The organism is Rhizobium sp. Root491 (genome assembly GCF_001427205.1).
Lineage (GTDB): Bacteria > Pseudomonadota > Alphaproteobacteria > Rhizobiales > Rhizobiaceae > Agrobacterium > Agrobacterium tumefaciens.
This window is the reverse complement of the sequence record NZ_LMFF01000003.1, coordinates 228757-269915: the sequence shown is the minus strand read 5'-3', so window position 1 is coordinate 269915 and position 41159 is coordinate 228757. Positions and strand designations below refer to the sequence as shown.

At 56.7% G+C, this 41159-nt stretch carries 43 protein-coding genes (1 of these 43 running past the window's edge); 23 read left to right on the top strand and 20 right to left on the bottom strand.

The features are described 5' to 3' along the window. Window positions 1–338: 338 nt before the first annotated feature. Window positions 339–1280, bottom strand: coding sequence for an NmrA family NAD(P)-binding protein (locus ASD46_RS08875; protein ID WP_060642076.1), 942 nt, complete (start codon window positions 1278–1280; stop codon window positions 339–341). 74 nt (window positions 1281–1354) lie between these two features. On the opposite strand from ASD46_RS08875, the gene ASD46_RS08870 reads away from it, so the two are divergent. From ASD46_RS08870 to ASD46_RS08860, 3 genes are all read left to right on the top strand, one after another. Beyond that, window positions 1355–2158 (top strand): AraC family transcriptional regulator, encoded by an 804-nt coding sequence (locus ASD46_RS08870; RefSeq protein WP_060642075.1) that lies wholly within the window; start codon window positions 1355–1357, stop codon window positions 2156–2158. Window positions 2159–2557: 399 nt separating this feature from the next. Continuing rightward, window positions 2558–2758, top strand: a complete 201-nt coding sequence (locus tag ASD46_RS08865; RefSeq protein ID WP_013637280.1) for a type II toxin-antitoxin system VapB family antitoxin — start codon at window positions 2558–2560, stop codon at window positions 2756–2758. After that, window positions 2755–3138, top strand: a complete 384-nt coding sequence (locus ASD46_RS08860; RefSeq protein WP_060642074.1) for a type II toxin-antitoxin system VapC family toxin — start codon at window positions 2755–2757, stop codon at window positions 3136–3138. The genes ASD46_RS08865 and ASD46_RS08860 overlap by 4 nt, the downstream gene beginning before the upstream one ends. A 215-nt stretch (window positions 3139–3353) precedes the next feature. Here ASD46_RS08860 and ASD46_RS08855 read toward each other — a convergent pair whose 3' ends face one another. The 4 genes from ASD46_RS08855 to ASD46_RS08840 all read right to left on the bottom strand — a co-directional run bounded on the left by ASD46_RS08855 (window position 3354) and on the right by ASD46_RS08840 (window position 6249). Beyond that, window positions 3354–4052, bottom strand: a complete 699-nt coding sequence (locus ASD46_RS08855) for a nucleotidyl transferase AbiEii/AbiGii toxin family protein (protein ID WP_003519101.1) — start codon at window positions 4050–4052, stop codon at window positions 3354–3356. 11 nt (window positions 4053–4063) lie between these two features. After that, complete coding sequence (locus ASD46_RS08850) at window positions 4064–4327, bottom strand: hypothetical protein (RefSeq protein WP_013637284.1); 264 nt, start codon at window positions 4325–4327, stop codon at window positions 4064–4066. Window positions 4328–4515: 188 nt separating this feature from the next. Beyond that, window positions 4516–5583: a D-alanine--D-alanine ligase family protein gene (locus tag ASD46_RS08845; protein WP_019565647.1), complete on the bottom strand. Its 1068-nt coding sequence runs from the start codon at window positions 5581–5583 to the stop codon at window positions 4516–4518. A gap of 45 nt (window positions 5584–5628) precedes the next feature. Further along, the gene (locus tag ASD46_RS08840; RefSeq protein WP_060642073.1) at window positions 5629–6249 is read right to left on the bottom strand and encodes a C39 family peptidase; all 621 of its coding nucleotides are present in this window, start codon (window positions 6247–6249) and stop codon (window positions 5629–5631) included. Between the two features lie 83 nt (window positions 6250–6332). On the opposite strand from ASD46_RS08840, the gene ASD46_RS08835 reads away from it, so the two are divergent. Continuing rightward, window positions 6333–7001 (top strand): GntR family transcriptional regulator, encoded by a 669-nt coding sequence (locus ASD46_RS08835; RefSeq protein ID WP_060642072.1) that lies wholly within the window; start codon window positions 6333–6335, stop codon window positions 6999–7001. A 517-nt stretch (window positions 7002–7518) separates the two neighbouring features. Continuing rightward, window positions 7519–8415: a transglutaminase family protein gene (locus ASD46_RS08830; protein ID WP_060642071.1), complete on the top strand. Its 897-nt coding sequence runs from the start codon at window positions 7519–7521 to the stop codon at window positions 8413–8415. 637 nt (window positions 8416–9052) lie between these two features. Here the strand turns inward: ASD46_RS08830 and ASD46_RS08825 are convergent. The 5 genes from ASD46_RS08825 to ASD46_RS08805 form a co-directional block, all read right to left on the bottom strand. Next, window positions 9053–10072: a Gfo/Idh/MocA family oxidoreductase gene (locus tag ASD46_RS08825; protein WP_060642070.1), complete on the bottom strand. Its 1020-nt coding sequence runs from the start codon at window positions 10070–10072 to the stop codon at window positions 9053–9055. A 23-nt stretch (window positions 10073–10095) separates the two neighbouring features. After that, window positions 10096–10890, bottom strand: coding sequence for a TIM barrel protein (locus ASD46_RS08820; RefSeq protein WP_060642069.1), 795 nt, complete (start codon window positions 10888–10890; stop codon window positions 10096–10098). 84 nt (window positions 10891–10974) lie between these two features. Then, on the bottom strand, window positions 10975–11763 hold the full coding sequence (locus ASD46_RS08815; protein ID WP_019565642.1) for an ATP-binding cassette domain-containing protein: 789 nt from the start codon (window positions 11761–11763) through the stop codon (window positions 10975–10977). Further along, a complete protein-coding gene (locus tag ASD46_RS08810) occupies window positions 11763–12884 on the bottom strand; it encodes an ABC transporter permease (RefSeq protein WP_060642068.1) in 1122 nt (373 codons plus the stop codon). Before ASD46_RS08810 ends, ASD46_RS08815 begins: the two co-directional genes overlap by 1 nt. A gap of 127 nt (window positions 12885–13011) precedes the next feature. Continuing rightward, window positions 13012–13965 (bottom strand): sugar ABC transporter substrate-binding protein, encoded by a 954-nt coding sequence (locus ASD46_RS08805; RefSeq protein ID WP_060642067.1) that lies wholly within the window; start codon window positions 13963–13965, stop codon window positions 13012–13014. A gap of 176 nt (window positions 13966–14141) precedes the next feature. On the opposite strand from ASD46_RS08805, the gene ASD46_RS08800 reads away from it, so the two are divergent. Further along, window positions 14142–15137 carry a LacI family DNA-binding transcriptional regulator gene (locus ASD46_RS08800; protein ID WP_019565639.1) on the top strand — a complete coding sequence of 332 codons (996 nt, stop codon included), beginning with the start codon at window positions 14142–14144 and terminating at the stop codon, window positions 15135–15137. Window positions 15138–15439: 302 nt separating this feature from the next. On the opposite strand, the gene ASD46_RS08795 is transcribed toward ASD46_RS08800, so the two are convergent. After that, a complete protein-coding gene (locus ASD46_RS08795; protein ID WP_060642066.1) occupies window positions 15440–16339 on the bottom strand; it encodes a LysR family transcriptional regulator in 900 nt (299 codons plus the stop codon). A 190-nt stretch (window positions 16340–16529) separates the two neighbouring features. Between ASD46_RS08795 and ASD46_RS08790 the strand changes: the two genes are divergently transcribed. The 3 genes from ASD46_RS08790 (at window position 16530) to ASD46_RS08780 (ending at window position 19633) form a co-directional block, all read left to right on the top strand. Further along, window positions 16530–17813, top strand: a complete 1284-nt coding sequence (locus ASD46_RS08790) for a serine hydrolase domain-containing protein (RefSeq protein WP_060642065.1) — start codon at window positions 16530–16532, stop codon at window positions 17811–17813. 33 nt (window positions 17814–17846) lie between these two features. Further along, a complete protein-coding gene (locus ASD46_RS08785; protein ID WP_060642064.1) occupies window positions 17847–18728 on the top strand; it encodes an NmrA family NAD(P)-binding protein in 882 nt (293 codons plus the stop codon). 74 nt (window positions 18729–18802) lie between these two features. After that, the gene (locus tag ASD46_RS08780; protein ID WP_060642063.1) at window positions 18803–19633 is read left to right on the top strand and encodes an aldo/keto reductase; all 831 of its coding nucleotides are present in this window, start codon (window positions 18803–18805) and stop codon (window positions 19631–19633) included. A gap of 205 nt (window positions 19634–19838) precedes the next feature. On the opposite strand, the gene ASD46_RS08775 is transcribed toward ASD46_RS08780, so the two are convergent. The 3 genes from ASD46_RS08775 to ASD46_RS08765 form a co-directional block, all read right to left on the bottom strand. Further along, window positions 19839–20132, bottom strand: a complete 294-nt coding sequence (locus ASD46_RS08775; RefSeq protein ID WP_060642062.1) for a type II toxin-antitoxin system RelE/ParE family toxin — start codon at window positions 20130–20132, stop codon at window positions 19839–19841. Continuing rightward, entirely contained in the window at window positions 20132–20386 is a 255-nt protein-coding gene (locus ASD46_RS08770; protein ID WP_060642061.1) for a type II toxin-antitoxin system ParD family antitoxin, read from the bottom strand. Before ASD46_RS08770 ends, ASD46_RS08775 begins: the two co-directional genes overlap by 1 nt. Window positions 20387–20581: 195 nt before the next feature. Then, window positions 20582–21820, bottom strand: coding sequence for a Fic family protein (locus ASD46_RS08765; protein ID WP_060642060.1), 1239 nt, complete (start codon window positions 21818–21820; stop codon window positions 20582–20584). A 496-nt stretch (window positions 21821–22316) separates the two neighbouring features. Between ASD46_RS08765 and ASD46_RS08760 the strand changes: the two genes are divergently transcribed. Together ASD46_RS08760 and ASD46_RS08755 are read left to right on the top strand one after the other, a co-directional pair. Further along, window positions 22317–22613 carry a type II toxin-antitoxin system HigB family toxin gene (locus ASD46_RS08760; protein ID WP_038497210.1) on the top strand — a complete coding sequence of 99 codons (297 nt, stop codon included), beginning with the start codon at window positions 22317–22319 and terminating at the stop codon, window positions 22611–22613. Continuing rightward, complete coding sequence (locus ASD46_RS08755) at window positions 22613–23023, top strand: helix-turn-helix domain-containing protein (RefSeq protein ID WP_060642059.1); 411 nt, start codon at window positions 22613–22615, stop codon at window positions 23021–23023. Before ASD46_RS08760 ends, ASD46_RS08755 begins: the two co-directional genes overlap by 1 nt. Before the next feature lie 6 nt (window positions 23024–23029). Here ASD46_RS08755 and ASD46_RS08750 read toward each other — a convergent pair whose 3' ends face one another. The 3 genes from ASD46_RS08750 to ASD46_RS08740 are packed head-to-tail and all read right to left on the bottom strand — an operon-like array spanning window position 23030 to window position 26465. Continuing rightward, window positions 23030–24688, bottom strand: a complete 1659-nt coding sequence (locus tag ASD46_RS08750; RefSeq protein ID WP_060642058.1) for a hydantoinase/carbamoylase family amidase — start codon at window positions 24686–24688, stop codon at window positions 23030–23032. Further along, window positions 24688–25623, bottom strand: a complete 936-nt coding sequence (locus ASD46_RS08745) for a dihydroorotate dehydrogenase (RefSeq protein ID WP_060642057.1) — start codon at window positions 25621–25623, stop codon at window positions 24688–24690. Before ASD46_RS08745 ends, ASD46_RS08750 begins: the two co-directional genes overlap by 1 nt. Further along, the gene (locus tag ASD46_RS08740; protein ID WP_082546159.1) at window positions 25623–26465 is read right to left on the bottom strand and encodes a dihydroorotate dehydrogenase electron transfer subunit; all 843 of its coding nucleotides are present in this window, start codon (window positions 26463–26465) and stop codon (window positions 25623–25625) included. The genes ASD46_RS08745 and ASD46_RS08740 overlap by 1 nt, the downstream gene beginning before the upstream one ends. A gap of 504 nt (window positions 26466–26969) precedes the next feature. Here ASD46_RS08740 and ASD46_RS08735 point away from each other — a divergent pair. The 5 genes from ASD46_RS08735 to ASD46_RS08715 are packed head-to-tail and all read left to right on the top strand — an operon-like array spanning window position 26970 to window position 31035. Continuing rightward, window positions 26970–27737 (top strand): ABC transporter ATP-binding protein, encoded by a 768-nt coding sequence (locus ASD46_RS08735; protein ID WP_323455102.1) that lies wholly within the window; start codon window positions 26970–26972, stop codon window positions 27735–27737. Then, complete coding sequence (locus ASD46_RS08730; RefSeq protein ID WP_060642055.1) at window positions 27737–28501, top strand: ABC transporter permease; 765 nt, start codon at window positions 27737–27739, stop codon at window positions 28499–28501. The genes ASD46_RS08735 and ASD46_RS08730 overlap by 1 nt, the downstream gene beginning before the upstream one ends. After that, window positions 28498–29265 carry a nucleoside phosphorylase gene (locus ASD46_RS08725; protein WP_060642054.1) on the top strand — a complete coding sequence of 256 codons (768 nt, stop codon included), beginning with the start codon at window positions 28498–28500 and terminating at the stop codon, window positions 29263–29265. The genes ASD46_RS08730 and ASD46_RS08725 overlap by 4 nt, the downstream gene beginning before the upstream one ends. Window positions 29266–29284: 19 nt before the next feature. Continuing rightward, window positions 29285–30289, top strand: coding sequence for an ABC transporter substrate-binding protein (locus tag ASD46_RS08720; protein WP_060642053.1), 1005 nt, complete (start codon window positions 29285–29287; stop codon window positions 30287–30289). A gap of 2 nt (window positions 30290–30291) precedes the next feature. Then, window positions 30292–31035 carry an ABC transporter permease gene (locus ASD46_RS08715; RefSeq protein ID WP_060642052.1) on the top strand — a complete coding sequence of 248 codons (744 nt, stop codon included), beginning with the start codon at window positions 30292–30294 and terminating at the stop codon, window positions 31033–31035. A 394-nt stretch (window positions 31036–31429) separates the two neighbouring features. Here ASD46_RS08715 and ASD46_RS08705 read toward each other — a convergent pair whose 3' ends face one another. Then, entirely contained in the window at window positions 31430–32440 is a 1011-nt protein-coding gene (locus ASD46_RS08705; protein ID WP_060642050.1) for a hypothetical protein, read from the bottom strand. Between the two features lie 177 nt (window positions 32441–32617). Here ASD46_RS08705 and ASD46_RS08700 point away from each other — a divergent pair, with 177 nt between their 5' ends. Together ASD46_RS08700 and tmk are read left to right on the top strand one after the other, a co-directional pair. Continuing rightward, window positions 32618–33937, top strand: coding sequence for an MFS transporter (locus ASD46_RS08700; protein ID WP_060642049.1), 1320 nt, complete (start codon window positions 32618–32620; stop codon window positions 33935–33937). Then, complete coding sequence (tmk, locus tag ASD46_RS08695; RefSeq protein WP_060642048.1) at window positions 33930–34562, top strand: dTMP kinase; 633 nt, start codon at window positions 33930–33932, stop codon at window positions 34560–34562. Before ASD46_RS08700 ends, tmk begins: the two co-directional genes overlap by 8 nt. A 354-nt stretch (window positions 34563–34916) precedes the next feature. Here tmk and ASD46_RS08690 read toward each other — a convergent pair whose 3' ends face one another. Further along, window positions 34917–36194, bottom strand: a complete 1278-nt coding sequence (locus tag ASD46_RS08690) for a PLP-dependent aminotransferase family protein (protein ID WP_060642047.1) — start codon at window positions 36192–36194, stop codon at window positions 34917–34919. A gap of 14 nt (window positions 36195–36208) precedes the next feature. Continuing rightward, window positions 36209–37303 carry an ATP-grasp domain-containing protein gene (locus ASD46_RS08685; RefSeq protein ID WP_060642046.1) on the bottom strand — a complete coding sequence of 365 codons (1095 nt, stop codon included), beginning with the start codon at window positions 37301–37303 and terminating at the stop codon, window positions 36209–36211. Between ASD46_RS08685 and ASD46_RS08680 the strand changes: the two genes are divergently transcribed. From ASD46_RS08680 to ASD46_RS08660, 5 genes are all read left to right on the top strand, one after another. Further along, entirely contained in the window at window positions 37298–37621 is a 324-nt protein-coding gene (locus ASD46_RS08680) for a hypothetical protein (RefSeq protein WP_060642045.1), read from the top strand. The two genes, ASD46_RS08685 and ASD46_RS08680, sit on opposite strands and share 6 nt — an antisense overlap. 149 nt (window positions 37622–37770) lie before the next feature. Next, entirely contained in the window at window positions 37771–38628 is an 858-nt protein-coding gene (gene pyrF, locus ASD46_RS08675) for an orotidine-5'-phosphate decarboxylase (protein WP_060642044.1), read from the top strand. Next, window positions 38628–39188 carry an NUDIX hydrolase gene (locus tag ASD46_RS08670; RefSeq protein ID WP_060642043.1) on the top strand — a complete coding sequence of 187 codons (561 nt, stop codon included), beginning with the start codon at window positions 38628–38630 and terminating at the stop codon, window positions 39186–39188. The genes pyrF and ASD46_RS08670 overlap by 1 nt, the downstream gene beginning before the upstream one ends. Window position 39189: 1 nt before the next feature. Beyond that, complete coding sequence (locus ASD46_RS08665; protein WP_060642042.1) at window positions 39190–40416, top strand: aminotransferase class III-fold pyridoxal phosphate-dependent enzyme; 1227 nt, start codon at window positions 39190–39192, stop codon at window positions 40414–40416. 54 nt (window positions 40417–40470) lie between these two features. After that, on the top strand, window positions 40471–41159 hold the 5' portion of the coding sequence (locus ASD46_RS08660; protein WP_060642041.1) for a hypothetical protein. The gene runs 247 nt beyond the window's last position; only the first 689 of its 936 coding nucleotides appear in the window; its start codon is at window positions 40471–40473; its stop codon lies off the right edge, out of view.

The following is a 41159-nucleotide window of genomic DNA, read 5'->3' as shown; positions in this document are numbered from 1 at the left end:
TCCCTTGTGCGCGCTGGTGCTCGCCGTGATCTGAAAACTCACTCGGGCCTAACACCACTGAGCCTCGCTACTCTCTACGGCTATGAACCGATCGTTGAAATGCTGAGCAGCGACAGTCAGCAGACTGGATCCCAACCAGAAATCCGTTGAGTTAACTCGTTGAGCTCTCAAGGGCGCGGCGATGGAAATTAAAGACTGATCCGTAGTGCAGTGGTGTGATCTCGGTTTGATGGCCAAGCTGCGCAAATTTCGCTCGTTTAGCTACCGCACATCAACAATTTGCGGTAGCATCCGGGATGGTCGAACGCGTGGGGGACGGGTCAAAAGAGCCGCCATAGCTAGTCTCTGGCAGCCCACATGAAAAACGTTTCTCGCTGTTCTCCCGCTTTGACCGCGTCCAGATAGCGGGTCTTCCAGACATCAGCAATGAACGTCTCCATCGTCGTGGGCAATTTCGGACGATACTCGTGCTCCCCATGGAACCTTACGATGCCACTGTTCAAAGCGTCAGCACTGAGGGTGTCGTCCTGCCATTTCTCCAGCGTCCCGAACCGTGCCAGAAATTCAGCCTCGACGTCTTTACGGGTCGTTTCGATGTATCGGTAATCCACCGGCTTGCCGATCTTCTTGCCAATGATTTCGGCCAGTTCGTTCATCGAGACATCTTCCGAGCCTACTTCGAGGTATACGCGGTGTCTGCCCCTCGGATTGGTCAATTCCTTGGCCGCCAGCCACGCAATGTCATCGGTCGCCACCCAGGGCATCTTCAAATCGGGTTTGCAGAACCAGGCAATTCGACCGTATTTGGCAACCGGCCCCGTCCACGCCGATACGTCGTCCATGAACCAAGCGGCGCGCAGGTGGACCAAATCGATGTTGCCGAGTTCGTTTAACTTTTCGTCCAGATCGTGAAAGCATTCGAAATGGCCCGTTTTCCCCTTCACGTCCGAACCCATGGCCGTCAGGCTCACGGCCAGGTTGACAGAGGATTTTTTGAGCGCATCGACAAAGCGCTTGGCAACAGCGGGGTAATGCCCCTCGATGTTGTTCCAATCGGTCTTCACCATCAGGAACGCAGCATCGGCACCCTGGAAAAACTGGTCAAGGTCTCCCTCTCCGGTGTCAAAGCTTCCCAGAAATGGCTCTGCACCAAGCTCGACCAGCGCGCCCAGCGCGGGGCCACCTCGCGACAATGCTCTAACCTGATGCCCGGCCTTCAGTAAGTTCCGGGTAAGTTTAGCGCCAACTCGTCCCGTGGCACCGACGACAGAAATTCGCATGACAGTCTCCCTGCGGTTGTTGATCGCCGATTAGTAGACTATTGCTGTGCGTACGAATTTGGAGATAGTGCCAAATGATCTCGAAATCGGGCCAATCCGCAAAACTGCTGCGTTCCTGCTACGATGACATTGATCTCGACCAGTCGGATCGTCCGGCCTTCGCTGTTCGCCTCGACTTCAATGACTATGAGGCTGAAGTACCCCAGCACCAGCACAAGGAAGGGCAGCTCATCTTGGCCCTGCATGGGGCCGTCACCTGCAAGACGGAAAATGGCATCTGGATTGTCCCACCAGACTGCGGAGTCTGGATACCCGGCGGCGTGCCCCACAGCAACCAGGTGACGTCCAACGCACGCCTGTCCTATCTGTTCGTTCAACCAGGCGCAGCGACACTGCCTCATGAGTGCTGTACTTTGTCTGTGTCACCGATGCTCCGCGAGATGATCCTCCGACTGGCGGATGTACCCGTCAATTCTCCTCCGGACAATCATGTCGGCCGTATGGTGCAGGTCTTGCTGGACGAACTCGCGCAAATGCCGATACAGGGGCTGGATTTGCCCGCCTCCAGCCATCCCAAAATCGCCGCGATCACCGCTGCCCTGATGGCGGAGCCGAGCGATCGTCGCACCCTCTTGGATTGGGCGACACACGTTGCCATGAGTGAGCGATCCTTGAAGCGGCTGATGGTCCAGGAAACGGGACTTACCTTCGGCCGATGGCGGCGGCAACTGCATCTGGTCATCGCGTTGCGCGAACTGGCCAGCGGCGCGACGGTCCAGAGGGTGTCGAGCGACTTGGGATACGAATCCCCTACCGCCTTTATCGTCATGTTCAAGAAGGCATTGGGAACAACACCGACCCGCTACTTCGCGAGGTGATTTTCCGAGTAGTCGAATTTCTCAACACTGGTCGGCCCTTGCAGCACGTGCGGTGACTACAATGGGCCTACTACGGACGATGGATCTTGCGTCGTCCCGCTCAGGAACAAGGTCGAAAAAGGGCTCGACCTCACCCAGCCGATCAGAGAGGCGACGGTAGCGCTGGGATCCGGGATCGACAGCCCCCCTTTGTATCAATCATTTGGATTTTCGGCGTTGAAGCTATTGAGAGGATGCGCGTTACTTCTAAGTGCATGTCCCCAAAACACCAATACCCACGCCTTGAACGGATACGAATCAACCATCCGTGAAACATGAAGATGTTAGCCGCACGCGATGAGTCGTGGATTTTCGCACCAAATGGTGCTATATGAGCTACTCATCTACGGGGGCTGGAACATGCGATCAACCATAAATATCGACGACAATCTTATGGAACGGGCCAAGTCCCTCACGGGCACCAAGGAAACAGCAGCTCTCGTGCGGCAAGCGCTGGAGACACTCGTGCGTGTGGAATCCGGCAAACGGCTGATCGCGCTTGGCGGCTCTATGCCTGAGGCTGAAGCGTCGCCTCGCCGACGGAGCGACGTGGCAAAGTGATCCTGGTAGACACCTCGATCTGGATAAATCATTTTCGATACGATGACTCAGAACTACGAAAAATCATCAATGATGACCAGTTGCTCTGCCACCCATTCGTTGTGGGCGAATTGGCGCTCGGCAGCTTAAGAGAGAGGGCTGCAGTTTTAGAATTCCTAGCAGCTCAACGCGAGGCGCTAATCGCGACCCATGCAGAAGTAATGACGATCATTGATCGTCATTCGATATTCAGCATGGGGATTGGTTACACAGATGCGCATTTACTTACTTCAACGTTGCTCGACCGGCGATCAAGCTTGTGGACAAGAGATAAGCGCCTAGCGGCCGCAGCACAAAAAGTTGGTGTGGCACTTTACACGCACGCGCAAGCCTCTCGTTAGCCCAGCAACGCAGGACGCCCAGCAATATTGTGGCTCTTGAACGGATTCGAACCGTCGTCCACGCGTCGTGGATTGGCTAAGCATTTTGCGACGCAATTCATTCACACTCGCTGGCGCCGCCCTAACTTGGTTTTGCTGGCTAATCGGAATGATGCGCACCGAAAGAATGATCGACCGAACGGCGGTATAGCTAAGGTCGCCAAGTTGCGGAGAAATCAGCGCGGAGACGTAGAGGAAGGCGCTGCGGATACCGCTGGCTTGTGATCGCACACCGCTTTCAAAAGCGAGATTGTCGTCGCTTGAGCAGTTTTCGAAATATCCGCATATCCTTCTCTATACTGAAGCTTCCCCATAACTGTGCTAGCGAGGCCTGCATCCATTCTCTCGGCGACGGCCAATGCAGCGGCGGCCCTGTTTTTGAATGGCAAGAGAGCTTCGAGAACGTATCCATCGCCGCATGCCTTGGCGATGCACGCGATATCGAACATGTCACGTGGCTGAAGAGAGGATCCTCGATAGTGAACCTTCTTCGCGATGATTTCGCCCGGGGTCTCAAGGTCAACTTGGATTCCACGTACTGCGACGCGGGATGTTGGATCGTTGGTTAGACTTGGAGCACAAATGAAGTCAATTTCACCGATGCCCGCGAACACGATTTTCAACGCATGCGTCCCGTCCGAAACATATTCATCTGGGTTCACCTGCAGGGTATAGCCCTGTGTTGTCGGGTTCAGATATGGGAGGACCTGCGGATCATCGACGAAAATGTCGATATCGAAGCTTTCACGATGGTTTATCTGGAGCATAAGGGCGGTGCCACCCCCGAAAGTCCAGCTATCGAGGAGTTTAAAAGAAGAGTTCGCCTGATTGATAATTGACGCAGCCTGGTCGAAAAGGCTTTCCCATTGGCTCATCAGGACAACCCTCAGGCGGCTAGGGCGAGGGGATATCCAGCTAGCTGCGAGAATTTCTGGGCAATCTCGGATGCTGTACCGTGGTCGATTTCCATCTCATCCAGAAACTGGTGCTGGAGCTCGGCTTTCACTTCGGAATAGAATGAGAATGCCGAAGCATCGAAATTCTCAACGCTCGCAAAATCCGAAATCTTCGAAGCGAGTTGCTCAGCCGAAAGGTTCGTCCCGTAAGGGGCGTTCACCGTCGACAGTACCTTAATCGCAACGCTAGACATCGTTATCACCACCAATTTTCAATAAGTTATGTAATACATACCCGCCAAAAACGCAAGAAACACAGCAGACGCAGGCATGCAACGGCATTAATCCGGCTTATTCCAGTTCTTGTAACAAGAGCAGACGAAGCTGCGGCGTTTTTCTTCCCGGTGCATGTCTACTACACCGGGAAGAGGCATTTTGCGGCTCAGAGGCCGGCGCGCGCAAAACCGTGTTCAACGAGCCGGTCGATTACCTCAGGATAGCTGACGCCGCTTGCCGCCATCGCCTTCGCATACATGCTGATATCGGTGAACCCCGGAATGGTGTTCACCTCGTTGACCAAAAAAGCCATGTCCTCGGTCAGGAAGAAATCGACGCGCGCCATACCGTCGCAACCGAGCGCCCGGAAGGCGAGTGCTGCCGTCTCGCGGATCTTCGTCTCAACCTCTGGCGGAAGCTCTGCCGGAACCGTCAGCGCCGCGCCATCGTCGTCGATATATTTCGCATCGTAGCTATAGAAGCCATGGCTTTCGGCCGGGATGATCTCACCCGGGCGAGAGACGAACAGGCCACCCTTGGCGTCCTCGAGCACGCTGCACTCGATCTCGCGGCCGCGGATGAATTCCTCGGCAAGCAGCTTGCGGTCATGCTTGAAGCCCTCCGCGAGCGCCGGCGCAAATTCCTGGTTGCCGGAAACCTTGCGCACGCCGACCGAAGACCCCTGACGCGCCGGCTTAACGAACAGCGGCAAACCCAACGCGATCTCAAGCGTGTCGAAGGACGGCACCCGATCCGCATGCACGGTAACAGCACGCGCCACCGGCAACCCCGCCGCCCGCAGCAGCTGCTTGGCGATATCCTTGTCAAGCGCTGTCGCTGAACCCAGGATGCCGCAGCCAACCAGTGGCACGCGGGCCACCTCCGCCAGTCCCTGCACGGAACCATCCTCGCCGAAAATACCATGCAGAACCGGGAACAGAATATCGATCTTCCCGGCATCGCTCATCCTGCCGCCGTCGATGGCGATCATCCGCCCACGCCCGCCGGGCACCAATGCGATTTCGGTGCCGTTTGCCGGCCTGGCGAGCACGCCATTTTCGAAATGGCTGAGCAGCCACTCGCCTTCCCGCGTCACGAAGATCGGCACCGCCTCGTATTTCGAGGGCTCCAGTGCGCCCACGACATTCGTCGCCGACATGACGGAGACGTCGTGTTCGGCCGAGCGGCCGCCGAAGAGAACGGCGATGCGCAGCTTGCCGCGGGAAGATGTCATGAAAACCCCCAAAATAATCTCGTGTCTAAATAGTCTAAATAGATGTCAGAAGCCGATCGCGATGCCGCGATTGGCAAAGAAGCGGTCGAATATGGCAAGCGGTAGCAGCACATCCGCCTGGCTCGCAGCATCATGACCGGATGGATTGTGGAAACGGACCGTATCAGCCGAGGCTGCCGTCACCAGAATGAGATGCCCGCCTTTTGAGGGCGGCATGCGTTCCGGCCAGCGTATGCCGCTATTGACCGAGGCGATGAAGAACGGGCGTTCAGCGAGCAGACCGGGGATGCTCTCTGTTGCGACACCCGTCATCGTTTCTGCCGAGAGCCCGAAGCGCTCGCCCACATAGGTCACGAAGGGCGCATAGATCAGTCCCTTGATCGAAGCATCCAGCTCGTTGACGACATAGCCGCCATAGGCGGTGCAGGCACGGGCGAGAGCAAGCGTCGGAAGCAGGTCGCCGCGCGCTGCCAGGATCATCTTCAGGCAGGCCATGCCGCAGACATTGACCGCCCAGCGCGCGTATTCCTCGATCGTCTCGGCACCCGATTGCCGCCAGAGCGGATCGCGCAGCAGCGCCGCAGATCCTTCGGCAAGCACGGGCAATGTCATCTCCGGTGTTTCCCACTGACTGAAATAAGGAACGACGCCTGATGATAAGGGCATGGCAAAAATCTCCTGAGCGGTATACTCGTATACGAGGTTGCTTGGCATGATCAAGATGATTGCTGTCTCGGAGAAGGTTGGCCATGAACGATTTCGTCGCAATAAATGTTGAAACCATCCGGCCGGAGACCGTGGCGGATCGTATCGCAAGGGTTCTCAGGGAAGCGATTTCCGGTGGAGAGCTTCGCAGTGGCGTCGCGCTCCGACAAGACGAGCTGGCCGCACGATTTGGGTTCAGCCGCATGCCTGTGCGTGATGCCTTGAGGCTTCTGGAAAGCGAGGGCCTCGTAACCATTCACCCGACAAAGGGGGCCTTCGTGGCAAGAATAGATGCCAAGGAGATTGCGGAGATCTATTCCATTCGCTCGCTACTGGAGACGGAAGCCTTGCGCCTGTCATATGTAGGGCTGACGACAGCCGATTTGGACAGGGCGGCAACATTTCTCGCCCAGATCGACGCTGAGAAGGATGTGGGACGTTGGGGGACGCTGAATAAGCAGTTCCACATGACACTTTACGGCGCCTGCCAAAATGAGCGGCTCATCGGCCTTATCGCTACCCACCATGATGCAGCCGACCGCTACGTACGTGTATTGCTATCCAGCTTGGACTATGGGCAGCAATCGCAGGGGGAGCACCGTGCTCTACTAAAGGCTTGCAGAGATCGGAATATCGACGCTGCAAGTACAATTTTGCAGCGTCATTTGCTTGAAGGAAGTCGCAAGCTCAGCGCGGCCGCCCAGTCGAGCTAAGCGGCTCGCCGGTTCAGCGTTTGGCCATGCCTTAAATGGCAACGGACGGTGGCCGACGTCAGCTTTCTGGCCGAGACGAGCGAAAGTTCGTTTGTCCTGGGAGATCCGCTGTCGTTGAGACGGGTGACAGGCATATTGCTCTTGATGAGAGGTGAATCGCTGACCCCCACACTGCAGACGTAGGAATCTACCCTGACAGACCGTTGCGCTATCACGAACTCTTCGGAAGTTTCGTCTTAAAACTATCTTTCGCTTCGGCTGAAAGTGGACAAAGAGTGATTTTAGCTTAACGTCGCGAACCAATCGGGCGGGCTCAAGGTGGATTAGGCGTGGGCTTCTTCGGGGCATTTGATATGCCGCATCACGGTTTTCAACCTCACCCGGATTGTCGCCAATAGGTTGGGGGCCATCGCCCGCGCGGATTATCTCATGCCAGCTGGAACGATGTAACAATGCATGTGCTTCTTTAGAGTGATACGGTGCCAGCCGTCTTGGACCTCGTACCCCCCGGTGATCGATGACAATATTTACCGTCCGACACGTCACGTCCTATCGTTATAAACGGCCGGTTGAGTTCGGAGAGCACAGACTTTTGTTCAGACCGAGAGACAGTTTCGATCAGACGCTGTTGAGCTCCCACCTCCTCATTGACCCGGGACCGGACTATCTTCGTTGGATCCATGATGTGTTCGGAAACTGCGTCGCAGTGATCGGATTTGCTCAACCCTCACGAGAGCTCCGCTTCGAAACCGTCATTCGCCTTGACCATACACCCTATGTCGCAATTGATCTGCAAATCGATCAGGAAGCTTTGACTTACCCGTTTTCATATGATCCAGACGAAGCGCTGGATCTGGAACGAACCATCCAGCGCCACTACGCTGATCCACATGATCAGGTCGGTAAATGGGCGCGCCAATTCGTGCGAATCGGGCAACCCACTGAAACCGGGCACCTGCTGATGACGTTGTGCTACGCCATCCATGAAAGTTTCATCTATGCCCGACGACAAGAGCATGGAACGCAAGCGCCGACCGAGACGCTGCAGCTTCGAAAGGGAACCTGCCGCGACTTCGCGCTACTTATGATGGAGGCCGCTCGATCACTTGGGTTCGCGGCCAGGTTCGTCACGGGCTATATCTACGTTCCAGACCGAGACGGATCCACCACCCTTGGCGGCGGTTCCACCCATGCGTGGTGCCAGATCTATTTGCCAGGCGCCGGTTGGGCTGAGTTCGACCCAACCAACGGTATCGTGGGCAACCATGATCTTATCCGTGTTGGGGTGGCGCGGGATCCGAAGCAGGCAGTTCCTTTGTGGGGAAGTTACGACGGAACAGCTGCTGACTACGAGGGCATGTCAGTCCAGGTCAACGTCACAACGGATGATCGCATCGAAACTGTGCTCAACTGATCGGAACGCATTGCCTATTCCGGCGTTTGCCGCCCAAGCTAGTCTCACGGCAATTCGCCGGCGCAACCGAATTTTATGATGAAGATACCTGGACCGGGTGAACCGACACTTCTTCGCGCCTGCGCCGAACATGCACGATGTTGATTAGTGATAATGTGTGCTCCTATCCGAGCGGCGACACACGAGCTAACAAACTTGGCAATAGCAGCTTTCCCTCACGGTAGGTGTACGGCGAGACTCAGGAATCGATACCTTATCTGTAGGTTGCGTTGAGTTTCACATGCTGCCGGAAAACGCGTCTGAATTCGCGGTAACTCTCAAACCCAAGAGAGATCGCCAACCGAACCACCGTCGACTGGGTGACGGAACAACAAACAGCAAGCGAATTTGCTGTCCCGAAGGCGACGACTTCCGGGCAGGCGACTGCAGTTCGCGCTACTCTCTCTTGATGGCTCGATAGCCTCAAGCTTTTGACCGCAAGCATGTTTCTCAAATCAGATACTGTTTTGGGCTTCTGAACTGTTGATTTCGTTGCCATGACGATTGTCGTTCGCACCGCCGATGCGTTTCTGAGCGGCTGATTTTTCCAATACCTATGTGATGGCAGGGGCACTATCGGCCCCTGCCATCTATGCCTTCAACTCACAGGAACCGGCTGTTTTTTCGACACGGATTCAATCGCAGCAAGTGCAATCGCCAGAGCGTTGCGAGCATCGGCTCCTGTTGGTGCATTCTGAACAACACCGTTACGAACCGCATCGACAAAGGAAGCAAGCTGCGCCGTATAGGCCTGAACGAAGTGGTCCGTATCGCGCCGCCATGTCTCGTTGGATACGCCAGTAGCGTCGAACAGCGTCATGCTAGAACGTCGCACGTCGCCCATCGCAGCCATTCCGCCGGAGCCGAATACTTCGCCGCGAATATCGTAGCCGTACATTGCAGAGAAGTTTGCTTCCGCAACCGCGATCGAGCCGTTGTCAAAACGAATATTGACGACGGCGGTATCGAGGAAGCCTGTATTGCGTGCGTCCGAGCGAACCAGCGCGTCTGCCATTGCAAACACTTCGACAGGCTTTGCGCCGGGGTTCAACCAGAGCAGGGTGTCGAAGTCGTGGATCAACGTTTCATAAAAGATGGTCCACAAAGGAATTCTGTCTGGGTCGCCGCCGAACGGACCAGGATCACGCGTTAGCGACCGGATGAGTTGAACCGCGCCGACCTTTCCGGCATCGATCGCTTCGCGGCCTTCGGCAAATGCCTGGTCCCAGCGACGATTAAAACCGACCTGCAGCGGAACGCCTGCGGCCTTGGCGGCGGCAATGCCGCGGTCCGCATCTTCAAGCGTGAGCGCCATTGGCTTCTCGCAGAATATCGCTTTGCCGGCCTCCGCAGCCTGCTCGAGGATATTGGTGTGAAAGCGTGCGGGTGTCGCAATGATGACCGCATCCAGACCGGGGTGAGAAAGCAGTTCTGCAACGTCGGTGTAAGAAGCGTCGGCGCCCAGCCTCTCCGCAAGCTTTCCAGCGGCTCCGGGGGCGGGGTCGGCGACGGCTATCAGCTCCGCGTCCACAAGCCTTTTTGCGACGCTCTCACCATGAAACGAACCGATGCGCCCTGCCCCGATAAGTCCGACGTTGACTGTTTTGACCTTGGTCATGATTTTTAGTCCTGTTTTTGAAATCAGAGAGTGAAGGCTTCGCGGAAGGCAGCAAGCGCGGTGTCAGCATCTCCGGATGCCCATGCTTCCATCCCGATCGGGCCGGAGTAGCCCATGTGGCTCAGGGCTCTTGCGATCCCCTTCCAGTTCACTTCGCCGGTGCCCGGCTCAAATCGCCCGGGTACATCGGCCACCTGAATCTCACCGATCCACGGCAGGCTCCTGCGGCAAAGTTCGATCAGGTTCCCCTCACCGATCTGCGCGTGGTAAAGGTCCAGGTTCAAACGCAGGCGCGGGTGGTCGATGCTCGATACGAGTGCCAACGTGTCTTCGGCGCGCCCGAACGGAACGCCGGGGTGATCGACGGGAAGATTGAGGTTTTCCAGCGTGAAAACCACGTTTTCTTCTTCCGCGAGGTCGACGATTCGGCGTAGCGTATCCTGAGCCTTCAGCCACATGGCTCCCGTGACGACCTCGACAGGCTGAATCGGTAGTCCACGATCCCCGAGGCCAGTGCCGTGAAGGTTGAGGCGCTGCACGCCAAGACGTTTACCGATCTGAGCTGTTTCGCGCGCGGTTCTCAAAAGTTCGGCTGCACCTTCTTCATCCGTAAGACGCCCGGTCAGGTAACCGTTCATAATTGTGAAGGTCGCACCTGTGGCTTCGAGCTTGGCGATGTCGTGCTCTGGCCAATTCCAGAGGCCCACGCCAAATCCCTGCTCCTTCAATCGGGAAGCGCGCCATTCGATAGGCTTGTCCCGCCACAGCATCTCCGCGCAGGCGGCTAACGGAAACGGGGTGTTATTCGTACTGCTCATTTGGGGTGGTTCCCTGGATTTTGGATATGACTGTCCCAAGGCCCGGCGAACGCGCCGGGCCAAAATTCATGTTTCCAAGTGTCTTCAAATGGTGCCGCCCAGCTCCGCGGAGATCGACTGGAGTTCTTTGCCGCCGGCCATCAGGTTCTGCAGGCCATCGAGGCTGATTTCATGTTTGGCAAATGTGCCAAGCGTCTTTCCCCTGTTCAGAGCTGTAAAACGGTTGCCGACGGCAAAAGCGTGTCGGACGTTGTGCGTAATGAAAATCACGCCCAGACCTTTGCGACGAACCTGATCGATGTACTTCAGGACCATCGAGGTTTGTGCAACACCGAGTGCAGATGTCGGTTCATCGAGAATGAGGACTTTCGCCCCGAAATACACGGCGCGTGCGATCGCCACGCATTGACGTTCGCCACCGGAGAGCGTGCCGACGGCCTGCCCGGGTTCACGAACATCGATGCCGATTCTCTTCATTTCTTCGCTGGTCACGCGATCCGCGAATTCCATGTCCATGTATTTGAACGGACCGAAACCCTTCAACGGCTCGCGACCCATGAAGAAGTTTCTTGTGACAGACATCAGCGGGATCATCGCCAGATCTTGGTAGACGGTAGCAATCCCCGCATCGAGCGCATCTCTTGGCCCGGTAAAGAGATGTTGTTTCCCCTCGACGAGGAAGTCGCCGGATGTCGGTCTGTGAACGCCGGAAAGAGTATTGATCAGAGTTGATTTTCCGGCTCCGTTATCTCCGAGGAGGCACAGAACCTCTCCTGCGTGAACACTCAGCGAAACGCCGTTGAGTGCGATAATCGAGCCGAAGTGCTTTACGAGGTTCTTGACCTCGACGAGTGGTGTCTGGCTCGTGCTCATCAGCGTTCTCCCGTCACACGCTTGCGAATGATGTTGTTGAAAATAACCGCAATCAGCAGCATCCCGCCGAGGAAGACGAGGTACCAATCCTGGTCGATTGACGTGTAGGTGAGACCGATCAAGACCATGCCAAAGACGATCGATCCGAAGAACGCACCGATTGCCGAACCATATCCTCCAGTCAGGAGACATCCGCCGATGACGGCCGCAATGATGGCTTCGAACTCCTTCTGAAATCCCCGTCGTGCGTCCGTTGAACCCGCATCAAGCACGGTGAGGATCGCGACAAGAGTGGCGCACATGGCGGTAACAATGAAAAGGGTGGTCTTTACGCGCGCGACGGGAACACCCGACTTGCGAGCTGCCTTCGGGTCGCCTCCGGATGCAAAGATCCAGTTTCCAAACCTCGTGCGCAGCAGAACCCAGGTCGCGACGAGTGCAATCAGCACAAACCAGAGAATTTCTACGGGGATACCGGGGACTTTCGGCGTTCCATTGGGGAAGGTCTCGATGACGCCTGCACTGCCAAGCCACGTGAAGAGGCCCGGGAAGGCATCGCCTGAGAACAGCGGCGCAAGGGGACTGTCCGCCACAGCTTCCCTCATGCCGCGAAGCTGTGTTGAACCGCCGCTCGCCCACTTCAGTCCGACGAGCGTGAGGCCACGAAGAATGAAGAGAAACGCAAGCGTTACTATAAACGATGGAAGTCCGGTGCGCATGGTGAGCTGGGCGTTGGTGACACCGATGACCACGGCGAAAGCAAGCGCGATCAGGATCGCGACGCTGAGCGGCAGATTAAGGACCACAAGGGCCGTGCCAAAAACTAGCCCTGCGAACGCGACCATCGAGCCGATCGACAGATCGAACTCGCCGCCGATCATCAAGAGTGCCGCGCCAGCCGCAAGAATCCCCAGTTGAGCAGCTGGCGCCATGAAGTTTACAACGCCTGCAAGTGTGAACATGGCGGGGTTTGCGGTCAGCATGAAGAATGTTGTGACGAGCACCAGTCCTGCGACTGCGCCGAGTTCCGGACGTCGCGCGAGCGCGGTCAATGTCGAAACCTTTTTCAGGCGCTCGTCGGATCGAGTCGGGGACCCGTTCTGTTCGTTGGCCAGCGTCATGGTCGTACCTCAGATGTCAGTTGTTTACGTGCGCCATCGGCTGCCGTTCACGCTTCACGCGGATCCGGATGTCGGGCGATGAGGGCAGCCCCCGTTGGAGGTGCGGGAGCTGCCGGATGGGTCCCGCTCAGCGGATACCCTGGGAGGATTTCTCAATCACCGAAGCGGCGGTATCCTTCTCGACAAAGCTCGGACCCGAGGCAACGTTTCCAGCAGGAATCGTGCCATATCTTGCATTCAGCGCGAGGAATGTGACTGGCAGATATCCCTGGAGATAGGGTTGCTGATCCACGGCAAAAAGCGCCTTGCCTTCCGAAACAGCCTTCAGGAAATTGGCCGAGAGATCGAAAGAAGCGACCTTGACCTTGTCGCCATTGCCCATCTTCTCGACAACAGCAACCGCTCGCTCACCGACGAGCGGTGCCGACAGGCCAAGCACGACATCGACAGAAGAATCCGAGGTTAAAGCAGCCTGGATCTTTGATTCAATTTCCGCCGGGTCGGCGGACGTCGGCAGGACCGTTACCTTTCCACCTTCGAAGCCCTTGGCGGTACCTGCGCAGCGCTGGTCAAGGGCGGCATTTCCCACCTCCTGGTTTACGCACAGCACATGCTTCATGCCGAGAGACTTGAGTTTTTCGCCGACCTTGGCCCCTGCGGTAAGTTCGTCCTGGCCAACATGAAGCTTGATGCCAAGCTTTTCCGTTGCGGCAATGCCGGAGTTCATGGAAATGACGGGGATACCGGCCGCGATGGCCTTGGCAATCGCCGGGCCTAGCGCATCCGGATCGGGATTGGAAATTACAATGCCCGCCGGGTTTTGATTGACTGCGGCCTCAATGAGCTGAGCCATTGCGACCATATCGAAAGTCTCGGGTGCCCGGTAGTCAACCTTGGCATTGATGTCCTTGCCGGCCTGCATCATTCCGTTTTTCACGATCGACCAGAAGGGGTCAGAAGCTTGTCCATGAGTGACCGCGATGATGCTGGGCTGCTCCTCGGCTTTGACGCTAACCGACCAAGCGCCAATCAGTGACACGGCAATAGCCGCAGAAGCGAAATTCTTCCAAATGGATTTCATTTTTTTCCTCCTCAATGTCACCCACTCCTCTGAGTGACGAATTCGAATGCTACCGGGTGCAAATGTGTTTGCTACCGGGTGCAAGCAGGTGCATGTTATGTCAGAATGCGTTAAAAGCAAGCATTCATTTCACTGAATCAAAAAAATGGAATTTATGTTCCATTACCGGAGAGTTTATGCGGAAGAGAGCAACGGCGAAACAAGTGGCAGATGCGGCGGGAGTCTCCAAGTGGACCGTGATACGCGCTTTCACGCCGGGAGCTTCGATTACCGACGAAAGCAAGCGGAAGGTACTGGAGACCGCTGCAGCTTTGAACTACACGCCGAACCTTCTTGCACGAAGCCTCGCCACCAACTCGACGGGTCAGATCGCTGTCTTCGTGGATGACTTTTCCAACCCGCAAAAACTCCCTTTCCTTGAGGCGCTTACCGAGAAGCTCCAGGCCGCAGGCCTGGTCGTGATGCTGATCAATATCAATAGCCACTTTAACCATGTGAACGCACTTCTCCATGCGGACCAGCGTCAGGTCGATGCCATCATTCTGTTTGGTACAGCGTTTCGCGACGAAACCCTGACAGACCTGCAGCACGGACGCGGCATGCCGCCTATGTTCGTGCTTGCACGTGACAGTCAGATCGACGGCGTGCCAGCGGTTGTCTGCGACGCGGAACTTGCTCTCAGGGAGATCGTCGACCACCTTCATGCGCAGGGATACAAGCGCCCGGGCTTCATGAGCGGTGCTGCCGCTTTGTCCACGGCTTTAAAAAGAAGCCATTACTTCACGGAGTTCTGGGCAGAAAAAGGCATCCAAAACATCGTCCAAATGAGCGCGGAAAAATACAGTCTGGACGCTGGTGCGGCCTCGGTGAGGAAGTACTTAAGCGAGACTTCACCGCAAGATCGCGTCGATGTGCTAATGTGCGAAAACGACATTCTGGCGATGGGCGCAATGGATGAGATCCGGGCAAACTTTCGCCTTCAAGTTCCCGAAGATATTGCGATAGTGGGTTTCGACAACTACGAGATATCCGGTTCGTTCGGATACGGCATTACCACCTATGAGCAACCGCGCGACGAAATGATTGATGCAATTCTGAGTATGATCAAGGGGAGTTCGGCTTTGAAGACGGTAACTCTTCGGGGAGAGCTTGTCGTTCGACGCTCAACTTAAACGCTGTCGACTGATCACAGTTGACTATTCTTTAGGACCATCCGATCGGAACGTCACAAAGTCGCGGCGAAGCTTGGATGTCATCCGAACTGGATTTCATCAACGAGGCAGGCATGCAGTGTGCGTACCGACCGCATTGGACGGAATCGAACCGTAAGCACTGTTCGTTGGGAACAGCATTGCGGCACGATGCCAACTGGTGCGCGGATTTGACCCGTCATCGGGGACTGATATACTCCCCTTCGGCTCTTACGGCCAGTATGCAACACCAATCGTGCGAAGCGGCAAGAATGCACCCCGCGCTATGTCACCGCGATTCGTTGAACAAAATCCAGAAAAGCCTGCACCTTGGCCGGCGGCATGTGGCGTGACGGATGATAGGCGTAAAGTGGAAACCGCTCGCCCGACCATTCCGTCAGGATCGTCGTGAGCGCCCCGCTCTCAAGCCACTCGTCGAGGCCGATGGCAAAACTCTGGAATATGCCTTGCCCTGCGAGACAGGCCGCGACCGCAGCGGAGGGATCGTCCATGACCAACCGCCCGGCCACCTTGATCTCGATGGCGCCGTTATTCCCCTGGAATTCCCAGGTGAACGGTCGCCCGGTCTGCGGGTCGCGAAAGAGAATACAATCGTGGCGCATCAGGTCGTGGGGCGTGACTGGAACTCCGTGACGCTCGAGATAGCCTGGTGCGGCACAGGTCAGCACCGGTACGTCCAGCAGTTTGCGCGCGATCAGCGAGGATTCGTCCGGCGGACCAAAACGCACGGCGACATCAGCGCCACTCATCATCTCTTCGCGGTAGTTGCTGGTTGTCAGATCGAGCGTCAGGGCGGGATAGAGCGCTAGAAACTCACCGATCCTCGGCGCCAGCACCATGCGCGCGAACCAGGGATCGATCGAAACCCTGATCCGCCCGCCGACGAACGCCGCCGAACCGGCTGCTTCGGAGGCCGCCTCCTCCAGCCCGGCCAGCAACGGCATTATCCTGGCATGGAAGCGGACGCCCTCTTCCGTCAGCGTAACCTTACGCGGGCTGCGGTCGAACAACCTGACGCCGACGCGTTGCTCGAGTCGCGCTACCGCACGACTGACCCCCGATGGCGTGAGGCCGAGAACATCCGCGGCGCGCACGAAATTGCCCGCTTCCATCACCGCCCCGAAAACGCCGACCCCGGTCAGCAGCCGCGTGTCGAAACTCATGCACCTCTCCGCCGCAAGGTCGGTCTTCGCCGACCGTCTTCTCATGATGATTTGAAGTCATCTTATCCTTGATTTTAATGCGCGTGAATCATCTTTCTTCATCCCGTAAATAGTTACTTAGCGCCCGGGCGGCGCCAGCGGCATGCCGGAACCGTGGAAATCTCCGACCTTGCAGAGAAGGACTTCATGCATGAATGCGATCTCACGCAGAAACCTGTTGGCGCGCGGCGGCCTCTTTCTGGCAGCCGGCACCGCCGCTGCAAATACGCCGGCTCATGCGCTGGCAGCCAAACCGCAAGCGCGGTCCGGAAATTTCAAACCGATCGACATGGCGATGGAGCAGGCCGTTCGGGACGGAACAGTGGCAGGAGTCGTTGCCACAGCCGCAGGACCGGACGGCATGATCTATGAAGGGACCTTCGGAAAGGCCAATACAGTGACCGGAGCGACAATGCGCGCCGATACGGTGTTCTGGCTGTTGTCGATGACGAAGGCCTTCACCGCCACGGCCTGCATGCAACTCATCGAGCAGGGTAAGATTGATCCCGAGGACGATGCGGCGAAACATTTGCCGGAACTCGCCAATCCCATGGTGTTGGAGGGTTTCGACGGCGATGGCCAGCCGCGCCTGCGCCCGGCCAAGCGGGCCATCAAGGTGCGGCACCTGCTCACCCACACCTCCGGCTATACCTATTCGATCTGGAGCGATGCGCTGACCCGCTATCAGCAGGTTACAGGAATGCCGGACATAGCAACCTGCAAAAACGGTGCTTTCCTGGCACCGCTCGAGTTCGATCCCGGCGATCGCTGGCAATACGGCATCAGCATGGACTGGATCGGAAAGCTGGTGGAGGCGGTGAGCGACCAGTCGCTGGAGGTCTATTTCCGCGAAAACATCTTCGATCCGCTCGGCATGACCGATTCAGGCTTCCTGATCGGCAGCAAGCAGAAGGCCAGGGTCGCCACCTTCCACAACAGGAACGCGGACGGCGGACTGACGCCCGCGCCCTTCGAGATGCCACAACGGCCGGAATTCTTCATGGGCGGCGGCGGCGCCTTCAGCACGCCACGCGACTACATGGCCTTCCTGCGGATGCTGTTGAACGGCGGCTCCCATAAGGGCGTGCGCGTGCTGAAGCCGGAAACGGTCACGTCGATGATGCGAAACCAAATCGGCGACCTCGACGTGCGCGCCATGACGACGGCCCAACCCGCCTATTCGCAGAGCTTCGACCAGTTTCCCGGTGAACCCCACAAATGGGGATACTCGTTCGACATCAATACGCTGCCCGGTCCGAACGGTCGGTCGGTCGGCAGCATTTCCTGGGCTGGCCTGCTCAACTGCTATTTCTGGCTCGACCCGGCCCGGCAGGTGACCGGCGCCATCTTCACCCAGCTTCTCCCATTCCACGACGAAAATGTCGTGCAGCTCTACGGCACATTCGAGCGCTCTCTCTACGACGGCCTCGCCTGATCCATTTCCAACCTCAAAACCAGGAGACATATCATGTATGCGATTACAGGAATTACCGGCAAGGTCGGCGGCGCGCTTGCGGACGCCCTGATCGAAGCCGGAGAACCGGTCCGCGCGGTGCTGCGCGATCCCGCCAAGGCGGAAATCTGGTGCAAGCGCGGTTGCGAAATCGCCTTTGCCGACATGGGCGACGCAACAAAGCTCGCCAACGCGTTCAAGGGCGCCAAGGGCGTCTTCATCCTACCGCCGTCGGACTTCGATCCGGCGCCCGGCTATCCGGAAGCGGCAAAGCAGAATGAGGCGCTGACGACCGCTCTCCTTGCTGCCCGCCCGGAAAGGGTCGTCTGCCTCTCGACCATCGGCGCCGACGCGGAAGTCGACAATTTGTTGTGCCAGCGGACGATGCTGGAAAAAGCCCTCGGCGACCTCGATCTTCACGTCACCTTCCTGCGGCCTGGCTGGTTCATGGAAAATGCGGTCTGGGACGTGGTCGCGGCGCGCGACGAAGGCGTGCTCCACAGCTTCCTCCAGCCTGCCGACAAGACTTTCGCCATGGTGTCGACGCAGGATATCGGCCGGCTTGCTGCAGATCTTATCCGCGAGCAATGGATCGGCAAGCGGGTGGTGGAACTGGAAGGCCCGGCACGGGTCTCCCCCAACGATCTCGCCAATGCCTTCGCGATAGTGCTCGGGCATCCGGTACGGGTGGAGATCGTCCCGCGGGAACGCTGGGACGGCCTATTCCGTGCCCAGGGTACGCGTCACCCGCAGCCGCGCATGCGTATGCTCGACGGTTTCAACGAAGGCTGGATCGACTTCAAAGCCGACGGCGGAAACCGTGTCAGGGGCAAGACGTCGCTTGAGCAGGTGATCGAAGCGCTGGTCCGGCAAGCAGCGGCGAGCGAGACCGCGTGAACCCGCCGGGAGAACGGGCGGCGGACGGCTTCTGCCTCTGCCGTCGCGTCCCTCGCAACTCGAAAGGATTGATCATGGAAACGATTGAGACTCACGGTGTCGCTATCCCCAGGTTAGGACTGGGGACTTTCAGGATGCCGGGCGATGCCGCCCGACCGGTGATCGAAAGTGGGCTTGAACTCGGCTTTCGCCACATCGATACCGCCGCCATGTACGACAATGAAGCCTCCGTCGGCGCGGCGCTCACGGCCTCCGGCATAAACCGCGCTGACCTCTTCGTTACCACCAAGGTCTGGCACGACAAGCTCTCCCCCGATGCCCTGCGACGGTCCTTCGACACGAGCCTCGGCAAGCTTCGCCTCGACCATATCGATCTCTTCCTCGTGCATTGGCCATCAGCGAAGATGAACATAAGCGCCACGCTCGACGCCATCACCAAACTGAAAGAGGAAGGGTTGGCGCGCGCCATCGGCGTTTGCAACTTCAACCTGCCCATGATCCGGCATGCGATCGAGGAAATCGGCGCCCCCATCGCCGTTCATCAAGTGGAATATCATCCGTTCCTGTCGCAGACGCCGATGCTGGATTACCTTCGCCGCAGAGGTATTCCGATGACCGCCTATGCGCCGCTTGCGCAAGGCCGGGCGGCAAAGGAGTCCGTTCTCGCTAGGATCGGTGAGAAGCACAGCGCCACCGCAGCCCAGATCGCCATAGCCTGGCTTCTGGATCAGGAAAACGTCATCGCTATCCCCAAAGCCGCTCGCTCGTCCAGCCAGCGAGCCAATCTCGATGCGCTCAATATTCACCTCGACGAGGAGGACCGCGCGGCTATCGCGGCTCTGCCGAAGGACGTGCGCTACGTTGATCCACCTTTTGCTCCAGACTGGGAGGCTGCAACGCTCTGAAATGGGGGGTCCTTAATCTCGGGCTACGCTCAGGATGCCTCTCGATCTAGCCGAGCAACGTGCGCTGGTTGGAGCCAAGACTATTGGCAGGAACAACCGAAATGGGGCGCGCATAGCTGCCTAAGCCTTCGCAGATTGTAATGCTGTCGCCTTGATGAGATTCGCACTTACGACCAATATGTTATAAATTCGGCGAAGGGGTTGGTTAGAAAGAATCTCCCGCCCAATCTTCATGGCCGTGCCTTATGCGGATGACGAATACGCTCCCGTCTTCAATGATGCGGTACACGACAGGGTGAGCCTTGAAAGGATGGATCCTGACAGGAGGATAAATCTCATAGCGTTCGCATGCCATTCTTGGGTTGGTGGCGATGAGTTCGAGCAAGGCAAAAAGCTCATCGTGATATTGTCTCGCGACTGGTGCTCCGAAGATGCGGATGCCTTCTTCTGCAATGGAAATAATATCCTCTTCCGCTTGGACAGATAGGCTAAATGGCATTAAGCGCGTCCGCGGCTGATGTCAGCTCGAGAAGTGGCTAAAGCAAACAACTCTTCCGTTGAACGGCTCCCAACTCCGCTTCTGATCCCGTCGTCGACAAATCGCTGCATCTCGGCAATCTTATCCGTACGCGCTTGGTCTCTGCGGATCAGGTCCCGGACATAATCGCTCGCATTCGAGTATCGACCAGTTTTGGCCTGTGCTTCAACCCAATCTTTCATGAGGTCTGGCAGGGATACATTCATCGTCGCCATTCGAGTCTCCCTAATGCCTCAACATACTCGCTGATGGCAAAGTTTGTTAAACTAATGATGAGCTCGCAATTACAGCTCTTGATGGGAACCGAACGCTGCACCCATAATTCGGCTAAGCTGCTATTTGGCGTATCATTAATCCTCCTCTGGACGCTTCTCAGGCATCAGTGAGGGGTCCGCCAGTACACGAAATAGTCATACGTCCTCGGGATAGAGACGAGGGAAAAGGGTATCGAGCGCTTGGACTGGAAAGCGCAGCGACACAGGCCCCTTTTCGGTAACTGACGCAAGCAGGCCCTCATCCGTCAGCGCCTTTAGAACGCGCCGCGCCGATCGATCTGGCAGGCCAGTGATACGCGAAGCCTCTCCCCGCTCAAATTCTCCGCGCACAAGGGCTTCCTGAAGTAAGGGCGCGCACTCGTCAGGCAAAGTTTCCTGACGATAGACATAACGCTTGAGGCGTCCCCCTAGTGTTTTGAGGTCAAACAGGCTGTCCATGTATTCGAGCTGATCGAGACACACGCGCAGAAACCAACTGGTGAACAGTTCCAGTCCCTTGAGCGACAGGTTGCCCCGTCCATCGCGGTCGCCCTGACGTGGCTCGTCTGCCCAAGCCATATGCTGCTTATATTCGGCGCGTCCTTCAGGCCCCCCCGCCAAGCCTCGAGCCAAGCCGCGGGAAATTGACCAGAGACCATGAGCTCCCACTCCGGCCGCTTGTGCCATCGCATGACTCATCAAACGGCTAACTCGGCCGTTGCCGTCTGGAAACGGATGGATGTAGTTGAAACGGTGATGCGCGGTCGCCATCGCAAAAAGGCGGGCGCTACGGCTGCTCCCAACTGCCATCATCGCTTCTCCTGGAGCCGGCTGGAAGGCGAACCGCTGATGGAAGTAGGCCATGAAATCGGGCACGCGATCGCTCGCGGGAGGCAAATGTCTGCCGACCTCGACGTCCTGCTCCTCCCCTCGCCGCCATTCGCCGGGCGTCATAAAAAAGCTGTGGTGGTTACCGACAATCGTCAGCATCTTTACTGTTGCGCCATCATAAAAGGCGCGGTGAAGATAGCGGATGAATTCTATCGATGCAGGATCAGGCAACATCCCTGCCGCCTCTCGCTCGTCGATCTCCTGCTGAACACGATAGTGGGCGACGGCTTCGATCTTGAGGTCGCGCCGATCGTCCTCGGGCTTAATTCCCTGCAGGGCCTGCTCGATCTCACGTGGCCGGGTGTTGTGGCCTTCGATCAGATTACTATAGTAGGTGTTCATGATCCTGACGGTGCGGGCCAGTTGGGCTGCGGTTTCAGGATGGAGAGCCCGGCCAAGTCGTTCGGCCCTAGCGACAATCTCAAGCGAAAGGTCCAGCAGTTCGCCACTGGGATGCTCGATACGCGCCGGTTCGATGCGGGTAGATGCTTCTTCGACAGTCATTTTGGCCGATATCCAGTTTCCTTATATCATTTATATATATGGGATTTTTGTCGATATACCATCACATTTGGCCGATCTTTTGGCCGATGTTGTCGTGAGTACTATAGCCCCGTCATCAAGACATGACCCACCCAATCACCAAAAAGAACTCGGGCAATGACACTCGGTTAGTCTTCCCTGGCAAATCTTTGCGAACTTCTGGCCTTTCCACTGCGATGTTCATATTAGTTTACCCGCCTTGAAAGGATATGAACCAGCGACCCCGCTAATCAATTTTCCTCGGTTGGGAGATTGTCTTACCAAAGCAATTTCTTGGCACGATTTGAATGAGATCGACCAGCCTCTTCATCTCATCGCGCCAGCTAGCATCACTGATTGAAGCGCCGTGCGGAGATTAAGTACGATAAAATCCGCATAATTGCGGAGATTAAACTTGCTATTCTCCGCATCCAATACCCCTCTTGTTCCCAATTTGGGAATGTGGTAGACAAAGATTATGCAGATCATCGCCAAGTCTACATTGAGACAATTCTGGGAGCTTCACACTCACGCCGAGACGCCCCTAAAAACGTGGCACGCGATGGTCAGCAAGGCCGAATGGACGACGCCGGCCGATGTGAAGGCAACATTTGGCGCGACGGTAGATTTCGTTTCCGACAATCGCATCATTTTCGACATATCGGGCAACAAATACCGGCTCATTGTCCACGTCGCCTACCCCTACAAACGAGTGCTGATCAAGTTCATTGGCACTCACAAGGAATATGACCAGATTAACCCGGAGACAGTGTAATGGACAACATCCGCGCCATCAGAAACGATGATGACCTCGCATGGGCCATTGCAGAGGTCAGCCAGTATTTCGATAACCCGCCCGATCCTTTCAGTCCCGATGGTATGCGCTTCGATGTCCTTTCCGATCTCATCGAAGCGTACGAAGACAAGCACTACCCCATCGATGCACCCGAGCCGATTGAACTTATCAAGGCCCACATGGAGCTGACAGGACGCAGCCAGAGTGACCTCGCGACGCTGTTCGCTTCTCGTTCTCGTGCATCCGAAGTGCTGAACAAAAAGCGTGCTCTGACTGTCGAAATGATTCACCGGCTGCACAAGGAATGGGGAATTCCTGCCGATTGCCTTGTTGAGCCTTATCATCTTGACGGTCCGGAACTGAAGTACGCCAGGCGACGTCACCATTGAGCCAATTTAGCGGCCTTGTTCTCCAGCGATAAACTCCATAGCCATCATCGATACCACCTTCAGCTTCTGCTCTGCGTCCGAGGCTTCAAATGCCTGATCAAGCATGTCGACGGCATTCTGGAAGCGATCCAATTCGCGGTCAAAAACATCCGCCTGCGTGGCCTCGCCATAATGCAGATCGGCAAACTCCTGGGCTGCCACCGCAAGAATGAAATAGCCAGCAGCCCGCTCGGGATCCTCCAGCGCGGCCTTCCGGGCCACGGTTGCGGCGCTATGATAAGCCCGAGAGCCGTTACCTTTTTCCCGGATGATATCGGTAATCATTTTAAACATGGGTTTCTTCGCCTTTTCTTTTTCCCGAGGGGAGGGCTCCCTCGAAGGTAATGCAACCGGGTTGACCAGAAACTGATAGAGAATGTCCGTCGCGACGTCGAAATCTTCCATTGTCATCGCTTCCTTCGGATTATGAGATCCGTTGCGATTGCGGATAAAGATCATACCGGATGGAATTCCCGCTTCCGAGAACACCGCCGCATCATGGCCGCCACCTGATGCAAGCAGGCAAACGGGTGAACCTGTCGCCCTCGTGGCCTCCTCCAGATGAGCGATGAGTTTCTCATCGCAGATCGCCGGGCTCGTCCATAAAGCTTCACCGGTGTCGAAACGAACCGCGCGCTCGCGCTCGATGCGAGCGATCTGGGCAAGAACAAACGAATGCATGCTGTTAAGCATCCCGCTATCCTGGCTGCGAATATCCAGACTGAACTCTATAAAATCGGGGATCCGGGTCAATGCATGTTTCTGTTGATCTGTCGAAACCATACCACTGGTTATGACGAGATCACGGCCGGCGGCGACAAATTCATGCCAGGCGGCATCAAGAACGTTGAGGAGTTCCGCCATGGCGAGCACCGCGTCATGTCTATAAGCGAGGGGAACCGCCCCGGAATGACCCGCCTCGCCATAACAAGCGATTTTTCTGTATCGAAAATTACCGCGTATTCCCGACACGATCCCGGTCGGTAGATTGCGCTCTACTAGAACAGGACCCTGCTCGATGTGGACCTCGAGATAGGCGCTCACACATTTCGCGTCGATAATCGGTCTGCCGGCACGGATCGGCTCCATGTCGATGCCTGCGGCTTCCATATGGTTGGAAAGCGTCCGTCCGTCACCTCGATGTCTTGCGGCAAGTTCCTCCGGTGAAAGTACGCCAAGAAGAGCTTTGGACCCCACGTAACAAGGACCAAACCACGCGCTTTCCTCGCCGCGCATGGCAATGACCTTTACCGGCTGGGAGAAGCTGTTGCCTTCTCGCCTGGCACGAACCAAGCACATGATACCTGACAGAACCCCGGCCAGTCCGTCGAAATTCCCTCCGCGAGGAACGCTGTCGACATGTGAACCACATAATACAAAGCGATCGGCCGTGTGATGTTCGGGTAGCGAGAATACGACGTTGCGACCTTGATCCCAAACAGCGGCCAGCCCTTCAGCACGGGCAAAATCCATCAGGAACTGCAGCGTACCAGTTTCGACATCGGAGAACGCGGGTCGACTGACGCCTTCGAGATCAGCGGATTGTTTGGCGACCTGCCTGAACAGATGGACGGCTGTGCCGGACAGGTCGTTGATTTCGTCCGTGTTCGCAAGGCTCGCAGACATCAGGTATACTCCGCAAGAGCGATTGTTTCTCTGGCAAGTTTTGCAGTGCCGATTAATGCATCCACACTGGCGAGGCCGCGGGCAATGAGCACAGCTTCGAGCTCACAAACAAGACGCGGCATGGTATTGGGGCTGATGAAAGTGGCGGTGCCCACCTGCACGGCACGTGCGCCGGCCATCAGATATTCGATGACGTCATCAACCGTAGAGATGCCCCCGCAACCGATTACAGGGATGGAAACCGCGTTAGCGCATTGATACGTCATGCGCAGCGTGATTGGTTTTATGGCCGGGCCGGACAGGCCGCCCATAACATTTCCAAGCCGGATCTCGCCGGTGCGGCTGTCAATGGCCATCGCGAGCATGGTGTTGGCCGCGACGAGTGCGTTGGCACCTGCCGCTTCGGCCGCCTGCGCCACCTCCACCACTTCACCTGTATTAGGCGAAAGCTTCGCCCAGAGAGGCAGATCCGTTGCGTCACGGATTTTCCGAATCACGTTTTCGGTCGAACCGGGACGCATGGCGAAGGCCTTGCCGTGATCTTCAATATTGGGACAGGATATATTGACCTCGATCGCGTCAACACCTGGAATGCTGATCTCCTCGGAGAACCGGGCAAAATCGTCGGCCGTTCCCGCAGATATGCTGACGACAAGAGGCGCCTCATACTGCGTGTAGAAAGGAATTGTGTTCCTGACAAACCACTCCGCGCCCTTGCTTGGTATCCCGATTGAGTTCAGCATTGCACCACGGATCTCACAGACACGCGGCACGGGGTTGCCTGAGCGCCTTTCTCGGGTGATGGTCTTGGTCACATGCGCACCAATGCAGTCAAGGTCGAAAACATCCGCCAATTCTTCGGAGAATGTACCGGACGCCGGCATGATCGGGTTCTTTAGCGACAGAGTTCCGATCCGCGTGGAAAGATCCGTCATCACAGCACCTCATCAAGGTCAAAGACAGGACCTTCACGGCAGACCCTGAGATTGACTGCCTCTGCCGAGCGCTTGAAGGGTCGTACACAGGCCTGGCACATGCCAATGCCGCACGCCATGTGCTGCTCCAGTGCAACCTGCCCCCCAATAGCATGCTTGGTAGCGATGTCCTGCACCATGCGCATCAGGCGGGCTGACCCGCAGGTGAAGAGAGAATCGACCTGGTGGCGTTCAACCAGATTATCGATTAGAGGTGTCAGGCTCTCCACACCTGAATTGCTTTCCAGATCGGTAACGGTGATGACTTCCGCGCCATAAGCGCGAAAAAGATCTGTAGACATAAGAAGCTTGGGAGAGCGCGCGCTGCAAATCGCGGTCAGTCGCCGCCCCGTGTACGCACATTCCCTGGCAAGCGGCGCAAGGGTCGCCAGCCCTACACCCCGCGCTAGAAGAAGAGGCCGTTGCCATTCAGCCTTTAATTCGAAACCCTGGCCAATTGGGCCGACGATATCGAGCGTGTCGCCTGCCTTCAGTTCAGACAGCGCACGGGTACCGGCACCAGCCACCTTATAGAGGAAGGCAAGCTCTCCTTCTTCCAGGTCATACGAGTAGATGCTCATCGGTCGACGGAAAAATGGCTGGAATCGATCCGTCTGAGGGCAAAGAATGTGAAAGAACTGGCCCGGCCGGCAATCGAGGACCGAATCGGGGGCCGAGAGCACCACCAGGCGGTACTCGCCGTTTACCGGCTCGTGTCGTTTTATGATCGTCTCGACCTCATGAATGGATCGACGGGGTGGAAGAGGAGCAGAAGCTGAAAAAGCACAAAGACTGGCTGACATGTCGTGAATCCGGGAAAAAAGGGCTACCCTCCAGGGGCCAAGTCCGCTGTTGAGGCAAGCATAGACGGAGAGGAAAGTACGCAGACGGAAAACACCGTCATCGCGCGACCAGAACCCAGATCAGCGTCGGGCCATAAGGCAACAAAGTGTCATGTGCACTCCTGCGTTCAAAAACAAAACATGTCCCTCAACGCACAAAAAGTCAATAAGATTCTCAAAATTGAGATTTATCGCATTAATAATCAGACGGGAGCGGGTTTACCGACAACTTCGGCACGAATTTGTCGAGCGGGGACGCGCTGTTAGCCGCCCGACGCCGGAATTACTTCGGTCAAAAACACGTTATTGATACACGTCTCACCTTTGAGAACATCGCTTGCTTTGTGAAACTTTTTGTGGAACCTTTATATTCACGCGACTAAAACTGACAGGCAGGGAAGGCAGTCGGGCGACGCCGGTTTCTTGTTCGGGATACGGAGAATGAGGGTGACGCAATCCGGGCCGATGATCGATATCGCAGGTATCCACAAGACGTTTGTCGCTGACCACGGGACAGTGACTGCGCTGGAGCCGTTAACCATTGACGTCAGGCCAGGCGAATTCATCTCGATCGTTGGGCCTTCAGGCTGCGGGAAATCGACGCTCCTCCGGCTGATTTCCGGTCTTGACCAGCCAAGCGGCGGCACCATAAGGCTCGACACTGCCGGCCATAAGCGTCCGGTAGGCTTCGTTTTTCAGGAGCCGATTCTTCTTCCCTGGAAAACGACCCTCGAAAACGTCCGTTTTCCCCTCGACACCGCCGGGGTTTCTCGCGCTGCGGCGGACAGGATAGCACTCGATCTGATCAAAATGGTGGGCCTTTTCGGCTTCGAGGGCGCTTTGCCGCGCGAGCTGTCGGGTGGAATGCGTCAGCGCGCGGCAATCGCCCGTTCGTTATCGGATGATCCACCGATCCTGTTGATGGACGAGCCGTTCTCCGCGGTCGATCTACTGACACGAGACACGCTGAACGACGAACTGCTGCGGATCTGGCAGGCCACCGGAAAAACGATCCTGCTGGTTACCCACAGCGTCGAAGAAGCCGTCTATCTCGCTGACCGGGTCATGGTGATGACCGCGCGCCCGGGCAAACTGAAATCTATCCATGAGGTCAATCTCGCGCGACCACGCGGCGAAGAAACCAAACTCGACCCCGCCTACCACTCACTCGTCGCCCGGCTTCGCCGCGATTTACGTACGCCTGGCGAAACCCCTGACGGGAAGCCGCAATAATGGCGAGGCACTTCACCGCCTGTCTCGATTATATCCTGTCACTGGCAGCGCTGCTTGCACTCTGGTGGCTTGCTACTGGTCCGATGGCAATGCCTGCCTATCTTCTGCCCTCTCCGGCGCGCACCTGGGGTGCACTGGTCGCCATTGCGAGCAACGGTGATCTCTGGCTGCATCTCGGCTTCACCATCCAAAACATCGTGCTCGGGCTCTTCCTGGGCCTGATCGCCGGCATCGCTCTGGCCTACGCGATGACGCGTTTTCCGAAACTCTCGGTCTGGCTTGACGGCCCGCTCGTCATCCTTCAGACAGCACCTAAAATTGCGCTCGCGCCCCTGTTCATCGTGTGGTTCGGCTTTGGGGTTCTGTCCAAAATAATCCTTGTCTTCTCGCTTGTGTTCTTTCCGGTCTTTATTGGTGCCCTGTCAGGGTTCCGAACGCTCGATCCAAAAATGAGGGACCTAGCGACACTTCTGGGTCTCGGCAAAATCCAGCGGTTTATGCAGATCGAATTTCCGTCGGCCCTGCCGGAGATCTTCGTCGGCCTGAAGATCGGCGCGGTCCAGGCGCTGGTTGGTGCGGTGCTGGCCGAGTGGATGTCGGGAAAGCTCGGACTTGGATACCTGATGACCTATGCCGCCGCTACCTACAAGACGCCGCTGCTCTTTGCTGCCGTTCTGCTGACCGTCGCACTCGGTCTTGTGATGCATGTCGTCTTGTCCTCGCTGGAAAACCGGCTTCTCTCGTGGAAGGGGGCGAGGAAATGACAAGCGCCGCCTTTCCCTGGAAGAACGGCAGGCCGCCGCATCTGCCCTGCGGGCCCGGCGACATTGCAGAAAATGTTCTAACGCCTGGCGATCCGGACCGTGTCCATTTGCTCGCCGACATGATGGAGGACGTGACCGATTTCGGCCGCAAGCGGGAGTTTGCAGTCATAACCGGCACCTACGAGGGCCGGAGACTGACCATATGCTCCACCGGCATCGGCGGTCCCTCGACTGAAATCGCCCTGGTGGAACTTGCCATGCTCGGCGCCAGGAAGGTCGTGCGCATCGGAGGCATGTCGGCGCTGGCGGCGCAATATTCGCCCGGCTCTTTCGTCGCAGTAAACCAAGCTGTAGGCGATACCGGCTCTGCGCGCACCTACCGCATGGCTGGCGGCGAGGCCAAGGCGTCCTCGCGTATCGTTACCGGCCTGGTCGATGCGGCCTCCGAACTTGGCATCACCTGTCGCACCGGCATGGTCGCGTCGACCGACAGCTATTATTTGGGCCAGGACCGCCGCTACCGGCCTGTCGACGACGGTCGGGACGTGTGTGGAAATTTCGTCGGCCACTTCCAGGCTCTGGGTGCGATTGGCGTCGAAATGGAAAGCGAGATCCTTTTGACAGTCGGAAGTGCAATCGGACTCGAAACCGCTTGCCTCCTTGGAATTCACGGAAATCGCGCCACAGATGAATGGCTCGACGATTACGAGCCCACCCAGCGAAATCTTCTGCGCATTGCGGGACGCGCTTTCTCCAGACCGTAAACAACCGAGGGGTCAAACGATGTTCAAAATTTCCAGCGCGGCCGCGGCCGGTCTTATTGCTGTTTCAATTTCGCCACTTGTTGCCATGACGGCGAGCGCTGCAGACAAGGTGATACTTCAGATCGACGGTGCTGCCGCACCGTTTTACGCCCCCCTTTACGCAGGTGTGGAGAACGGGATTTTCGAAAAAAACGGAATCAAGGTTGAATTCATTTACGCCGCTGCGGCTGACATTCTCACCAACATTGCTGCCGGGAATGTCGATTTTGGCTTTCCGAATGGTGATGCGGTCGTTGCCGCTGTGGCTAACGGTCTGCCCGTCAAGGTGATCCACACCACATATCAGCGCGGCATCGGCGCGCTGTTGGCGAAGGAAGAGAGCGGAATCAGATCTTACGCGGACCTGAAAGGCAAGAGGGTCGCCGTCACCAGCCTTGCCAGCCCGAACTACCTCCAGCTTCAGGTTGGTTTGCAACACGCCGGCCTGACACTTGACGACGTTTCCGTCGAAGTCGTGGCGACAGGAGCGATCGTCCAGTCGCTGCAGGCTGATCAGGTCGATGCCATAGTCTTTTCCGAACTGCGAAAATACAACCTGGAAGCCGACGGCTCCAAGGTCACCTTGATTCTATCCAACGACTTCCTGCCCTCCTTTGGCAATGTCGTTGTTACCAGCGACAGCAAACTTTCGGAAAACGCCGATCTTGCCAGGCGCTTCACCACCGCAATCACCCAGTCGTACCAATGGGTAATAGACGGCCACGTGTCTGAGGCACTTGATATCGCGCTTGAAAAATACGCGCCAACCTGGCCCAGGGATCAAAAGCCCATGTTGACCACGGCGTTTGAACAGACATTCGTGCCCTCCGTCTGGCAGAGCACCCTTACCAGGGACAAGGGTCTTGGCGCGGCCGACATGGCGGGCTGGCAGAAGAATGCCGACATCCTGGCGCAATACAAGGTGATCGACACTCCTCCCAAGGCTGCGGATTTCGTTATCGACCCCTATTCGATCGGCCAATAAGGATGCTTCTGCGTGGCGTGGCGGGTCTGACCGCAACCTTCTTTCTGTGGACGGCAATCATCTATCTCTTCGACGTGCCGGCGTTTCTTTTGCCGGAGCCCGTCGAAGTATTCCACAGGTTCGCTTTCCTGTACAAAAACGCCAGCCTCGGCCGGCATATATGGGTGACGCTGTCTGAAATTGTCGCGGGGTTCATGCTCGGCACGCTTGCCGGCGTCTTCGCCGGCGTAGTCTTTGTCCGACTGCCCCGGGTCGAACGTTTTGCCACGCCGCTCGTTCTGCTCCTGCAGACAGCTCCAAAAATTGCAGTCGCCCCGCTTTTACTTTTGTGGCTGGGTATCGGGCCGGCCCCGAAGATCGTTCTGATCGCGATCGTCACGTTCTTTCCGGTCATGTCCGGCGTGATGACCGGCCTGCGCTATGGGGAAAGCAGCTTCCGTGATCTCGCAACGGTGCTCAGGTTAAGCCCATGGCAGCGGTTCCGCCACATTGAATTGCCAACTGCGTTACCGTCGGTCCTCGCAGGCATGGCAGTCGCCACAACGCTTGCCATAACGGCAGCTGTCATCGGCGAACTGATGGGCGCAAATGAAGGGATCGGCTATCTTCTGTCATCGGGTCAGGAAAACAGCGACACATCCGTTGTCATCGGCATGGTCATGCTTCTGTCACTGATCGGCTGGGCCTTTTATGAGGCTGTCGAATTGATGAGACGCCGCCTGGTTGGCAGGTTCCAGTCACCCTGAGGCACACGGTGTTCTGCCGTCTTCCTTCGCGGATTCTGACTGCCGGGATGTACGAAGGGGTCGGCGAAACGAAAACCACCGATGACGGGCACCCATGCGTGGGCGGGTGAACTGATAGCGGACAAGACCAGTCCGGTTCCCATCACCAGACACGGTCCGTTGCTGCGGACTCTCACATCCGCGTTTATCCCGCCATTTGCAAGTTCAGTCAGAAGCCGCCTGGAACAGCAGTCTGGCGCTGTGGTCCAGTCGATTGCCACGCTGGCGTCCGATGGCGATGACATTTCTATGGACCGTTGGTGCTGATCGCAGACCGATGCAGCATCCGGCGTGACGGCTTGTGGCTATAACGCCTTTTCCCCGATCGTCGCGTTTCGTGCGATCCTGTTGCCAGTCATACGTTCTGGGCGAGGAATTCCCGCACCGAACGCGTGCCGTTGTTGAAAAGCAGCCGCCGGAATTCGAACTCCAGGACCGTCTGCGGGTCGTGGAAAGGTTCTCGCATGAATTCCTCCTGCGTCAGGCGCAGAGCTTCTTCAGCCGAGTAGAAAATATCGCCGCTGGCGTTTAGGAGCGCTGTATTCGCCTCGTAGATTTTGGTCATCAATTCACAGGCTGCAAGCACTGCTGCCTTCCTGTCGGATATTGCACTGCCTGCGGAGCCGTACCAGGCTATAACTTCCTGACCCAGGGGACGCAACGGTTCCGGCAGGCGCTTGAGGTTTTGCATGACCCATTTGGGCTTGGCGTTGGTGCTCCCGGCGAGATGGCAAAGTCCAGCCGCCTGATCCATCAAAAACATGGTACAGACGAGGAGGCTGGTATCGAAGTCGCCGGAACCCCATGTCCCCATCAAGTCCTTGAATTCGGGATAGCCACCGGTCCGATTACGGTATTGGACGAAGGAGAGTTTTTCCCAGAAGTCTGTCGGAAACAGTTGCGCAAACTCGCTGCTGCCCGTGACCGTGATGCCGACCTGCATCTTGTGCAGCGCATCTTCGGACGAAAGGGGAAGCTTTTTGCGCAAGGTCTTTGTTCCCCGACGCGCCAACTGGTAAAGTGCCAGAACATCATCCTTCATCGCCTCGACCTCGGCTCGGGTATAATATTCGACGTCAAAAGCCACGCCATCTTCACGAATGTAGTCGACGAAAGTGCGCAATCCGCCGTTCTGCTCAATGAAGAAACTGTGATCGCCAGTGTGCCGGACCGGCGGAAGCTCGTCGCATATGACGTAGACGTCGATGTCAGAGTGCTTGTTCCCGATACCCTCCACCAGCGTCCCCGACAAAACGACGATATCGCCCTCAGCTGGCCGGCAGCGGGCCAGGATTTCATCGCGATCAATCCGCAGGTGGCCGTTTAAAAACGAGAATGTCGATGGTGTGGCCGGCATAAGATTCATTTGACACCTGCTAGGGTTACGATTGCGAATAAAGTATCATTATTTATACTTTTCTCATTGTCAACCGTCCGCCACAACCGTGGGATGGGCGCGCAAGAGGTTCAAAGTAACGTCGGAACACGCCATGAAATGCAGTATTGCAGTACTTTTTTTGTCAAAACGCCGTATCTCTGAGGTATGGAGGGAAACCGCGGCGCCGCGCTGCCGACGCTTAAAAATATATATTGCGTGATCAATCTCAGTAATATATCAATTTTGAGACTTTTCCACAATATGAGGAGGCGCGCGCCTTTGATTTCCCGATATTTTACGGCGATAACGCTTGCTGGCGTCACCCGAGGCCTCTGGGTGATTACCCTCGGATGGTCATCGGCACTGATCGGGGGATCGGTAGCTCTCGTGGGCATAGCTTTTCTGGTTGGTCATCTCATGAACGTGATCCTGGCACCAAGTGTCGGAGCCTTGATCGACCGGCGCAGCAGAAAACGGTTGGCGATATTCGGACAGACGTTGTTCGGATGCGCGATGGCAACGCCCTGGTTTGCACATTTGCTCGGTTACGCGCCGTCCTATGCGATGCTTCTTCTCATCGCCGCGTGCATTGCCGCAGCGGCGCTTGTCCAAGGCGGAGCCCTCGACGCTATTCAGAAGTCCATCGTCGACAAGGGCGACATTAAGCGTACAAATGCAATTGCCAACGGTCTGCGGCAGGGATCGATGATTGCAGGGGCGGGCCTTGGAGGGGTCGTTCTGATGTGGCTGCCGATCCATGCGGGTTTCATCGTCGGTTCCGCTCTATGCGCCCTCGTCGTAGTCTGCCTGCTCGGCCTGCCGGACGCAAATCCACCGGTCAGTGCGCGGAAAAGCTATTTAGCGCAGATGGGGGAAGGCTATCGGTTCTTCCTGCGCAAGCCGGAACTTGGCCGGCTGGCTCTTCTGATTGGCTTAAGCACTTCTGTCGGTCAGTTGTCGAATGTTATGCTCCCGCTTCTGGTGCAAAACGAACTTAACGGCGGCAGCGAGCTATATGGGCTGATTGATGCACTTTGGTCAGTCGGCGGCATCGCCGCCGCGGCCTGCGTCGCGCGTTTGTTGAGACGGTCCGGCCTGGGTGGCTTCGAGTATCTTTCCATCGTCGCCCTGGGGCTTTTCACCGCCATCGTATCGTTTTCACTGAACTCCATGTCGGTCGCGGGTCTGTATCTTCTGATGGGCTTTGCATTCTCGTTCTCGAAGATCCTGTGCGACGGGAGAATGATCGAGCTAGCTGACATGGAATCGATCGGCAGGGTTCGCACATATACCCAGGCGGTCACCAGCGCCTTTGGACTGATAGTATTTTCAATGCCGGCGCTGACGGGGGTGGAAAGCGTACGAACCCATTATGTCTTCTGGGGGCTGGGTGTCGTCGTAATTGCAGCAGCAATTTATCTCACCACCAATTTTGCCTGCGCAGCCGTCGGGCAAGCAACCACGGAAAGAGACGCGCATGACTAAAACTCATTCCTTCACCTGGGCGCAATCACGCTGGCCTGGAAGGTTAATCGCAGTCGAGGGCTTCGACGGCGCAGGCAAAACGACACAGATCGAACTTCTGCACAGACGGCTCGCTGAACTCGGCCATAATGTCGTCCTGACCCGACAGCCATCCGACTGGTATCGCCAGAGCGAACTTGTCCAGCAGTTCCTGAACAGTGGCGGCACGCCGGAAACCGTCCGCGCACTCGCTTTGTTTGCGGCAGCAGACAGGGTGCGGCACTGCAGCAACGTCATAATACCTGCACTTGCCCGTGGCCAGACAGTCATCAGCGACCGCTATGTATTCTCTTCTGTTGCCTTTTTTTGGAGCAGGGGGATCGACCCGGAGTTCATCCGGACGATCAATCAGGGGATTCCCCGGCCAGACTGTGCGATCTATCTCGACGTCAAAGCAGAGATTGTCAGGGAACGGCTGCTGGCGCGCGATGGTGACAAGCTGAAGCACGAAGAAAGTTCAATCGAGACCATCAACCGCGTTATGGATAACTTCAGGAGCCTGGGCCCCGAGCTGAACATAGTGGCGGCACAAGCGGAAAGGGAAGAGGTGTTCCGTGAGATATGGCAGCTGGTTGCGCCCGATTAAGACGTGACGACAAGACGGCCCGCGCCTGCCGGCGCCACCGGTTTGCGCATCTGAAGCACTTCCCGGAAAACGCCTCTCGCTCCCGATGTTCGCCATACACAACCGAGGCGTCCTGCCGGCATTTTCTGTAGACAAACGTACCTGAGACGCAACGACCCAGTCTGGAGGAACGGCCTGAAAGTCGAGAGGCATGATATCCATGCCTTCGCGCCCCTGGTCTCCCGCCTTGGCGGCGTGGTTTTCCCGCCGCCGTAGTGCGGGACAGTACGCTTCCCGACCGTCAGAAATCGCGGCAAGCGCCAGACTGCACTGCAACGCCCCGCATAGAGTACACAAGGCTTGAAAAAAGCTCTCTCAGAGACCGGGAACCGGTACCATTTCCGGCGGCGCGACTGAACCGAGATCCGCCATTTCATCGGTGATCAGGCGGCTCAGTCGCTTGATGCCTTCCCGCGCGCGCTCCGGTGGGCAGGAGGTGAAGCAGAGGCGAAGCGTATTCCGGCCCGAACCATCGGGGTGGAAGGGGCGACCAGGAACAAAAGCTACGCCTTGGAGAGCAATAGCCTTGGCAAGCAGAGCATTGGCGTCGAGACCGTCCGGCAGCGTCAGCCACACGAACATCCCGCCCTCCGGTTTCTGCCAGCAGACCTTGTCGGGCATGTATTGCTCGAGCGCACTGATCAGATTGTCGCGTCTTTGCCGATAGGCCTGCCGCGAGGCAAGCACACGCTCGTCAAACATTTCAGCGGCAACGCGGTGCATTACCATCTGGTTGATCGTTGAACTGTTGAGGTCGCTGGACTGCTTCAGCAACACCAGCTTCTGGATGAGGGGGGTTGCAGCACATATCCAGCCGATCCGCATGCCGGGAGTCATTGTCTTGGAGAAACTGCCGCAATAGACAACAAGAGAGTTTTCGATCGAGCCACATTCCTCGATGTCGAGCTGCATGATTGAAGGAAGCGTGCTTCCTTCGTATCGTAACGCGCTGTAGGCCGCGTCCTCTACCAGGGGAATGTCATTATCGCGTGCAAGGGCAAGCAGCCGACGCCGCGCGCATGTTCCCATCGTTTCACCCGTCGGGTTCGAGAAGTCCGGATTGGCATAGATGAGCTTCAAGGGACTGGCGTCTGGGCTCGGGCGCCCTGCAGCTTTCCCTTTCGCGTCGAAAAAGCAGTAGTCGGGTTCATACGCGTCGAAGATTTGCAGTGCACCGAGGTAGCTCGGTTTTGAGATCGCAACAGAATTGCCTTTTTCGAGAAAGAGACGAGAAAGAAATTCGATGGCCTGCTGCGCTCCCGACGTAATCAGGATGTTGTCTGAACTGCAGATGACGCCCTGTCGGTGCATGAAACCGGCGATCCAGCGTCGCAGCGGCAGATAGCCTTCACTGGCGCAATATTGCAGGGAGACCTGCGGGCAATCCCGAAGGTATTTCTGATAGCCGTCAAGAAACTGTGGGGAGGCAAAAAGATCAGCGTCAGGAAATCCACCCGCGAAGGAAATGATATTGGGATTTCCCAGCAAAGCGAACAGATCCCGAATCTCCGATGCGTGCATGTTCCTGGCTCTGTCCGCGAACCGCTTTTCCCAGGTTTGTGTTTGAGGGGATATCGATTTTTCGTTCGTCATAAATTTCTCCCGGTTCAGGATGCGCTGGCCACGGGTACTGCGGTCACGTGACGGACAATTTCATGAATGACGTCCTCGCAAGACGACGGTTTCCGCACGATCCCGCCAAACGGCGAATGGATTTCGCTATAGGAAGGAACGTCCGGTCTGGTGGGTTGCGCGTTGATCAGGCACCGGACGAACTGGTCGTCAAAGGTCTGCCTGACCGAGCCGCAATCGAGGTTCGCGCCATAAGGAAAGAGGAACCACCCAAACATGTCTTGGGCGCCCCGGCCGAGGACAACGTTTGCAGTTTCGCCAACTGCGCAACGCAAATCCGCGTGGTGGAGATTGACTCCGGTCTTTAACTCGAAGGCTTCGGCGATATAGGCGCCGCCGATGCGACCTGCGAATTCCAGAAAATGTGGTTGACCATTGCAGTCAACAATCATTTCGAGGTGAAACCCACCGTTGGAATAATTGAGCAGGCGGGAAAGCTCCGTTACAGCCGTTCTCGCCCATTCGGGATTTTCGATTTGCGTTGAGCCAAGGGCTGAGCCAGCCGCATAGGAAAAACACGTATTGACGTATTTCGACGCTTGCAGGATGTCCAGCTTTCCCCCCTGCAAAAGCCCGTCAAGATGAAGGATGTCGCCGGGGATATATTCTTCGACGAGCCAGTCTGTCTCACGAATGGTTTCGACGCGGGCATCAAGTTCATTTCGTGAACCGATCCAGATACCGTTGCTGGCTGCATCCAGTCGCGGCTTGAGCACCAGTGTCTGATGGAGCGGTATCCGGCCACTCGCGCGCTTGTATTTTGCAAGCGACCAGAATGCGGGCTGCCTGACGGTTGATCCACGGACTGACATTCGCATTGTCAGTTTGTCGCGGATCGGGAGCACCTTTGCGACCGTGTCGCCGGGAATATTGAACCGTTCACGGATTTGGGCGGCGAGAATGAGGTCACGCTCACCGCGTGCAACCAGGCAGTCGCAATTCGCGCATGCCTCTTCTATCACTGCCGGTAGCGCATCCGGATCAAGGTCGGACAGTTTTGCGGTGATGATTCGTGCTCGCACAGGCGACACCCCGTCGAGGAACTGACCGATATAGGTCACCTCATGCATATCGTGGTCGATTACCTGATCGTACCCGATGCGCTCCGGATCAACCCGGTTGAGTATTACAATTCTGGCCAAATGCCCTCTCCTGTTCTTTGCTCAAATACCGATCCGAATGTTTTTGGACGCCTGCTTCCAAAGGGCTGCTCTTCGATCTCCCAGATCCACGGGGCGGAAATGGCGAAAGAGCCGCACTTCCTCCGCAGCGGTCGCTCAATGGCGAACTTGATCGTGATATTTTCTGACATTAGTACATTTATTGAGACACGCAAGATGCTAAATCTAGCGCTAACGGCGCTTAAAGTCCTGTCAGACGAAAAATAAAACTTTCAATAATATCTATATTTAACATTTACTTAGATATAAACTCCGCAGGGATCATCCGGCGTTCGGATTTAAAAACGCCGATTTTAGCTTGAGTTTTTTATGAAAATAATCTCATTATTAAGACGAAATGACGACAAAGGGTATTCATGTCATCCGCTAACTTTTCCTCACGCTTTATGCGAACCGCTCAAAAGGCGTCACCACTCTGCGTCGGGTTCGACCCGTCAACCACGGTTCTTCAATCGTGGGGGCTTGCGCCCGATGCACAGGGAGCGGCACAGCTCTGTCGCGTGCTTCTTGACGCCCTTGACGGGCTGGCTGGCATCGTTAAGCCGCAAGTGGCTTTCTTTGAATCCTTTGGGCCCGAAGGTATGCAAGTGCTTGCTCGTTTTATAAGCGAGGCGAAGTCGCGGGACCTGCTGGTTATCGCTGATGCAAAGCGCGGCGATATTGGTTCGAGCATGGAAGCCTACGCGAGCGCATGGCTTGGGCCCGAAAGCGCCTTCGGTGCCGACGCAGTCACCGCCAGTCCTTATCTGGGACCCTCGGCGCTATCGCCCCTGTTTCGGCGAGCGGCTTTGACGGAGACGGCGGTATTTGTGGTGGTCCGCTCGTCCAATCCAGAGGGCGCATCCGTTCAATCCGCCATGACGCAGGGGCGCAGCGTCGCTCTTGATGTCGCAACATCCATCACGGCCTGGAACGACGCCATGGAAAATGAGGGCGATATCGGGCCGGTTGGCGCAGTCGTCGGCGCTACGGGCGGAGCCGAAAGCGCAACACTTCTGAATGCACTGCCCCGATCCCTCTTCCTTTCTCCGGGTATTGGCGCACAGGGGGCAACGATGCAGGACGCGCATAAAATGTTCGGGTCAAGTGCATCGCGTGTAATCCCAACAGTCTCCCGGTCAATCCTTTCGGCAGGACCTGACAGAGACCGGCTTCGCGAGACAATCGAAGGCTTTGCCCGTTCCGCTCGCTTGCTGCAACAGCAGGGGCGCTGATGCCTACACTTTTATCCTTCCCGGAACCCACGGATATTACGGAACTCTTTGTGGTCCGCTCACGGCTGGGCATCGATATCAGCACAACCAATTTTGCCGTTGAAGGACTTGTTCTGAACGATGAAGGGCAAGTGGTTCTCATCAAGAGGGGACCGATGTGCCGCGACAATATTGGCCTCCTTGAGGGGATTGGGGGGCAATGCCACGACGCAGAGCGATTTCGGGACGCATTGCACCGGGAAATTGCAGAAGAAGTCGGAACAGCGGCCATAATTGAAATCGAGCGGTTTTCTCACATGCGCCTCCAGCATGAACGGGAAGGAGCGTCGGGAGCATCTGCGAAGTGGATTGTCGTGTCTTATATCTGCCGCTGGAGCTCCGGTCCCCTGACCGTTACCGAACCGGCAAAAAATAGTGGCTTCCATCTGGTTGATCCGCACGCATTCAGCGCCGCGGATCTCGCACCTTCCGCAAGATTCTCGCTGAACATTTACCGCGCCTCCGCCAGGCAAGTTTCGCCTGATGACGCGACAAGAGATTTACTCACATTGAGGGAGTGACATGGTAAGGCTTGCAACATCGGGTGTTTGTCAATTTTTTCTGTCAAACGGGGAGGAGATCCTCTTCAGGGAGGGCAGCGGTGCGCTCGTTACAGACACCAAGGGCCGCAATTATTACGACTTCATCCTGGGTTTTGGGCCGGTTGTGCTGGGTCATGCGCGGCCTGATTTCACAAGTATTTTCCAGCAGAAAGCGGCTGGCGCAATACACTTCCCGGGTTATGCCGGACAACACGTCGATTTTCTCGAAGCCTTTCTGCCTGAGGCCTATCAAAATCACAGCGTCGGCTACTTCAAGCACTCCTCTGACGCCATGACTGCAGCCGCGCGGCTGGCGTGCAAGAAAACCGGCCGTAAAGGTCTGATCCGATGCGGCTATATAGGCTGGCACGACGCACAGATCGGCAACAGTCCACGATGGCACGAGCGGCTTTCTTCGCCGCACCGCAGTGAAATCCGCCCCAATTCTTTCACTCGCGGGATGAGCGAGAGCGAACCCGTGGTCAACTGGATTGATCTGCGGATTGACAGCCTGAGACAGATTCTTGACGATGCGCCCGATACCTATGCCGCGTTGTTATTTGACGCCTATCAGTTGTCATTGATGTCGCCGGCGGATCTATCCGAAGCGATTGCACTCTGCCGCGATCGTAGTGTTCAGGTCGTGGCGGATGAAACAAAAACCGCAGGACGGGTCTCACCTATGGGAGCGCTCGCCGCAGTCGGTCTTGACGCGGATTACGTCGTGCTTGGCAAGGCAATCGGAAACGGCGCACCGGTCTCTTTGCTTGTCGGCCCGCCATCCATGTCCAGTGATTACCTCGAGGCGAAGATAAGCGGAACCTATTGCAAGGAGCTTTTGGGCGTTTTCGCCGCCTCGGCGACGCATCAGCTCATGGAAGAGCTGCATGGATATTCGATGTTTGGAGAAATTTCCGAGCGCTTCGTCAATGTATTCACCAACGCTGCAGCAAACGTCGGCCTTGGAGACCAGATCTATATCGAGCTGATACTCGGGGGATCGCTGTTTGAATTACGCTTCAGCGAAGACATAGAAAACAATCTCGGTCTGCGGGCGAAGATACCCCGCATCTTTGCCGATCACGGCATATTGCTCCTTCAGGGGCACCCATCCTTCTTCTGTCTTTCCCACGCGGAGATTGACTGGTCCGACCTGTCCGCACGCATCGAGCGGGCTCTGAGGGCATCTTTGCCATTATTCGCCTGATCCAAGAACCGCTTGCAGACCGCCAGTCGGTCATCTGCCTCGTAGGAGTTGCGAATGCCTTTTCCAGACCACATCCATTTTCTCAATCAGGGCGATGAGCCGGGCGACCGGGTGTTCATCAATATCACGACGCGGGGCTGCGGTAGCGGTTGTTCCTATTGCTATATTATCTCCCCGGCGGGGCCCCAGGTGTTCGTCGATGATGCCGCACTTTCCAACAGCGCCGAAGCCTTGCTTCAGTCCCCCTATTTCCGGCCGGGTCGCAACGGCACTATCGTCTCGCTCTGCCCGGATTCCGAACCCTTCAAGGACGAACGATCGACAGAGAAGGTTCTCTGTGTGCTGCGCGCAGTGCTCTCGCTTGGCAATCCGGTACAGATTCCGACGAAGGAAAAGGTTCCGGAGGCTGCGCTGGAGGTGATCAGCACCCATGCCTACCCTAATCAGGTCGTGCTCTTCACCTCTTTCTCGTCACTCGCCAAGGCTGGCAAAATCGAGCCACGGGCTGCCCCTGTCGCCGATCGAATTCGTAATTTCGCCCTGGCGCGCAAGCACGGTGTGTTCGTCTGCATGTATCTGAAGCCATTCCTGCCTGCCACGCTGAAGGACCTGGATCATGTCCTCCAGGTTCTGGAGGCGGAACGGCCCGATGCGATCTGTGTCGGGATGCTCTACACAACGACGCAGCAGCAGGATTCGGCTTATACTCATCCTGTGCACGCCAGTCTCACTGCGCGCCCGCT

Coding starts and splice junctions, on each gene's coding strand:
- ASD46_RS08875 (WP_060642076.1), bottom strand. CDS start 1,280: ATGCGAATTTCTGTCGTCGGTGCCACGGGACGAGTTGGCGCTAAACTT.
- ASD46_RS08870 (WP_060642075.1), top strand. CDS start 1,355: ATGATCTCGAAATCGGGCCAATCCGCAAAACTGCTGCGTTCCTGCTAC.
- ASD46_RS08865 (WP_013637280.1), top strand. CDS start 2,558: ATGCGATCAACCATAAATATCGACGACAATCTTATGGAACGGGCCAAG.
- ASD46_RS08855 (WP_003519101.1), bottom strand. CDS start 4,052: ATGAGCCAATGGGAAAGCCTTTTCGACCAGGCTGCGTCAATTATCAAT.
- ASD46_RS08850 (WP_013637284.1), bottom strand. CDS start 4,327: ATGTCTAGCGTTGCGATTAAGGTACTGTCGACGGTGAACGCCCCTTAC.
- ASD46_RS08845 (WP_019565647.1), bottom strand. CDS start 5,583: ATGACATCTTCCCGCGGCAAGCTGCGCATCGCCGTTCTCTTCGGCGGC.
- ASD46_RS08840 (WP_060642073.1), bottom strand. CDS start 6,249: ATGCCCTTATCATCAGGCGTCGTTCCTTATTTCAGTCAGTGGGAAACA.
- ASD46_RS08835 (WP_060642072.1), top strand. CDS start 6,333: ATGAACGATTTCGTCGCAATAAATGTTGAAACCATCCGGCCGGAGACC.
- ASD46_RS08830 (WP_060642071.1), top strand. CDS start 7,519: ATGACAATATTTACCGTCCGACACGTCACGTCCTATCGTTATAAACGG.
- ASD46_RS08825 (WP_060642070.1), bottom strand. CDS start 10,072: ATGACCAAGGTCAAAACAGTCAACGTCGGACTTATCGGGGCAGGGCGC.
- ASD46_RS08820 (WP_060642069.1), bottom strand. CDS start 10,890: ATGAGCAGTACGAATAACACCCCGTTTCCGTTAGCCGCCTGCGCGGAG.
- ASD46_RS08815 (WP_019565642.1), bottom strand. CDS start 11,763: ATGAGCACGAGCCAGACACCACTCGTCGAGGTCAAGAACCTCGTAAAG.
- ASD46_RS08810 (WP_060642068.1), bottom strand. CDS start 12,884: ATGACGCTGGCCAACGAACAGAACGGGTCCCCGACTCGATCCGACGAG.
- ASD46_RS08805 (WP_060642067.1), bottom strand. CDS start 13,965: ATGAAATCCATTTGGAAGAATTTCGCTTCTGCGGCTATTGCCGTGTCA.
- ASD46_RS08800 (WP_019565639.1), top strand. CDS start 14,142: ATGCGGAAGAGAGCAACGGCGAAACAAGTGGCAGATGCGGCGGGAGTC.
- ASD46_RS08795 (WP_060642066.1), bottom strand. CDS start 16,339: ATGAGTTTCGACACGCGGCTGCTGACCGGGGTCGGCGTTTTCGGGGCG.
- ASD46_RS08790 (WP_060642065.1), top strand. CDS start 16,530: ATGAATGCGATCTCACGCAGAAACCTGTTGGCGCGCGGCGGCCTCTTT.
- ASD46_RS08785 (WP_060642064.1), top strand. CDS start 17,847: ATGTATGCGATTACAGGAATTACCGGCAAGGTCGGCGGCGCGCTTGCG.
- ASD46_RS08780 (WP_060642063.1), top strand. CDS start 18,803: ATGGAAACGATTGAGACTCACGGTGTCGCTATCCCCAGGTTAGGACTG.
- ASD46_RS08775 (WP_060642062.1), bottom strand. CDS start 20,132: ATGCCATTTAGCCTATCTGTCCAAGCGGAAGAGGATATTATTTCCATT.
- ASD46_RS08770 (WP_060642061.1), bottom strand. CDS start 20,386: ATGGCGACGATGAATGTATCCCTGCCAGACCTCATGAAAGATTGGGTT.
- ASD46_RS08765 (WP_060642060.1), bottom strand. CDS start 21,820: ATGACTGTCGAAGAAGCATCTACCCGCATCGAACCGGCGCGTATCGAG.
- ASD46_RS08760 (WP_038497210.1), top strand. CDS start 22,317: ATGCAGATCATCGCCAAGTCTACATTGAGACAATTCTGGGAGCTTCAC.
- ASD46_RS08755 (WP_060642059.1), top strand. CDS start 22,613: ATGGACAACATCCGCGCCATCAGAAACGATGATGACCTCGCATGGGCC.
- ASD46_RS08750 (WP_060642058.1), bottom strand. CDS start 24,688: ATGTCTGCGAGCCTTGCGAACACGGACGAAATCAACGACCTGTCCGGC.
- ASD46_RS08745 (WP_060642057.1), bottom strand. CDS start 25,623: ATGACGGATCTTTCCACGCGGATCGGAACTCTGTCGCTAAAGAACCCG.
- ASD46_RS08740 (WP_082546159.1), bottom strand. CDS start 26,465: ATGTCAGCCAGTCTTTGTGCTTTTTCAGCTTCTGCTCCTCTTCCACCC.
- ASD46_RS08735 (WP_323455102.1), top strand. CDS start 26,970: ATGATCGATATCGCAGGTATCCACAAGACGTTTGTCGCTGACCACGGG.
- ASD46_RS08730 (WP_060642055.1), top strand. CDS start 27,737: ATGGCGAGGCACTTCACCGCCTGTCTCGATTATATCCTGTCACTGGCA.
- ASD46_RS08725 (WP_060642054.1), top strand. CDS start 28,498: ATGACAAGCGCCGCCTTTCCCTGGAAGAACGGCAGGCCGCCGCATCTG.
- ASD46_RS08720 (WP_060642053.1), top strand. CDS start 29,285: ATGTTCAAAATTTCCAGCGCGGCCGCGGCCGGTCTTATTGCTGTTTCA.
- ASD46_RS08715 (WP_060642052.1), top strand. CDS start 30,292: ATGCTTCTGCGTGGCGTGGCGGGTCTGACCGCAACCTTCTTTCTGTGG.
- ASD46_RS08705 (WP_060642050.1), bottom strand. CDS start 32,440: ATGAATCTTATGCCGGCCACACCATCGACATTCTCGTTTTTAAACGGC.
- ASD46_RS08700 (WP_060642049.1), top strand. CDS start 32,618: ATGGAGGGAAACCGCGGCGCCGCGCTGCCGACGCTTAAAAATATATAT.
- tmk (WP_060642048.1), top strand. CDS start 33,930: ATGACTAAAACTCATTCCTTCACCTGGGCGCAATCACGCTGGCCTGGA.
- ASD46_RS08690 (WP_060642047.1), bottom strand. CDS start 36,194: ATGACGAACGAAAAATCGATATCCCCTCAAACACAAACCTGGGAAAAG.
- ASD46_RS08680 (WP_060642045.1), top strand. CDS start 37,298: ATGCATATCGTGGTCGATTACCTGATCGTACCCGATGCGCTCCGGATC.
- ASD46_RS08685 (WP_060642046.1), bottom strand. CDS start 37,303: ATGCATGAGGTGACCTATATCGGTCAGTTCCTCGACGGGGTGTCGCCT.
- pyrF (WP_060642044.1), top strand. CDS start 37,771: ATGTCATCCGCTAACTTTTCCTCACGCTTTATGCGAACCGCTCAAAAG.
- ASD46_RS08670 (WP_060642043.1), top strand. CDS start 38,628: ATGCCTACACTTTTATCCTTCCCGGAACCCACGGATATTACGGAACTC.
- ASD46_RS08665 (WP_060642042.1), top strand. CDS start 39,190: ATGGTAAGGCTTGCAACATCGGGTGTTTGTCAATTTTTTCTGTCAAAC.